Here is a 56,179-nt window from a genome sequence, read left to right as displayed (position 1 = left end):
TCGGCGTGGACAACTACGTACGGCTGTTCACCGAGGCGGGCTTCGGCCGGGTCGTGCTCAACACGGCGCTGTTCGCGGGTCTGACGACCGTGCTCAGCCTGCTGATCGCGGTGCCGATGGCCGTGGTCGTGGTGCGCACGAAGCTGCCCGGCGGGCGGCTCTTCGCCGCCGCCATGCAGTGGCCGTTCTTCATCTCCTCGCTCATCCTCGGCTTCGGCTGGATCACCATGTACGGCCCGGCGGGCTTCGTCAGCGTCGAGGTGCGCCGCCTGCTCGGCTTCCTGCCGTGGAACCTCTACTCGATCCCCGGCATGGCCCTCACCGAAGCGGTGGCCCTGGCCCCCATCGTCTACACCTTCTGCGCCAACGCGCTGCGCCAGAGCGACGCGTCGCTGGAGGCCGCCGCGCGGGTGTGCGGGGCCGGGCCGCTGCGCATCCTGCGCTCGGTGGTCCTGCCGCTGCTGCGCCCGCCCGTCGTCTACGCCTCGATCCTGGTGATCAGCATGTCGGTCGAGACGCTGAGCGTGCCGCTGCTGTTCGGGCAGCCGGTCGGCATCGACGTCTTCTCCACGTTCCTGTACCGCAACGGCCTGCAGTCGATCAACCCGGACTACGGCGTGCTCGGCGCGGCCTCGGCGATCATCCTGCTGGTCACCGTCAGCCTGGTCGCGTTGCAGGCCAAGCTGCTGAAGAACGCGCAGCGGTTCGTCTCCGTACGCGGCAAGGCCACCCGGCCCCGCCCGCTGGACCTGGGGTGGCTGAAGTGGATCAGCGTCGCGGCCATCGCCCTCTACGTCGTGATGGGCGCCCTGATCCCCATCGGCGGGCTGGTGTTCCGCTCGTTCACGCAGGTGTTCACGCCGCTGCAGTCGCCGTTCAAGACCCTCACCGGCGACAACTACGAGCGCATCTTCACCTACCCCGTGTACGTGCAGTCGATCGTCAACAGCCTCCTGGTCGCCGCGATCGGCGCGGTCCTGGTCAGCGTGCTGTCACTCCTGGCGGTCATGGTGGCCCGGCGGTCGGACTTCCGCTTCCACCGGGCGGTCGAGTACCTGGCGCTCGCCCCGCAGGCGATGCCCGGAATCATCGTCGGCATCGGCCTGTTCTGGGCGCTCGCCTTCGCTCCCTTCGGCCTCGGTTCCCTCATCCAGGGCACGCTGTGGGCGCTGATCATCGGGTTCGGGCTGCGCGCGCTGCCCAGCGGATTCGGCTCCATCGCGCCGTCGGTCATGCAGATCGGGCGCGAGCTGGACAACGCCGCCCGGGTGTCGGGGGCCGACTGGGTGCGCACGTTCACCCGCATCCTCGCGGCGTTGGTGCGGCCCGCCTTCGCCGGCGCGCTGATCCTGACGTTCGTGACGCTGCTGAAGGAGTACTCCCCCGCGGTGTTCCTCGCCTCGGCCGACTCCAACATCATCGGCACGACCATGCTCGAACTGTGGGTGCAGGGCAACACCGGCTCCGTGGCCGCGCTGGCCAGCCTGCAGATCGCCATCACGGCGACCTTCGTCGGGCTCGCCGGACTACTTCTCAAGGGACGTGACAAGGATGCCTGAGGTCAAGGTCGCCCACCTGTCCAAGCAGTTCGGGGACAACGCCGTCCTGCGCGACATCAGCTTCACCATCGCCGACGGCGAGTTCTTCACCCTGCTCGGCCCCAGCGGCTGCGGCAAGTCCACCACCCTGGCCTGCATCGCCGGCCTGGAACGGCCCACCGGCGGCAGCATCTCCGTCGGCGACGCCACGTTCGTCGACGCCGGCACGTTCGTGCCTCCCGAGGGCCGCAACCTCGGCATGGTCTTCCAGTCGTACGCGCTGTGGCCGCACATGACCGTCGCCCAGAACCTCGCCATGCCCCTCAAGATCCGTAAGGTCGACCGGCGCGAGCAGGACACGCTCATCACCGAGGCCCTGGACAAGGTGGGGCTGGCCGAGCTGAAGGACCGCTACCCCCACCAGCTCTCCGGGGGCCAGCAGCAGCGCGTCGCCCTGGCCCGCGCCCTGGTCTACTCCCCCAGCGTGCTCCTGCTCGACGAGCCGCTGTCCAACCTGGACGCCAAGCTGCGCGACCAGGCCCGCGCCTGGCTCAAGCGGCTGCAGACCGAGCTCGGCATCACCACCGTGTACGTCACCCACGACCAGGACGAGGCCCTGGCCCTGAGCGACCGCATCGCCGTGATGTCCAGGGGCGACATGGTGCAGATCGGCACCCCGACGGAGATCTACGAGACGCCCGCGACCGTCGAGGTCGCCGCCTTCGTCGGCCGGTGCAACTTCCTGCCCGGCGTCATGACCGGCCCCGCCGAGGTACGGCTGGACTGCACGGGCCAGACCATCACCGTCCCCGCCGGGACCGCCGGCACCGGCACTGGCGTCACCGTGGCCGTCCGGCCGGAACAGCTGGAGATCCTCCCCGCCGGCCGCAGCGCCGCCGCCGGCGCGAACGTGCTCACCGCCGAGGTGCTCACCAGCTCCTACGTCGGCTCCCGCTACGAGTACGACCTGCGCCTGGGCGACCACGTGATCCAGGCCGAGACCACCCGCCCCGGGCTGACCGGCGAGGTCACCCTCGTCGCCGAGCCCTCCGCCTGCCTGCTCTACCCGACCACCGACGCCCTGCACGAGGACGTCGAAGCGCTCATCACCATCACACAGTGAGGACCTCTGTGACTTCCTACCGTCTTGGCGTGCTCGAAGGCGACGGCATCGGCCCCGAGATCGTCCCCGCGTCCGTTCTGGTCGTGGACGCCGCGCTGGCCGCGGCGGGCGCCGCCCCCGTCGAGTGGGTGAACCTGCCGCTGGGCGCCTCGGCCATCGACACGCACGGCGTGGCCGTACCGGAATCGACGCTGACCGCGCTGGGAGAGCTGGACGCGTGGCTGCTCGGCCCGCACGACAGCGCCGCCTACCCCGAGCCGCACCGCTCCACGCTCAATCCCAGCGGCACCATCCGCAAGCACTTCGACCTGTTCGCCAACATCCGCCCCGCCAAGTCGTTCGACGGAGCCGACGCCGTCGTCCCCGGCACCGACCTGGTCATCGTCCGCGAGAACACGCAAGGCTTCTACGCCGACCGCAGCACCTACAAGGGCACCGGCGAATTCATGCCCACCCCCGACGTGGCCATCGCCATGGGCATCATCACCCGCCCCGCCGTCGAGCGGATCGCCGTCGAGGCGTTCGAGCTGGCCACCCGCCGCCGCGGCAAGCTCACCATCGTGCACAAGGCGAACGTGCTGAAGCTCACCACCGGCCTGTTCCGCGACGTCTGCCGCGAGGTCGCCGCCCGATACCCGGACGTGGCCGTGGACGACTTCCACATCGACGCGATGACCGTGCACCTGGTGCGGCGCGCGAACGACTTCGACGTCATCGTCACCGAGAACATGTTCGGCGACATCCTGTCCGACCTGACCGGGGAGCTCGCCGGATCGCTCGGCATCGCCCCGTCCATCAACGCCTCCCACGAACGCGCCATGGCCCAGGCCGCCCACGGCTCCGCCCCCGACATCGCCGGGCGCGACCTGGCCAACCCGATCGCGATGATCCTCTCCAGCGCCATGCTGCTCGACTGGCTCGGCGCCCGCCACCAGGACCCAGCCCTGGCCCGGGCCGCGACGCTGATCGAGACGGCGGTCGCCGGCACCGTGCGGGGCGGGACCCGTACCCGCGACATGGGCGGCACGGCGAGCACGCGCGCGTTCGCCGAGGCCGTCGCCGCCGCGGTGAAGCGATGAGGGTCGCGGTCGTCAACGCCACCCCCGCCTCGGTGCAGCCGGCCACCGACGGGCTCGCCGAAGGGTTCCCGGAGGCCGTCGCCTGGCATCTCATGGATGACCGGCTCGTCGCCGAGGCCGACGCGGCGGGCGGCATGACGCCCGCGCTGATGCGCCGCATGCTCTCCCTCATCGACTACGCGGTCCGCGGCGGCGCCGACGCGGTGCTGCTGTCCTGCTCCATGTACGGGCCCGCCGCGAAGCTGGCGCGGCGGCTGTACGACGTTCCGGTCACGGGTTCGGACGAGGCCATGTTCGCCGACGTCGCCTGCCGCCGGCCCGGCACGGTCCTGGTGCTCGGCTCGCTGGAGTCGGCGGCGGCGGACTCGGCCCGGCGGCTCCAGGACGTGGCGGACGGCGTCGAGGTACGTGCGGTCGCGGCACCGGGCGCCGCCGCCGCGGCCGCCGCCCACGACTGGCCGGATCTGACGGACGCGCTCGCGCGGGCCGCCGCTCCCACCCTCGACGAGGTGGACCTGGTGCTGCTCGGGCAGTACTCGATCAGCGCGGTCCACGCCGAGCTCGGCGAGCGGCTCGGCGTGCCGGTGCTGAGCCCGCCGCTCGCGGCGGCAACGGCGCTGCGCAAGGCGCTGGCATGAGCCCGGTGCTCGGCTGCGTGGCCGACGACTACACCGGCGGCACCGATGTCGCCGCCGCCTTCCGGCGGTCGGGGTTGCGGACGGTCCTGCTCTTCGGACCGCCGCGGGCCGGGACGGTCGTCCCCGACAGCGACGCGGTGGTCGTCGCGCTCAAGACCCGCTCGGTGCCGTCCGGCGAGGCGGTCACCGCCTCGCGCGCCGTGCAGGACTGGCTGACCGGCCAGGGGGTCCGGCGTCTGTATTTCAAGTACTGTTCCACGTTCGACTCCACCGACCAGGGCAACATCGGCCCGGTCGCCGACGCGCTGGCCGAGGCGGCCGGGGCCCGGCTGACGGTCGTGTGCCCTGCTTCTCCGGAGCACGGCCGCACCGTCTACCAGGGGCATCTGTTCGTCGGCGATCGGCTGCTGTCGGACTCGCCGATGCGGCACCACCCGCTCACCCCGATGACCGACCCCGACCTGGTCCGCGTCCTGGCCCGGCAGACTCCGAACGAGGTCGCCCTGGTCCCGCTGCAGACGGTGGAACGCGGCGTGGAGGCCGTGCGGACCGCGCTGGCGGAACTGGAGGCGCGCGGCGTGCGTCACGCGGTGATCGACGCCGTGCACGACGGCCACCTCGCCGTCGTCGCCGGTGCCACCACGCAGCTGTCCGTGATCACGGGCGCCTCGGGTCTGGCGCGCGCGGCCGGGGGCCTCACCGGCGTGGACCTGCTCGCAGGGGGTGGCGTGCCGGCGTTGCCGCCAGGCCCGTCCGTGGTGCTCGCGGGCAGTTGTTCGGCGGCCACGCTGGAGCAGGTGGCGCTGGCGCGGGCGAGCATGCCCGCCCACCGGCTCGCCGCCCACGACAGCGCGCCGGCCGAGGCGCTGGAGTGGCTGGAGGACCGCTTCGCCGAGGAGGAACGAGTGATGATCTATTCCTCCGCGCCGCCGGAGGAGCGCTCCCCCGGGGCGGCGGCGTTCGTGGAACGAGCGCTGGCCGCCGTCGCGGTCCGCGCGGCCGAGCTGGGCGCGCGCCGCATCGTCGTGGCCGGCGGCGAGACCTCCGGCGCGGTGGTGAACGCCCTCGGCGTGTCCGGCGCGGTCGTCGGCGAGGAGGCGGACCGCGGTGTCCCGTGGCTCCTCACCACCGGCGTCCCGGCCTTGGCACTGCTGCTCAAGTCCGGCAACTTCGGCCGCCCCGACCTCCTCGTCCGAGCCACGGAGACGCCATGACCGACCTGGCGCACCAGATCGCCGAGCTGAGCGCGTCCCTGTTCCGGCGGCGGCTCACCCACGGCCGTACCGGCAACGTCAGCGCCCGCACCGGCGACGGTTTCCTCATCACCCCCACCGGCGGCTCGCTCGGCGCGGTCGGCGAGCTGGCGCTGGTCGCCCTGACGGGGGAGCACCTGGACGGGCCGCGCCCGTCGAAGGAGGCGTTCCTGCATGCCGCCCTCTACCGCGCCCGCCCGGACGCCGGCGCGGTCGTCCACCTGCACAGCACCCACGCCGTCGCCGTGTCCTGTCACGACGGCCTCGATCCCGACGACGTGCTGCCGCCGCTGACCGCCTACTACGTGATGCGCGTCGGGCGGCTGCCGCTGCTGCCCTACCACGCGCCCGGCGACCCCGCCCTGGGCCCGATCGCCGAGCGCGCCGCCCGCACCGCGCACGCCCTGCTGCTGGCCAACCACGGCCCGATCGTCGCCGGCGCCGACCTCGCCGCCGCCGCCGACGCGATCGAGGAGCTGGAGGAGACGGCGCGGCTGTGGCTGCTGCTGCGCGACCGCCCCACCCGGCCGCTCACCCCCGACCAGGTCAGGAGCCTGTCGTGATCCCACCGTCCGAACTGATCTCGTTCGGGGCCGCGGTCCTGACCTCGCTGGGTGTCCCCGCGCCCGACGCGCGGCTGGTGGCCGACAGCCTGGTCACGGCCGACGCGTGGGGGCATCCCTCGCACGGGATGCTGCGCCTGGAGTGGTACGCCGCCCGGCTGCGCTCCGGCGTCATGCGCGCGGTGACCGACGTGGCGACCGTGCTCGACGGCGGCGCGGTCGCCGTGCTCGACGGCCAGGACGGCGTGGGCCAGGTCGTCACCGCGTACGCGGCCCGCGACGCCGTACGCAGGGCGGGCGAGCACGGCGCCGGCGTGGTGGCCGTCCGGAACAGCAACCACTTCGGCACGGCCGCCTACTTCACCCGCATGATCGCCGCCGAGGGCTGCGTCGCCCTGCTGACCACCAACGGCAGCCCCGCCATGGCCCCGTGGGGCGGCCGGGAGAAGAGCGTCGGCGCCAACCCGTGGTCGATCGCGGTGCCCGGTGGCGTGCGCGGCCCGGTCGTGCTCGACATCGCCAACACCACGGTCGCCCGGGGCAAGATCTACGCCGCCCGGGAACGCGGGGAGCCCATCCCCGAGGGCTGGGCCCAGGCGGCGGACGGCTCCCCCACCACCGACCCGCGCGAGGCCATCGACGGGCTCATCCTGCCCATGGCCGGGCACAAGGGGTACGGCATCTCGTTCATGATGGACGTGCTGTCCGGCGTGCTGACCGGCAGCTCGTACGCCACCGGCGTGGCCGGCCCGTACGTGCCGGACCGGCGCAGCGGCTGCGGCCACCTGCTGCTCGCGCTCCGCCTGGACGCCGTGGCCGACCCGGCCGACTACGCCCGCCGGCTCGACGACCTCATCGACCGCACCAAGGCCGTGCCACTCGCACCCGGCTACGACGAGATCTTCTACCCCGGCGAGATCGAGGACCGCAACGCCGCCGCGACGGCCCTCACCGGCGTACGCCTGCCCGACAGGACGCTGAGCAGCCTCGAACGGCTGGCCGACACGTGCGAGCTCGCGCGGCCGGAGTGGATGAGCGCATGTTCGTCGTGATCGTCCACCTCCAGGTACGGCCCGGCCGCCTCGACGCCTTCCGCCAGGGCATCGAGACCAACGCCCGCGCCAGCAGGCAGGAGCCCGGCTGCCTCCGCTTCGACGTGCTGCGCAGCGAGGAGGACCCGCACCGGTTCATCCTGTACGAGATCTACCGCGACCAGGCCGCCTTCTTCACCGAGCACCGCGCCGCGCCGCACTACGCCGCCTGGCGCCGGGTCGCCGAGGAGTGCGTGACCGAGCACCGCAACACCTTCTGCCATCCCGTCTCGTTGCAAGGGCAGGATTCGTGACCGACTTTCTCACCGTTGGCGCCCGCCGCTACCGCATCCACCCCGTGGCCGCACCCGCCCGCCTGCCGTACAGCCTGCGCATCATGCTGGAGAACCTGCTCCGTCACGGCGCCCCCGCCGGCCAGGTGGCGGCGCTGGCCGGATGGCAGCCGCACGGCGACCGGACCGAGGCTGTGGAGCTGCATCCCGCCCGCGTGTTCCTGCACGACACCAACGGCGTGCCCGCGCTCGCCGACCTGGCCGCCATGCGCGACGCCATGGCCGCGCTCGGCGGCGACCCGGAGCGCGTCAACCCGGCCATCCCGGCCGAGCTGGTCGTGGACCACTCGATCATCGCCGACGTGTTCGGCCGCCCGGACGCGCCGGCTCGCAACGCCGAGCTGGAGTACGAGCGCAACGCCGAACGGTACCGCTTCCTGCGCTGGGGGCAGGCGTCGCTGCGCGGCTTCACCGTGGTGCCGCCGGGCAAGGGCATCATGCATCAGATCAACGTCGAGCACCTGGCCCGCGTGGTCATGCGCGACGGCGACGAGGCCTACCCCGACCTGTGTCTCGGCACCGACTCGCACACCACCATGGTCAACGGGCTCGGCACGCTCGGCTGGGGCATCGGCGGCATCGAGGCCGAGGCCGCCATGCTCGGCCAGTCGGTCTCCATCCTCGTCCCCGACGTGATCGGCGTGCGGCTGCACGGCGAGCTGCCGGTCGCCGCCACCGCGACCGACCTCGTGCTCACCCTCACCGAACGGCTGCGCGCGCATGGCGTCGTCGGCAAGATCGTGGAGTTCCACGGGCCGGGCGTCACCGCGCTGCCGGTCACCGACCGGGTGACGCTGTCCAACATGAGCCCCGAGTTCGGCTCGACCGCCGCGCTGTTCCCCATCGACGCCGAGACCATCCGCTACCTGCGCTTCACCGGCCGCTCCGACGAGCACGCCGACCTGGTCGAGGCGTACGCCAAGGCGCAGGGGCTGTGGCACGACCCCGGCGCGCCGCCGTCGTACACCGACGACCTCGACCTCGACCTGGCCACCGTCGTCCCCTCCGTCGCGGGCCCGCGACGCCCGCAGGACCGCATCCCCCTGGACGGCGTCAAGGCGGGCTTTCGCGAGCAGGAGCGCCCGCCCGTCCCGCCGGACCAGGAGATCGGGCACGGCGCCGTCGCCATCGCCGCCATCACCTCCTGCACCAACACCTCCAACCCGTCCGTCATGATCGCCGCCGGGCTGCTCGCCAAGAGAGCCGCCGAGCGCGGGCTGCGGGCCAAGCCCTGGGTGAAGACCACCCTGTCCCCCGGTTCCCGCGTCGTCATGGATTACTACGGCCAGGCCGGGCTGACCCCTTTCCTGGAGCGGCTCGGCTTCACGCTGGCCGGATTCGGCTGCATGACCTGCATCGGCGCCTCCGGCCCGCTCATCGACGAGGTGTCGCGGGCCGTCGCCGAGCACGACCTCGACGTCGCCGCCGTGCTGTCGGGCAACCGCAACTTCGAGGGCCGCATCCAGCCCGAGGTCCGCTCCAACTACCTCGCCTCCCCGCCGCTGGTCGTCGCCTACGCCCTGGCCGGCACCGTGGACATCGACCTCACCACCGAGCCTCTCGGCACGGACCCCGACGGGCGGCCCGTGTATCTGCGCGACCTGTGGCCCGCGCCCGACGAGGTGCGCGCCGTCATCGACGAGGTGATCCGCCCGGAGATGTTCGCCCGCGCCTACGCCGACGTCTTCGACGGCGACGAACGCTGGCAGCGCCTCGACGTCTCCGGCTCGGCCACCTACCCGTGGGACCCCGGCTCCACGTACGTGCGGCGCGCCCCCTACCTCGACGGGATGTCACCCGAGCCGCCGCCCCTCGCCGACATCACCGGCGCCCGCGTCCTGGTCAAGCTCGGCGACTTCATCACCACCGACCACATCTCACCACCGGGCGCCATCCCGCCGTCCAGCCCCGCCGGCCAGTACCTGACCGGCCTCGGCGTGCCCCGCCACCAGCTCAACACCTACGCCTCCCGCCGCGGCAACCACGAGGTGATGATGCGCGGCGCCTTCGCCAACGTCCGCCTGCGCAACCACCTCGCCCCCGGCACCGAGGGCGGCCTCACCCCGAACCTCCTCGACGGCGGCCGCATCGTCACCGTCTACGAGGCCGCCCGCGCCTACCAGGCCGCCTCGGTGCCCGCCGTCGTCCTGGCCGGCGACGGCTACGGCGCCGGCTCCTCCCGCGACTGGGCCGCCAAGGGGCCCGCCCTGCTCGGCGTGAAAGCCGTCCTCGCCAGGTCCTTCGAACGCATCCACCGCTCGAACCTCGTCGGCATGGGCATCCTGCCGCTGCAGTTCCTGCCCGGCCAGGGCCCCGACGAGCTCGGCCTCACCGGCCACGAGACCATCACCGTCACCGGCCTCACCGGGCCGGACATCCCTCCGACCCTGACCGTGACCGCCGACGCCACCACCTTCGAGGTTCGTCCCCGCCTCGACACGCCGCGCGAGGCCGCCTACTACCGGCACGGCGGCATCATGCCCTACGTCCTGCGCCACCTGCTTGCAGACTGAGCCTGGCAGCGCGTTGAAGTAGTAGCCGGCCTGGTGCATGTGCTCGACGGTCCCGCCCTCGTGGCCGGCGTAGCGGTCCAGCATGCCCTGCCACGAGGTCATCTCGCCGGCGATGAAGCCGGGCTTGATCGCGTTGCAGCGGATGCCGAAGGGCGCGGCCTCCACCGCCGCGTTCTTCATAGGCCGATGACACCGGCCTTCGCCGCCGTGTAGTGCGCGATGCCGGGATCAGGGTCGTCCGAGCTGGACGAGTCGGCGATGAGGCAGTCGATCTTGCCGAACCCGGCGACGCCCTGGGCGACGGCGTCGTCCAGGGCCTGCTGAGAACGCACGTCCGCGACGAACGGCAGAGCACGCCGGCCCAGGTCCTCGACGAGGCGAACCGTCTCGGCGAGGTCTTCCTTTCCCGCCAGGCCGTACGGCACCGTCCTGATGGGAGCGCCGGTGTCCGTGAGGATGACGTCCGCGCACTCCCGCGCCGACGCGAGAGCGTGGGCGCGGCCCTGCCCGCGGCCTCCGGCATCGAGCTTGAGCGCCACGTACGTGGGAAGGGGTGCCAGCCGCTCACGGCACATGGTCATGACCGGCGAGCCCGCTCCTCGGCCGCGCCCCGCGGGCCTTGCCGGCCGGTCATGGGCTGCCGTCGGCGTGCGCCTGCGTGAGCGCCTTCCGCAGCAGCGCGGGCACCGGCTGCTTTCCCGCGCCGTCACTGCTGATCGAGACATACACGATCTTCGCGGTACAGGTCGCGACGTCGTCACGCAGGACCGTGTAGTGCACGTCAAAGCTCGTCGTCCCGATGCGCCCCGGCTCCACTGCGATCGAGACGTCATCCCCGAACCGGACGCCGCTGATCCAATCGATCTCTGAGTGGACAAGCTGGAAGTCGATCCCGTGGTTCACCAACTCGGAGACGGCCAAGCCCTTGCACCGCAGGAAATTGGTGAAGGCCTCGTCGAACCAGGCGAGGTACCAGGCGTTGAAGACCACTCCCTGCTGATCGGCCTCGTAGTACCGCACCTGCCACGGCTGCACGTACGCCATGGGTATCTCCTTATGACTCGTTCGCGCGAAGGATGGGGCGACAGCTGCACTGCTCCACGATCGATCTTCCGTGAGCCGTCGGCACGACGTCACCCCACAAGCAGCTCGTTGGCGGAGCTCCCTCATCTGTCGCCCTTGTCGCCACTTTGTGTCCAGCCACTGGCCTCGCCGTTGAACGAGCGAGCCACACGGTCATGCAGGTGTGTCAGGGATCACCCGGACCGATATGCCACCGTGGTGGCCGAGATCACTGTCAGTCGACGGTATGGCCGGGGATCGGGACGTAACCGCCGAACGGACCGAGAAGACCGTCGCTCGTCGGGCCTGCGAAGGCGAAGCCCGAGGAGCGGAAGAGAACGGGCGGCCAGCAGTGATCTCGCTCGTGGCGAAGCCGCCCAGGCTGCTCCACCTGGTCCAGGCGCCGCACCGTCGTCCTGTGGTCCGGTCTGGCCGCCGCCCTCGCCACCCCCTCATGGCACTCGGCCCGGGCCGATCCGTCCTGCCCATGGCCGTCGCGAAGGCTGTTGCCGGAGCGGGCCAGGGCGCCTGTAGGCCCAAGCACAGTGGTATCGAGCCGCCCCGGCCCGGCCAGCGGTCATTCGGGTTCCACGCGCACGGTGCCCGCTGTACCGTCGATGGTGATCAACTGTCCGGTCCTGATCTCGTTCGTCGCGCCACGGACGCAGATGACGGCGGGGATCCCGTACTCGCGGGCAACCGTTGGGCCGTGCGCCACCGGAGAACCGGTCTCGGTCACCAGGCCGGCCACAGTCATGAACAGCGGGGTCCAGCCAGGATCTGTGGTGGGTGCGACCAGGATCTCTCCCGGTTCGATGCGCGCGCCGACCGGGTCGCGGATCACCCGCGCCCTGCCGGTGGCCTGCCCCGCAGCACCGGACATGCCGGTCAGCACGCCGTCCTGTGCCGGCGGCGCGGGGGCGAGCGCCTCCACGTCGGTCCCGTCGGACAGCAGCGCGCCGGGGACGATGCGCCGGCGCAGTTCCCGCTCATACTCCGTACGCCGTATCGTGGCCAGCTCCCGATGGTCGGCCTCATCGTGCGCGGCGGCTCGCGCCTCCTCCAGCGTCAGGAACATGATGTCGTCGGCGCGTTCGAGCCGGCCGCGGCCGGCCAGGTCCGCGCCGGCCAGCAGGAGTTGCCTCCGGCACGCCTGGATCACGGGCAGCCAGGCGAACTTCGCGAGCTCCCGCAGCCCGGTGAGCTGTCGCGAGCGGCGCATGAAGAACGCCGCCAGCCGGCCGCGAACCGGCCGCCGTGCCCTCGCCCGCCGCGACAGCGTCTCGATCATGCGCTCCGCCTTGGCCGCGGCTGCCTTGAAGCGCAGGTCGGGCGCCTGCTCGGGGTCGTCGACGCGCAGGTAGTTGGCGATGGTGGCGAACAGCGGAGCCGGGTCCTCGTCCCAGTGGGGCACGCCGACGTCGATCTCTGCGGCGGCGCGCATGCCGTACGTGGCCAGGAAGCCGGTCATCCCGATGTCGGGCAGTTCGCCGGCGAAGTACTTCGCGGCGAGGTCCTCCGGTGGGGTGCCGAGGAAGAGGTCGCGGTGCTCGCGCGCCTTCACCGCCAGGTCCCAGAGCTTGAGGTCCATCTGCGTGGTCACGTTGTACGGCATGCCGCCGAGGACGGTGTCGAGTTCCTCGTCCGTGGCGACGCCCTTGAGCAGCGCGGCCGGGAGCGTACCGGTGATCATGCCGGTCGCCAGCGGCCACAGGATCCCGTGCATGTCGATGCTCATGACCGCCTTGTGGGAGTCCTCGATGACCCAGCGCAGCCGTTCGGCGGCCGTGGCCGACTCGCCCGGCGGGGCGATCAGCCGCTTGATCTCCGCGGTGCCGCGGAAGGCGCGGGCTCGCGCGAGAGCCGGGTTGGACAGGCTCGACACCACTCCGGCCATTCCGGCGGGCACCATTCGGAGGACGCCCTTGAGCGTGGTGCCGAGGTGGAAGGGCAGGCCGGGTCGCGGCGCGAACCGTGGGTCGTCGAGCATGCGCAGCACGGCGCTCTGCACTCTCGGCCCGTAGATCTCCAGGGAGGTCCCGAGGTTCCCGCGCATGGTCTTGTTGCGCAGGAAGTCGGTCACGTCGAAGTAGAGCCGGCCGCCGATCGGCACCAGCCGGGGTAACGGGTCACGCCGGTCCACCTGCGCTCCCGCGGCCTTGAACCACATGCTCCCGCCGGTCTTGAGCAGCGACACGCCCATCGGGGTGCACGGGCGGAGCATGCCCTGAATGTGGCCGAACTCCAGGTAGAGCCGCGTATCGCCGGTCTCGGGCGGCAGCGGGAAGAGCGTGGTGATCGGCCGGGACTGCAGCAGCCACAGCACACCCTCGGCGTCGATCGCCCACTCAACGTCCTGCGGCGAGCCGAAATGCTCCTGCAGACGCAGCCCGGCCGCCCGCAGTTGGCCGAGCTGCTCCGCGTTCAGGCAGCCGCCGGGATTCGGTACGGCCGGCATCCGCTCGTCGAGCACGTAGTGGTCGGGCACGACGGAACCCTCGACGACGGCGGTGCCCAGGCCAGGAGCCGCATCGACGACCAGCTCGGTCCGGCAGCCGGTGATCGGGTTGGCGGTGAACATCACACCGGCCGCGACCGGGTCGATCATCCGCTGCACCACCACGGCCATGGCCGCCTCATCGACGCCCGCGGCGGCGCGGTAGGCGACGGCACGCTCGGTGAACAGGGAGTCCCAGCAGCGGTGAACCGCGTCGATCAGCTCGCCTGCGCCTTCGATGTTGAGATAGGTGTCCTGCTGGCCGGCGAAGCTGGCCTCCGGCAGGTCTTCGGCGGTGGCGCTGGAGCGAACCGCGACCCGGCCGCCGCCGAGCCGCTCGTACGCCTCGACCAGCTCCTGCTCGGGCAGCTGCCCCGACCGATAGGACTCGACGGTCAGGCAGAAGCCGCCGGGGACGCGCTCCCCCGCCTTGATCATCTCCCCGAGCCCGGCGGCCTTACCGCCCACGAGGCCGAGCATGGAGCCATCGATGTCAGACAGCGGGATCAGTTCCATCGCGCCTTCTTCCCCAAAGCCGGCATCATCCGCGACATTGCCGACCAGGCTTCCCGGCGCTCCAGTTCGGACGTTAGCACCGCCGAAGCTCGCACACCAGGGCAAGGTCGCACCACCTCGCTCCCGGGAACTTCGCCGCATCACTCAGACGGGATGTTCCTGATGGCTTCCAGGAATCCGGACAGCCGGGATGGCGACCCGATGGTCATCCGCTCCCGCCCGCCTCGCCGATCGGCCGTGGAAACAAAGTGCGTGATACGCCCGTCCGCAAGCGCAACCCGCAGCCGCCACAACGGCGAACCCGGCCAGCCGGGTGAGGTCGTCGCTCCCGAATGTCAGCACGCCCTTGGCATTGACCAGGAACCCTGTCGTGAAGAACCAGCCCATCGCTCCTGCCGCGAGCGCGGCCGGGTAGCGGCCCGCGCACAGACCGAAAACTCCGATGCCGACCACCATGACCACTACGCGCGCCGCGCTCCCGGGAAAGGTCAGCGCGGAAGCAGCGCACATGACGACCACGAATGCGAATCCGGCCGGAATCAGCCCTGCCCACTCGTGCTTACGCATCGCCCCAGTCCTTTCTCCGCCAGGAAAACCACTTCATCTCATCTCTTCCTGGCTTCCAGCGGCCTTTTTCCTTCGGAATCTCTACGCAATCCCTACGGCTTCCAACACGTTCTTTACGCAGACAGGAAAGGTGCCCGCCACGTATATCAAATTGAGGCGGCAGGCATGGCCGGATCTCATCGATGTCACTGGCCGTCAGCAGCAGCAGCTACAGCTGGATCCGGCCGTTTCTTCCCTGGTTGTCGTCGACTGGCCGCGCCAGGAGGCACGCATCCGCGATCCTCACCTTGAAAACAAATCTACGATCTGTTTTCATAGACACACACTGTCGGAAGGGAGTACGCGGACATGCGTGCCATCATCATCGGAGCAGGGATCGCCGGACTCGCCGCGGCGCTGCGGCTGCACCAGGCGGGCTGGGACACCTTGGTGGTCGAGCGGGCCCCGGCGCGGCGCGGTGGCGGCTACGGGGTGACGTTCGGCGGGATCGGTTATGACGGGGCCGAGCGGATGGGTGTCCTGCCGGAGCTGAAGCGGCGTGCGTTCGTGACGCGCGAGCTGGTCTACCGCAAGACCAGCGGCGAGCGCCGCTTCGCGCTCAGCGGCGAGACGATCGCGGCCACCATGGGCAAGAAGTCGTTCAACATCCTGCGCGGCGACATCGAGGCGGTGCTGTACGAGGCCGTCGAGGAACACACGACGATCCGGTTCGGCACCACCATCACCGCCGTCGAGCAGCACGCGAACGCGGTGCACGTCACCCTCAGCGACGGCACCACCGAGGACGCCGACCTGCTCATCGGCGCCGACGGGCTGCACTCGGCGACGCGCGCGCTGGTCTTCGGCCCGGAAGAGGCCTACCGGCTCGACATGGGGCACCGGGTCGCGGTCTACATGCTGAAGCAGCGGCCGGAGGGGCTGCCCGCGGAGACGACCGGCTCGATCAGCTCGGGCGGCCGCACGTTCGCGATGATGAGCGTCGGCGACGGCCGCACCGCCGCGTTCTTCGGCTACCGCACCGATGGCGGCCGGGCGGGCACCTCGCTGGAGGAGCTGCGCGAGGTCTACGGCGACATGGGCTGGCTCGTCCCCCACGCTCTGGAAGGACTGAAGTCGGCCGACTCGGTCTACTTCGACACCATCAGCCAGATGGTGGTCGACCGGTGGAGCCGGGGCAGAGTCGTGCTGCTCGGCGACGCCGCGTGGTGCGTGACTCTGTTCGCCGGCTACGGCTCCTCGCTGGCCGTCGGCGGCGCCGACCGGCTCGGCGCCGCCCTGGAGCGCCACGGCGGCGACGTTCTGGCCGCGCTGGCGGAATGGGAGACCGAGCTGCGGCCGGAGGCGGAGAAGAAGCAGAAGCTCGGCCGCCGGGTCAAGGGTGTCTACGCCCCGCGCAACCCCCTGGTGCTGGAGCTGACCCAGCTTCCGCTGCGGCTATCGTCGTGGGGGCCGGTGCGCCGGATGGTCGAGCGCAAGTTCCAGCTGGCGGGTTGAGAGGGGTGGCGATGCGCGTACTGGTCATGGGCGGCACCCACCACGTCGGACGTGCCGTGGTGGAGGTCGCGCTGCGGCGCGGCGACACCGTCACCACCCTCAATCGCGGGCAGTCGCGCCCGCCCGCGCCGGGCGTCGAAGCGCTGGTCGCCGATCGCACCGACCCAGGTGCGGTACGGCAGGCGCTCGGCGGCCGTTCGTGGGATGCCGTGATCGACACCTGGGCCTGGGCGCCGAGCGTAGTCCGCGACAGTGCCCAGCTGCTGGCCGGCCGGGCGGAGCACTACGGTTACGTCTCCAGCCGCGCCGTCTACGCCTGGCCCTGGCCGGCCGGAGCCGACGAGAGCGCGCCGCTCGTGGCCGGTGATCCCGGCAGCCAGGACGCCACCGACTACGCCGCGGCCAAGCGTGGCGGCGAGCTGGCCGTGGCCGAGGCGTTCGGCGAGCATGCCCTGCTGGCCAGGGCGGGCATGATCCTCGGCCCGTACGAGGATGTCGGGCGGATCCCCTGGTGGCTGCGGCGGCTCGAACGCGGCGGGCCCGTGCTCGCCCCGGGACCGGCCGACGCGGCCCTGCAGTACATCGACGCGATCGACCTGGCGGCCTGGATGCTGACGGCGGCCGAACGCGGCACCGGCGGGGCGTTCAACCTCGCCGGACCGGCCGGGCACACCACGATCGGCGAGCTGCTCGCCACGGCTTCGCAGGTGATCGGATCCGAGGCCGAGCTGGTGTGGGCGCCCGCGGAGCTGCTGGAGCGGGAGAACTTCCCGCTCGGCATGGAGTTCGGGCTGCGCTACCCCGGCAACCCCTGCCCGACGGGCCTGCACGACGCCGGCGTCTCCGCCGCGCTGGCGGCCGGGCTCACCCTCCGGCCTCTCCGCGACACCCTGGCCGACACCTGGGCCTGGCTGCAGCGCGAAGGCGACCCCGCCCCGCGGCCGGACACCCCGTCCCCGGCCCAGTGGTTCGACCCGGCCCAGGAGCAGCACGTTCTGACCCTGGTCCGTTCTCGTCGCGGAACGTGAAAACATTTGATCGATATGTTTCGACCATCGGAAGGTGCACCTCATGCCTCCCGCCTTCTCGGCCGCGGAGAAGACGCGCATCACGCGGCTGCTCCTGGACAACGGCCTGCGGTTGTTCACCACCCAGGGGCTGCGCAAGACCTCCCTGGAAGACCTGGTCGCCGGGACCGGGATCGCCAAGAGCACCTTCTACGTCTTCTTCGACTCCAAGGAGGCGCTCTACCTGGAGCTGATGCTCGCCCAGATGGCCGAGGTCAAGAGCAGGGTCATCGACGGTGCGCTGCGCAAGGAGCCCGACACCCGCGCCGGACTGCGCGCCTTCCTGCACGCCACGCTCGCCGAGCTGGACGGCAATCCCCTCTACGGCAGGCTGATGACCCACCCCGAGGAGATGGAGGCCGTGGTCAGGAAGCTGGATCCGGAGCGGGTGACCTCCGCCCCGGACAACCCGGTCACCGCGCTCGCGGCCTACCTCACCGAGCAGAGCGACGACCTCGCCGGCGACGACCCGGAGGTGATCGTCGGCATCCTGCAGGCCGTTCTCATGATGCCGCTGCACCGCGACCGGCTGGCCAGTCCCGACCTGTACCCGAAGATCCTCGACCGGCTCATCGACATCATCGCCACCGGCCTCACCCGTCCGGAGCGGTAACGAGGCGGCCAGGGGGCGCACGCCCGCGGCGGCAACCGGTCGTGCGACGAGATGATGCCCTTCCCGTCAGCAGACCGGCAGGATCAGGACGGAGGGCCGGCTGGGATCGTGGTGAATCTGCTGGTCGGCTGTGCGCATCGCGCTCGCGCTGGCAGGTGGCTCGCCGGTGCCGAGGTTGCGGTCCCAGCGCGGATACGCCGCGCTGGCGACCTGTACCCGGATGCGGTGGCCGCGTTTGATCCGGTGGGCCACCGGCGCCAGCTCGATCTCGAGCATCCCGTCGATCGGCCGGTCGGCGGCGAACCGGCGCAGCGCATCGGAGACGTGCGTGATCGTGCCCGAGGGCGCCACGTCGCTGACGCGCACGTAGAAGTCGGTGTGCGCCAGGCTGGAGGTCACGTGCAGCTCGGCGGAGGGGATGCCGATGATCTCCAGATCGGCCGGCAACGGCTCGCCGGTGTAGGTCAGAACGTCGTCACGCCCGGCCAGCACGCTCTCCCCGGTCTTGCGCGAGATGCCGATCATGCGGGACATCCCGGCCACCGCCGGGGTCGGGTCGGCGGGGTCAAAGCGGTAACGGTCGGGCGCGGAGCCAGCGGGCAGATCGCCTCCCAGACCGCCGTTCACGTGCAGGTAGAAGCGCTGCGGTCGTGCCTCGGCGGGCGGGTAGGCCGGCAGGTCGCGCCACTCCTCGGCGCCTCTGACGTAGATACGAACCGGCGCTGTGCGCAGCCCGTTCCGGTCCTTCAGCAGGTGGGCGCGGAGCCAGGTGAGGCTCTCCCGCAGGGCCGTCATCGACAGCTCGGCGTCCCAGTGCCGCCACGGCCCGATGGTGAGGTACGGCTCGCGCCCCGCCTTCCGCAGTGCCTGGTAATCGCGGACCAGGCCGGGCAGCGCGAAGTCGTCCCAGCCGCTGACCAGGTGGTTCGGGGCGGTCACCGCGGGGATCGCCTGGCTGTGATCGCCGCGCGACCACCACGGGTCATCGGCGTCGGGATGCGCCAGCCAGTCCCGCCAGTGGGGGGCCACGGCGCCGATGGCGACGGTGTCGGCCTCGGTGAGCGGGAGGAGGCGAGCGGCCCGCGCCCGCCTCTTGCCGCCCAACGCCACGGCGGACAGGTAGACGGGCAGCGGCTTCTCCTGGTTGGCCACCATGCTGATCCAGCCGAGGAAGAGCTCAAGAGCCAGTGCGCCGCCCGGATAGACCAGGTCGTAGGCGTTGGACCCGATCAGCGAGGTGCTCATGGCCCGCAGCTCGGGCCCGGCTCCGGCGGCGATCGCCCACTGCGTGAAGCCGTTGTAACTCTGTCCCACAGTGCCCAGCTCGCCGGTGAACCACGGCTGCCGGCGCAACCACTCCAGGACGGCCAGGCCGTCGTCGCGCTCGGAGACCAACGGGGTGAGTGTCCCTCCGGACCCGCAGGTCCCCCGGCCGCTGACGACCACCACGTGGAAGCCGCGTTCGGCGACCAGACGGCTCACCATGGCGCCCTTGGTCCTGTCGGTGTACACCGAGCGGATCAGCACGGTCGGCCGGTCGCCGAGCCCTTGGGGAGCGTAGTGATCGGCCAGCAGCACGACGCCGTCCGGCATCGGGACAGGCAGGTCCTTCTCAATGGTCACGTTCTCGGTCTCGGCCGGAGCCAGTTTCGCCCTGTTGGCCAGCACCCTGGCGGCGATGCTCATGACAGATGTTCCTTTCCTGGCAGAGGCGCAGCGTTCACCGCGAGCCGCGCTGTGGCCCGCGTTCGTCCCGCACGGCGTCCCACGCCTCCAGGGCGCGCTCGTCGGCGAACACTCCGCGGGTGAAGATCTCGATGCCGGCGCGGGAGAAACGCAGCAACGTCCGCATGTCGTGCACGTCGGCCACGCCCAGCGAGCGCGCCAGATGTTCGCCGAACGCCAGCGGCGCCAGCAGCCACGTCACGTACATCGCGGCCCGTGCGGGCGGGTCGTCGCTGGGCTGCACCCAGCCCTCGCGCACGCCCTGCTCCAGCCATTGACCGGTGTAGGCGACGATCTCGTCGAACAGCGCCGCCGCCTCCGGGGTGCTGTCCAGGAACGCCCGTCCCAGGTAGCGTCGTACGGCTGTGCCCGCCTCCAGCATGGCGGCCAGTCCTGCCGTGTCGCCCAGGTCGGCGTCCGGAGTGTCGCGCACCAGCGAGATCACGTAGTCGTCGCATGCCTTGCGCAGGCCCTCCTTGGTGCCGAAGTGGTGCAGTACCAGGGCGTGCGAGACGCCGGCCCGCTGGGCCACCGCGCGAAGGCTCACCCCGCCGACTCCTTCGGCGCCGAACAGCTCCAGCGCCGCGTTCCTGATCCGGGCGCGTGCGGTCAAATCATCCTCGGCTGATCGCATGGACAGTATGCTAACCAAATGGTCAATACAAAAGAAAGCCGGTGCCGCCGGCTGTGATCATGCCGGGTCGCACCGCGTCACGGTCGCGCTATACACGTTGCCTGGCAGCACGTACGCATGCACGTCTTCTTGCGGACCCCTCCATGCTCGGCTCCCCGCCCCAGTCGAGCGTCCGGAACCGCCACCGGTGCCTCGTGCCCGATCCCCCCGAACACGTGCAGCTTCCAGCGGGGCTGCAGCGCAACCAGGTGAATCCCCGGGAGAGCGCGGACGTTCGGCGGGCCGGCGAGCAGTGCCGGCCTCCGGGCGTCTGCCACCACGCACGCGGGTGGACATCAGCCACCTGCGCCCGGCACGGGCCGGCTTGTTCTGGCCGCGCGCCGCGCTGCGCTACGGTATGGCTCGGAGTGCCGGGAAGTCTGGTCGGCGACGTCTACGGCCGCGCGACCGAACGGAGACTCCGCGATGGATGACGACGTTGCCAGCTTGTCCGGCAACCCGCAGCGCCGGGCGATCGCATGATGCGGCGCCACCCGGCTGTGCCGGGCCGCGGCCGGCATCCCGCCGTGGTCATCACGGCCGGGTTCGGCTTGGCAGTGCTGATCGGAACGCTACTGCTCGGCACCCCGCTGGCCACAACAGAAGGCGACAGCTCTCACTGGCTCACGGCTCTGTTCACCGCCACCTCCGCAGTCTGCGTGACCGGCCTGGTCGTGGTCGACACCGAGACGCACTGGTCGGTGTTCGGTGAGGTAGTGATCGTCCTGCTCATCCAGGTCGGTGGGCTGGGCATCATGACGCTGGCCACGCTCATCCTGGTCATCGTCTCCGGCCGGGTCGGCCTGCGGGCCAGGCTGTCCGCCCAGCTGGAGACCAAGTCCGTGGTCGCGGCCGACCTGCGTCACGTGCTGCGCAAAGTGGTGACGTTCAGCCTGATCTGCGAGGTGGCCATCGCCGCAGTCCTCGCCGTACGGTTCATCACCGGGTACGGCGAGCCGCTGGGCCGGGCTGTCTACCTCGGTGTCTTTCACGGGGTATCGGCGTTCAACAACGCCGGCTTCGCGCTCTGGCCGGACAACCTGATGCGCTTCGTCACCGACCCGTGGATCTGCCTCACCATCGCCCTGGCGGTCATCGTCGGCGGCCTCGGCTATCCGGTGGTCTTCGAACTGCTGCGCACCTGGCGGTACCCGCGGCGCTGGTCCGTCCTGACCCGCATCACCGTCGGCGTGAGCGCGTTACTCCTTGCCGCGGGCACCCTCACGTTCCTGATGACGGAGTGGCGCAATCCGGCCACGATGGGCCCCCTGGACGACTCCGGCAAGCTGCTGGCCGCCTTCTTCGCCGCCGTCATGCCACGCTCCGGTGGCTTCAACACCCTCGACATCGGCCAGATGTACCCCTCCTCCTGGCTGGTCACGGACGTCCTGATGTTCATCGGCGGCGGCAGCGCCGGAACCGCGGGCGGCATCAAGGTCACCACGTTCGGCTTCCTGCTCTTCATCATCTGGTCCGAACTGCGCGGCGAGCATCAGGTCAACATCGGCCATCGGCGGCTGCCCTCCGCGACGCAACGGCAGGCATTGTCCATCAGCCTGCTCGGCGTCATCCTGGTCGCGATCTCCACCTGGCTGCTGCTCATCATCACACCACACAGCCTCGACCAGGTGCTGTTCGAGGCGATCTCGGCCTTCGCCACCAACGGCCTGTCCACCGGCATCACCGCCCACACCTCGCTGGCCGGACACGTGCTGCTCAGTGTGCTGATGTTCATCGGCCGCATCGGCCCGCTCACCCTGGGCTCGGCGCTCGCGCTGAAACAACGCACCCGCCGCTACGAACTACCGGAGGAAAAAGTGATCGTTGGCTGACACAGGGACCCCGGCGGCTTGGCGCGCACCGGAGGCCGGTCGAGGCATACGCTGCACGAAAGCCGCCGCAGGCGCCATGGGCGGGGGCGAGCAGCACGGTTCAGACGGTTGTTGATACGTTGTCGGTAGGTGTGCCGGGAAGTCTGGTCGGCGAGTTCCTGTCGTCGTTCCCGAGCGAGGCTTCCTGATGCGTGCGCGCGATCTGATTACGACCCTGCCGACCGTTACCCCGGACACGTCCATAGCGGCGGCGGCACGTCTGCTGGCCCAGCAGCGGTTGCCTGGCTTGATCGTGGTCGACGAGCAAGGGCTGCCCTTGAGCGTCCTGCCCGGCACGCAGGTGCTGCGCCTGGCGGTGCCGGACTACTGCCAGGAAGATCCGGCGCTGGCGCGGGTGGTGGACGAGGAGCACGCCGACCGCTTCCTGCGGTCGGTAGCCGACCGTACTGTCCGCGACGCGCTGCCGCCACGGCCTCGCGAGCTCCCCATCACCGATCCCGATGCCACGCTGCTCGAGGTGGCGGCGTTAATGGCCCGCACGCACAGCCCTCTGGTGGCCGTGGTGGACGACGGAGAACTCATCGGCGCCGTGACCCTCCAGGCGCTGCTGGACCGGGCGGTGTCCGAGTGACGGTCACCGCATGGGTGGCGGTGGCGGTCTTCCTCGGCGCGTACGCGCTGATCGCCAGCGAGAAGATCCACCGCGTCGCGGCGGCGCTCGGCGGGGCCGGGATCATGCTGCTGATCCACGCCACCGACGCCGAAGCCGCGTTCTTCTCCGAAGAGACCGGCATCGACTGGAACGTCATCTTCCTGCTGCTCGGCATGATGGTGATCGTCGGCGTGCTGAAACAGACCGGCGTCTTCGAATTCCTGGCGATCTGGGCCGCCAAGCGCGCCAGGGGACGGCCGTACCGGCTGATGGTGCTGCTGGTCGTGATCACCGCGCTGGCCTCGGCGCTGCTGGACAATGTCACCACCGTGCTGCTGATCGCCCCGGTGACGTTCCTGGTGTGCGAGCGGCTGGCGCTGCCCGCGGCGCCGTTCCTCATCGCCGAAGCGCTGGCCTCGAACATCGGCGGCGCCGCCACCCTGGTCGGCGACCCGCCGAACATCATCATCGCCAGCCGGGGCGGGCTGAGCTTCAACGACTTCCTCGTGCACATGGCGCCGATGGTCATCGTGCTCATGATCGTATATATCGGCATGTGCCGCTTCCTGTTCCGCAGGTTCTTCGTCTACGACCCGGTACGGGCGGCGGAGGTCATGGCGCTGAACGAGCGGGAGGCCATCGCCGACCGGCGGCTGCTGTGGCAGTCGCTGGCCGTGCTGGTGCTGGTCATGGCGGCGTTCGTGCTGCATCCGGTGCTGCACTACGAGCCGTCGGTGGTCGCCGTGCTGGGCGCCGGCGTGCTGGTGGCCGCGACCCGCGTCACCGCCGAGGAGGCGATCCGCGAGGTCGAGTGGCCGACACTGGTGTTCTTCGCCGGACTGTTCGTCATGGTCGGGTCCCTGGTGGAGACGGGAGTGATCCCGCAGATCTCGAAGGCGGCGGCCGAGGCCACCCAGGGGCAGATGGGCTTCGCCACGATGCTGCTGCTGTGGGCGTCAGGCGGGTTGTCGGCGATCGTGGACAACATCCCGTACGTGGCCACCATGAGCCCCATCGTCGCCGAGCTCGTCCAGGCCAACGGCGGCAACGAGCACGCCCAGGTGCTGTGGTGGGCCCTGGCCTTCGGGGCCGACCTCGGCGGCAACGCCACGGCGGTGGGCGCGGCGGCCAACGTGGTCGTGCTGGGCATCGCCGCCCGCAACGGCACCCCGATCAGCTTCTGGCAGTTCACCCGGTACGGCCTGGTCGTGACCGTGGTGACGATCGCGTTGTGCGTGCCGTACCTGTGGCTGCGCTATCTGTGAGGCCGTGTTCCTCGGCTCCGGCGCCCGGTCCCGATCCCGGCTCTGATACCGGGGTCGGTACTGCCGTCCAGCTCGCCATCGAAGGAGCGTGAGATCGTTGACCGACATCGAGCAGCAGGACACGGTCGTGGTCATCGGACTGGGTCGCTTCGGCAGTGCACTCGCACTGGAGCTGACCCGGCGTGGCACCGAGGTGCTGGCCATCGATCACCGGCCCAAGCTGGTACAGAGCTATACCGGACAGATCACCCAGGTCGCCGTCGCCGACTCCACCGACCTGGACGCGCTCCAACGGCTCGGAGTCCCCGACTTCCGCCGCGCGGTGTGCGCCATCGGCAGCGACATCCAGGCCAGCATCCTCACCGCCTCGCTCTTGGTGGAGCTCGAGATCGACGACATCTGGGCCAAGGCCGTCAGCAAGCAGCACGGCGAGATCTTGCGCCGCGTCGGCGTCCGGCATGTCGTCTTCCCTGAACACGACATGGGCGAGCGCGTCGCTCGCCTGGTCAGCGGCCGGCTGCTCGATTACATGGAGGTCGACGAGAACTTCGCGATGGCCAAGATCCGTCCTCCCAGGGACTTCGTCGGCATCGCGCTCGGCGACTCCAGTCTGCGCAGCAGATACGGCCTCACGATCGTGGCAGTCAAACGCCCGGACGAGGAGTTCACCTATGCCACCGCGGACACCGAACTCGCCTACGACGACATGATCATTGTCTCCGGTCCGCCCGACCGCATCGAACGCTTCGCCGAACTACCCTGACCTCTCGACTGCTGCTTACCAGCCAGGCCAACCGAGCCGCTGCCTCAGCTCAGCAGAGACGCCCCTGCCGTGAGGCACGTGCCATGCCGGCTTCGCGCATAACCCACACGGATGAAACCGTGCCGTTGTTGCCGCCGCCGATGAACGTCAGCAGGTCGGTGGCCGGCCAACTCATGGGGTCCATGCACACAGGCCGGTGAGTGCCCCCTTGAGACCCGCTGGCCGGCCGACCTCTCCGGCCCGCGTGGGGGGCCCAGGCCGAGCTCAGCTGGGCAGATCGAGGAAACAGCGGAAATCCTGGCGCTCCTCCTGTCGAAGGTGGCTGAGCTCAAGCACCCGAAGGGTGTCATCGGCTCGTAAGATTTGCGCGAGCCGCATGGGCCTATCCTCACGACGTGGCAGGAATTCGAGTGACGGCCGCCATCGCGGCGACCGTGCTGTTAACCTCGTGCGGTGCCTCCGGCGAGGCAGGTCGCGAGGGTACGCCGCCGCCGGCCACCGCAACGCCGGCCGCCCCCGCTCCCGAAGCGGCGCCGTCCAGCGAGGAACGCGTTCCAGACGTCTTGCGGTTCACCGCCACCACGCTGGACGGGCAGAAGTTCGACGGCGCGAGTCTGGCGGGCAAGCCGGTCGTGTTCTGGTTCTGGGCCCCGTGGTGCCCCAAGTGCCAGTCGGAGGCCCCCGCCGTCAAGGCGGCCGCGAAGAAGCACCCGGACGTCGCCTTCGTGGGTGTCGCCGGCCTGGACAGCCAAGCGGCGATGAAGGACTTCGTACGGCGTACCGGGACCGGCACGTTCATGCAGTTGTCGGATGAGCAGGGCGCGGTGTGGACGCGGCTCCAGGTCAGCCAGCAGTCCACGTTCGTGTTCGTGAAACCGGACGGGTCGACCAGGAAGGCCTCGGGACCGCTCGGCTCCGATGACTTGGAGCGCCATGTCGCCGACCTGCGTGCCGCGTAGCGCCCTGACGGGGCAGGCCCATGACCGGTGAGCTGCCGCTGGCGCTGGCCGTGAGCGCGGGTCTGGTGGCGGCCTTCAATCCCTGCGGGTTCGCGCTGCTGCCGGCGTACCTGACGATGTTGGTAGCCGACGGCAGGTCGGCGGGAAGCGGCCCGGTGGCACGGGCGTTGCTGCTCGGAGCGGCCATGACGGCGGGCTTCGTCACGGTATTCGGGGTGTTCGGGCTGGTGGTGACGCCTCTGGCGGTGTCGGTCGGCCGATACCTGCCGTGGGCGACGATCCTGATCGGGCTGGCCCTGACCGGGCTGGGAATATGGCTGCTCACCGGCCGGGAGTTGCTGATCCGCACGCCCCGGCTGAGTACCGGCAGGCCTGCCGCCTCGTTCGCTTCGCTGTACGGATACGGTCTGAGCTACGCCGTGGCCTCCCTGTCGTGCACCATCGGCCCGTTCCTGGCGGTGACCTCCGCCGCGCTGGCCGCCCGCGGCATCGCGGGCGGTTTCATCGTCTTCGTCGCCTACGGGATCGGCATGGGCCTGGTCGTGGCCGCGTTGTCGCTTGTGGTGGCGTTGGCCGGATCGACGGTCATCGCCCGGACGAGGGCGGTTCTCCCCTACGTGTCGCGGGTCAGCGGTGTGCTGCTGGTCCTGGCCGGCCTGTACGTCGCCTACTACGGCTGGTACGAGCTGCGCATCTATGCGGGCACCACCACCGGCGACGCGCTCATTGACGCCGCGGGCATGGTGCAGGGCACCATCGTCCGGTGGCTGGAGTCCCTCGGCGCGGTTGGGATCGTGGTCGCGATCGCGGTCCTGGCCACGATCGCCGCGGTCGGCGGCCTGAGGCGGCACCGCCGGCGCTGAGCCCTGACACTGTGGGGCTGTTCAGGCCTCGGGTGGGTCAGGGGAGGTCAGCGGATTCGGCCAGCCGACGTCGGTACGGGTTCGGCCGGCGCCGCTACGTGTCTGCCTCGTCTCAGCACGAGCGATCCCGCCACTCCTGCGGTGGTTCCCACGCCCAGGATCCAGGCCGCGGTCGTGTTGCTCACTTCCAGGAGCTTCGGCGCAGAGGCGAGCAGGACCAGCGCGAGCAGGGCCCGGATGAGCCCGCTCGGCGCCGGGGAGGAGATGCGCGCGCCGAGGTACACCCCGGGGATCGAGCCGAGGACGACTGACATGGGGGCCGGCGTCCGGAGCGATCCCGCGCGCACCCCCGAAGGGGATTGCCGGCTCGCGCGCGAGCGCACCCGGCGCGCCTGGACGCGTACAACCAGCCACTTCTGCCCGCGCACGTTCCGCCGCCCACCGGCCCGGCATCGCGCTGACGCAGGCCGTCCGCATCACGTCCCGCGCGGCGCCGCCTGGCGAGGGCCCGCGATACGGCGCGGCCCGGTCAGGGCGATGAGCAGGAGTATCAACGCACCGCTCAGCAGCACGGCGCCCCCGATGTGGCCCTGCGCCCATCGCAGATGCCAGCGTTGCCAATCACCGGGCACGGATTGCGACGCCCATGCGCTGAAGGCCCCGTTCACGGGGTGCACCACAGCGAGCCACAGCACGAACGCAGCGGCCACCAGGACCACGGCGAGGAATGTCAGGCGGAACCGGTTCGTCCGCCGCTCTCCGGCGGACAACGCGACGGCGACGACGATGGCCAGCACCTCTATCAGGCCGCTCGCGTTCGAGAGATGCGGATACAGGTCACTGTTCAGGCGCGCACGGAGCTCGGTGTCAAAGGCCAGTTCGACGGGCATCTGGAGCAGCCGGACGAAGGTCAGGCCGAGAGTGATCACGACGAGGCCGACCGCGGCGGCCCAGAGCGCGCGCAGCCACCACGACACAACCGTGATCCCTTCTGCTCACCCAGACCGTCTTGGACTCACGCGCACCGGCGGCAGCCCGCTTGACCATTTCAACCGAAATGTCCCGTCGCACCAAGAAACCGTTGCACACTGCAATCGATCTGTGATGCAGTCCCCTGTCCGAGGCCGACCGGGAGCTCATCCGCACGGTCAGGCCGGCGAGCCTGCGGGAGATGCCCATGGCCCAGGACGCGGTACAGCGGGCCGCCATCGCCCGAGTGCGTGGGATCAGCCAGGAGATCGCAAGCCGGCACCGCACCCTACAGGCAGGTACGCGACGTCGCCGCGAAGCTGGAAATCAAGCTGCCGGTGACCCACCGCCCAGCAACAGGCCTGGTGAGCGACATCTCCGCCACGTCCGGCGCCGCCCGAGCAGGCCAGCGCCGCGGTGCTCATCATCAGCGCCTGCTGGAGAGCACCGGCGCAGCAGGATGCAAGGCAGTGGAGCCCTGGACAACGATTGCACTGTGCAATAGATTGCCGGAGGCGACTCAACGTCGGAGAGCGTCATGCAGGGACAGGGACCCGGGTGCGTCCGCGAAACTCGATGCAGGACACACATCGTGTGATCGGGCATGCCCGGTTCCGCCCATGACTGCAGATGCGAACCGCCGCGCACGGCGACACACCTTGCCGCCCAGAGGAATCAGGCAGGTCAGTCATGCCACGCACCAGGCAGGCTGAACGCCACGGGCACACTCGGATCGCCAGGCTGGACGCAACCATGCAGCAGCTCGACGCCCGCGTGGACGTCGAGGGCGCGGAACCCGGCAAGGTCAGTGCCGACCGGCCGCGACGCCTGACCGCCCGCGTACCCGCTCTCTGAGGACAAGGATGGAACAGCCCCGCACGGCACCCTTGCCATCGTCTCGCCTGCGTGCCTGGGAACGCAGGACCGACCCCGTTCTGCTCGGCGTCGGCATCCTCTTCCTGGCCGGCTGGGCGCTGCCCATCGTGCTGCCCCAGCTGCCGGAGAACACCGACCGCTGGCTCGAGGGCATCCAGCAGACCGCCTGGGCGCTGTTCGCCGCCGACTACGCCATCAGGGTGTGGCTGTCCGACCGGCGCCGGCACTTCATCGCCACGCATATTCCGTCGTTGCTGGTCGTTCTGCTGCCGCTGCTACGGCCCTTGGCGGTGCTGCGCTCGCTGCTGCTTCTGACCGCGCTGATGCGCCGGGTCACGCTCCCGCTGCGCATGCGGGTCACCGTGTACGTCAGCGGCTGGGCCTGCTTCCTGGCCCTGGTCGGCGCCATCGCCGTGCTGGACGCCGAACGCCGCTCCGCCGACCCCACCATCGTCACCCTGTCCGACGCCCTGTGGTGGTCACTCACGACGATGACGACCGTTGGTTACGGGGACCTCTATCCGACCACGCTGGAGGGCAGGCTCATCGCAGCGACGTTGATGCTGTCGGGCATCGCCTTGCTCGGTGTGGTCACCGCCTCCATCGCCGCCTGGTTCGTCGAACGCTTCCAGCAGACCTCGGCCGCGGAGAGCCGCAACGAGGCCGACCTCCGGCTCGTCCTGGCCGAGCTCAGGAAGGTGCGCGCCCGGCTCGACGAGCTCGCCGAGCGTCGTGATGACGGCCCGGGCACTACTGCCGGGAGCGGGTGAGCTCGATGAGAGCGTCTGCCATGGACGGGAGCAGCTCGACGTCCTCGGCCGCGTGACCGGGCAGGACCCCGCCATCGATGACGATCAGCCGCCCGCCGGCGGCCCTGGCGTGCTGGGAGGCCGACGAGAGAAGATCGCAGCCGCACCCGTCGATCGCCGTCAGGAAGGTGAGGTCCATGATCAGCAACGGCGGGATCCGGCTCACCAGCGCCTTGACCACGTACTGCTTGAGGATCACGCAGGCCACGGTGTCGAGCCGCCCGGTCAGGGACAGCAGGACAACGTTGCCGTGCCGGTCGAGCTGGATGTCGAAGTCGGGATCGTCCGGGGGAATGTCCAGGTCTGCGGGATCCATGTTGTACGTCCCTGGTCCGAAGGCGCGCTTCTACAGCGCCGACCAGACTTCCCGGCTCACCCTGAGGCGACCTTAGCAGTCCGTTGCCGTGTGCAACGTTCACAGCGCAAACTTCGTTGCACTATGCAAGGATATTTGTGCGGCGGTCTACCACTGGAGGGCACATGGGGTTCGGTGGCACTGGATGAGGTCACAGTGGGCGCTGCGCTGGCTGCCATTCCTGGTCATGGTTCCCGTCGCACTGATCGATCTCCTCGCCGGACCCTCGTTAGGCTTTCTTCCCCTGCTCACGCTGGGGCCGAGCTTCGGCTCGGTGTACGGCAGCGTCCGGCGCACCGCGCTGATCGGCGTGGTCGCGCTCACCATCTGCATCCCCTTGGCGTACTACAACGGCTCGCTGCTCAAGTGGCAGAACAACCTCACCATCGCCACGATCGTCAGCGCCACCGGCGCGAGCATGCTGGTCAGTCACCTGCGGCTGAAACGCGAGCGCGAACTCGCCAACGTCCGCCTGGTCGCCGAGGCCGCGCAGCGCGTGCTGCTGCGCCCGGTCCCGCGCAAGGCCGCCGACCTGCAAGTGGCCCTCTCCTACACCTCCGCGGCGGCCGAGGCGAGGATCGGCGGCGATCTCTACGAGGTCGTCACCACCCCGTACGGCGTCCGGCTGCTCATCGGGGACGTCCAGGGCAAGGGGCTCGACGCGGTCGAGACCGCCGCATGGGTTCTCGGCGCCTTCCGCGAGGCCGCCTATGACGAACCCGAGCTCGACGACGTGAGCGAGCGGCTGGAGTCCAGCCTGGCCCGGCATCTGAGCGGGGAGAAGTTCGTCACCGCGATCATCGCCGAAGTACGGGACAGCGAGATCGTCCTGCTCAACCACGGCCATCCGCCACCCTTCCTGATCGCCCTCGGCGGGAAGTCCTGCACCGTCGAACCGCCGGACGAAGGCCTGCCCCTGGGCCTCGGCCCGCTCGGCGCAGGCCGCCCCAAGGCGCACCGAGTTCCCTTCCGGGAAGGCGACCAGATCCTCTTGTACACCGACGGCGTGGTGGAGGCCCGGGACGACAGCGGCGACTTCTATCCTCTGTCCGACCGCGTTCATCTGCTGCGGGCGAGCGAGCCTCAGGAAGCCCTCGACGCCCTGCGTGCCGACCTCGTCGGCCACACCGGTGGACCGCTGCTGGATGACGCGGCGATGCTGCTGCTACGCAGGAACGGCAGTTGAGCGAAGTCATGGACCGCCCAGATGTGCCCTCCGCTTCGCGACCTGACAGGGCTCGGGTGGGCTAGGCCCGATGCAGCAGGAGGCAGCTAGAGCTGGACAGCGCCGCCGAATTGCCGGCCATCGTCCATGAGCTCGCCATCACGACATGGAGCTACTCACCGCGCCGCTGTAGGGGCGTCTGCGACCCACGCCGGCTGAGCCACGGCACACCGGTCTCCATCCTCACAACGCCGGGATGTCGGCGTGCCCGGACACCTCCTTCTCATCGGCGGCCTCCGCGAACGCCGTCAGCGCCGCCACAACGGCGACGTGCTGCTCCTGTGAGAGTTGAGCAAGAATCTGCGCCAGATCGGCCCTGCGTTTCTTGGTCACGCCGTCCACCAGCGCGCGCCCCTCGCTGGTCAACGAGATCCGGATCGTGCGCCTGTCACTGGGCAGGCGGCTGCGCCGCACCAGCCGCTTGGCCACCAGGCGGTCGCACATGCGGGTGGCCGTCGACCGGTTCACGTCCAGGGCTTCCGCCAGGTCGATGAGTCGTTGCGGACCCCGCGCCGCCATGAGGACGAGTGCACGATACTGCGGCAGTGTCACATCTCCACCCGCCGCGGCGATCGAGCGAGCTGCGACCCCTACCAAGGCCCGGCTGGCTGTCAGCACCGCCTCCACTACGGGGTCGTCCTCGGATAGTGCTCCAACGAGCCTGTCGTTCACACTCCGCCCTTCATCACGCCACACATGGTCATCCGGAGAATTTAGACGTGCGAACCACCGCTCCTGGATTCATCGAACGCACCTGATGAGTACTGTGATCCGGGCATCGACGGAGATCGACCTGAAGGACGCCGCGTGGCGCGAGCGCCCCAAGGAGACCAGGAACAAGGAGCCGGATCGGGAGCCGGTGGCCCGGCTGGTAGGCGAGATCACCGACCATCTCGGCTACGACAAGCACCAGCGCGGTGCCGGCGAGACGGGCAACAGCCGCAACGGTGCCCGCTCCAGGACCGTCGTCGCCGACGTCGGCCCGGTGGAGATCAGCGTGCCGCGGGACCGGGATGGCAGCGTCGGGCCGGCGATGCCGCCCATCTTCCAAGGTCTGCCGATGACGGAACCGCGACATCGGCAGACCCCGGACGAGCCCCCGAGCTGATGGCCGTCTACTGGAAGCACCACGTCCTGCCGCGCCGCGAGCCGACCCGCCATGCTTAGCCAGTGGACGGCAGTTCGACGACGCCGAGGAGTGACAGCAGCGCAAGTACCGCCACGACGGCCAGGATGGCCCAGGCGACAGGGTTGCCGAGGTTGAGCGTCCATCGGCTGCCGACGCGTTGGTGGACGAGGACCGCGGGGTCATGGCGATTGGCGTAGATGGTTCCGGCCAGATGCCAGTGCCGGTCGTCGTCGCGTTGCACGTAGCCGGAGCCGGATTCCCCACGCAGCGACGGGAGGCGGTGGCCTGCCTCGCCGACACGGACGCCGAAGAGCAGGAACGCGGCCGCGATGGCGAGTGTGGGCGCCCAGGTTGCCGCCGCTACCAGAGGCGAGGGCGTGAGGAGACCCCACTGCTGCAGGGCCAGCAGGAGCAGGGTGAGGTCAACGCAGGCCACGCCGGCCAGCAGGATGGTGGCGATGCCACGCAGGTAGACGCGGTAGCGCCGGGCCGAGCTCGCCGGCTGCTCGGCGTCCGTCTCCGGTCGGGCGCGGACGATGGCCACCAGCAGCAGCGGGACGAGGATGGTGAGCGCCGTCTGGGACAACACGGGGGCGAACGCGGTCATCGGGCTGGTGGGGACGCGGTTGTGGACGTCGATGCCGAGCCCGCGCAGGGTGGCCAGGGTGCTGGGCAGGCTGCTGTATCGGCCGAGCCCGATGGCGGCGGTAGCGGCCAGCACGATGAGCGAGGGAAGCAGCAGCGCCCATGGCGGGCGTACGGGATCGGTACGCCAGGTGGTGTCGGCGGTGACGGCCTGCCGGGTGCCGCCGTACCAGTTGCCGCGCCGCTTGGTGGCGCGGACCGCACGATGCGCGGCCGCATAGAGCACGGCGTCGGCGACGCCGAGGAGCACGCCGGCGACCGCGAGCACATCCGGGTCGCCGGTCAGTACGACGGCGAAAGCCGACAGCAGGGCGGCCAGCGCGCCGAGAAGCACCACCGCGCGTGCGTACCGGCGGCGCTGCGCGGTGATCGCCGGATCGGCTGTCCGGCCGGCCGGCACCCGTACCCCGAAGGGCAAGGTGGGCCGGGCCAGCATCGGTAACGTCCAGGCGGCGACGGTGAGCAGCGCGGTCTGGGCGATGCAGGTGAGGGCGAGCATGGTCATGCCGGGGTCTCCTTCGCGGTCCGTTCGGTGTGGAACGAGGCAAGGAGGTCGCCGCTTCGCCGCAGCACCTCGTCGGGGGCCAGGCCATGCACCGTGGCCTCGGCGAGGAGCGTGCGTAGCCGCGCCTGCCAGTCGTCGGCGTAGCCGGGCTGCGGCGGCCCGGAGCCCGGGTCTCGGCGGACCACGGCTCCGCTTTTGCGGTTGATGCGGATGATCCCCTGTTGGCGCAGCAGATCGTACGCCTTGTTGACGGTGTGGAAGTTGATCGCCAGATCGGCGGCCAACTGCCTGGTGGAAGGCAGCGCCGCGCCCTCCACCAGGTCCCCGTCTGCGATGGCCTCTACCACCCGATCGCGGATCTGCTGGTAAATCGGCACCTCGCTGTCGAGGTCGATCGTCAGAAGCACGTCCCAATGCTATCTGATATAGATGTTGTATAACAGATGGAGAAGCACGGCTGTCGCGACCCCGGATCCATCCCCGTGCCGCCCCGACCCCGCCACATCGAGGGCAGGCCCGGCGACCTGCTCATCAGCACCACCGATGCCAGCGAACTGGCAGACGCCGTCTCTCAAGCACGGCGATGACACCCGAGATCCGTCGGAGAGGACCAGAACATGCGTTCCATCAGTGACCAGTACGTCGCGGATGCACGGCAGGGCCCCAGCGGCATCCGCCGACGCGAGCTGACAGCCTTCCTGATCCTCGCCTTCACGATCCCGTGGCTGCTGTGGCTGGTGCGGGCGCTCACCGGCATCGACCTCGTCGCGGCCGGCGGAATGCTCGGCGTCGGCGTCGCCACGTTCGTGACCGTGCGCTGGGTCCGCCGGCCCGGCGACATCCCGCGCGACACCGCCATGGCGCCGCTGCGCCCCACGGGCCGGCTGGTGCGTTTCTGCCTGATCGGGCTGGCCGCCCCGCCTGCGTTCGCGTTCCTGGCCGTGGCAATCGGCGCCCTGGCCGGGGTGTATCCGATCGACCTGACCGGCTTCTCCGGGTTGCGCGCTGTTTACGCGCCGGAGACCGCCGGGCAGGACGGCGTGCCCGTCGGAACGATCCTGTCCGCCCTGGCCGTCAACCTCGGGATGTCAGTCCTGGCGCTGCCGCTGTTCTTCTGCGAGGAATGGGCCTGGCGGGGCTTCCTGCTGCCCCGGCTGCGGCCACTCGGCCTGTGGCCGGCGCTGCTGCTCGGCGGCCTGATCTGGGGGCTGTGGCACCTGCCCGGATTCGTGGGCACCGGCACCGCCCACCGGCTGGTCCCCTTCCTGGTGACCGTCGTGCTCTTCAACGTGCTGCTCGGCTGGCTGCGGCTGGCCTCCGGGCTCATCTGGCCCTGCGTGATCGCCCACGCCGCCAACAACACACTGGTCAACGCCTTCGTCCAGGTGCTGTTCGCCGCCGACGACCGCCAGGCGCTCAGCAACCCCTGGACCCTTGGGCTCGGTGGATGGCCCGGCTGGCTCGTCATGCTCGCGGTCATCGCCGCCCTCGTGGCCGGCGACGCGTTTCGCCGCGCGGCTGCGCGCGAGCCCGTGCCGGCGCGCATGAGGGCGCGTCCCCGCCGGCTACGCCGCATGGTGACGGGCGTCTTCACCGTCGTCCTGGTGGCCGCCCTGACCGGCGCGGCCGTCCAACACTCACTCGCGCCCACGGACCCGCGGCGTTACGCCATCCCGGGCCGCTTGGTCGACCTGGGCTCGCACCACCTGCACCTGCGCTGCCTGGGGACCCAGGGCCCGACGGTGGTCTTCGCGTCCGGATGGGGCGACTCCTCCACGACCTGGGCGGATCTCCAAGCCGCCCTCGCCACCTCGGGGCGGCGCTCCTGCGCCTACGACCGCGCCGGCTATGCCTGGAGCAGCCCTGGAACCGGCGACCAGGACGTCACCGCACAGGCAGACGACCTCGCCGCACTGCTGTCCCGCGCGGGCGAATCGGGACCCTTCGTCTTCGTGGGGCACTCCTGGGGTGGACACGTCGCGCGGCTCTTCCACGCCCGATGGCCCGAGCGCGTCGCCGGCATGGTGCTGCTGGACCCAGCCGACGAACACACCATGAAGGATCTCGCCACCCCGGCGGCGATCCAGGCCGGAGTGTGGTCCGCGGCGGCCGCTGTGGGCCTGCTGCGTACGGGAGACTGGATGGTCGACCCGCGCGAACCCCGGCTCACCCGCGACAACGTTCCCGTGGTGTTCGGCCCGGCCACCTGGGAGGCAGCCGCTGCGGAGATGCGCACCTACGACGCCAGCACCCGCGCCGTCCGCGAGCAGCCCCGGACCGCCGGATCGTGGGGCTCGCTGCCCGTGATCGTTCTCAGCGCCCGCGGTGACCAGCCGACCATCACCCACCACAGCCAAATCGCGGCCCTGTCGACACGCGGGCGCCACATCGTCGCCTCCACTGACGACCACTACCTGCACCTGGCCGACCCGGCACTGGTTCTCCACCACATTCGCGGGATTGCCCGGCAGAAGGCGTGCCATCAGACGGGCGGCGAGCCGGCCGCCGCCCTGTTGCGGCGCGCCCAGGAGGAGGGCGGCGTACGGCCGACGACGACCGCGACGTGCTGATTGACGTGATGGCCGAACCGGTGGCCTGGCGCGTCTCCGGCCGGATGCACGGGCACGCTCGGCTTCCTCAGGACGTCTACCGGAGACAGGACTGTATCGGCCGTCACGATGATCATGGTCGCGGCCCCGTTCGTCAGCGGCTCTGCCGGCCGCAGCGGTGTTCGCCACGTGGCAGCGCAGCAGATCCGCGCCGATGAGGACGATCCAGCCGGAGCCGGTCAGCAGCGGGAGGTGTTCGAGCAGGCCCGCGGGGGCCGGCCGCCGGATCGCGAGCGTGTCCAGGCGGTAGGCGATGCCGGCCGCGATGGCGAAGACGATGACGAGGGCACCGGCCGGCCCGGGAGCGGACCGCCCATCGGCCGCTCGTTTCGCCCAGCCGCGCTCGCGAGCAGGATCGGCCCCCACGTGGCGACGAGCAGGCTCGACATGGTGCCGGTGGCGGGCCGCCGTGGTCAGCGCGGTACGTCCGCCGGCCGAGACCCCCACGACCGCAGCGACGCGGGCGATGCCTAGAACCTGGCACAGCTCGGCGGCGGCATCGCTACGACGGCGACGCGCTCGGCATGAGCTGGGGAAGTGGACGCCATGGTGTCTCCTCGCGTCACGGGGAAGGTCGTTCCCGCCGGCGGATCTTGCGGGTGACGCTGCCGTACCAGGCCGGGACCTCCCGCTCGTCGTCGAACCAGCGGGCCACCACGATGTCGGTGGAGGAGTGCAGCAGGATCGACAGCACGATGGTCACGGCGACGAGCTGGAACACGGGCACGGCGGCGGCGATGCCGGAGCCCAGCACCAGCAGCCCGTAGACGACGGAGGCGAACCCCTTGGGCCCGAACCAGGCCACCGCCGCCTGCTCGCGCACGCCCAGCCCGGAGCGCAGGAACGACAGCCAGATCGCGATGGGCCGGGCCACGATCAGCGCGAGCACCGCGAACAGCCACCCCTGCCAGCCGACCGAGCCGAGCAGCGCCGGGGTGATGAGCGCGCCGAACACCAGCAGCGCGGCCAGCTTGAACACCTCGGCGATCAGCTCGCCGAAGTGCTCGAACGACTCGCGCTGCCGCGGCCCGAACGTGGCCACGGTGATGCCGGCGGAGAACGCGGCCAGGAACAGGTTGCCGTGCGTGGCCTTGCCGAGTGCCAGCACGAGCAGGCCGATGGCCAGGGCGTTGAGCGGCTCGTACGGGGTGGAGGCGGCGAACCAGCGGGTCTGCTCCAGCTTGATCGCCACCCAGGGGATGGCGACTCCGATGACGATGCCGAGCCCCAGCTCCAGGCCCAGCTCGCCCAGATGGAGGTCGTCGGATCCGGCAGCGATGGCGAGGAAGAGGATGACGAACGGCAGCGCCAGGCCATCGTTGACGCCCGACTCGACGTTGAGCAGTTGCCGCAGCCGGGGCGGCACCTTCTCGTTGCCGACCAGCGCGGCGGCGAACACCGGGTCGGTGGGCGCGAGAATGGCGCCGATCAGCAGCGCCTCGATCCAGCCCAGCCCGAGCAGGTAGTGCGCCCCGATGGCGGTGATGGCCAGGGTCAGCGGCAGGCCCCAGCCGAGCGCCCGGCCGGGCAGCCGCCAGGCGCTGCGCAGCTCGGCCCAGCCGACCCGCATGCCGTCGGTGAACAGCACGGTGAACAGCGCCAGCTCCGCCAGCGTGGCCACCAGGTCGTCGCCGGGCCGCAGCGAGACGACACCGAGCACGCCGTCGCCCAGCACGAATCCCGCTACGAGGAACAGTGCGGCGGTGGACAGGATGGTGCGGTGGGCCAGGCTGGACAGCAGGACGGCCAGCAGCAGCACGCACGCGAACGCGGTCAGCAGCACGCCCATCAGGGGCGCCGCGGGGGGGTCGTCATGGAACGGCCTTCCAGTCGGAACAGCTTGCACGATCTTGCCGACCAGACTTCCCGGCACACCGCGCCCACCCTAACAGGGGGCGCCGTCACGACGACAGACGCCTCCTTGACGGGCGCCCCGCTACCGAGCCAAGGCGGCGGCCCCGGGAAGGCAGACCATCCCGCCTACCCGATGTCCCGGCGGCCGAGGGCGGTCAGCCCCAAGGCTGTGAAAACTCCCGCCACGACGGTGAGCGCGGCGGCGGTGGCAGGTCCGGGGTCGGCCAGGGCCGAGTAGTGGACGTGGGCGAAGGGCGAGAGCCGGAAGGCCTCGTCCGTGACCAGGCCGATCTCCCAGCCGAACTCCAGCGCCACCACCAGGCCGAATACCGCCCAGGCGGCGATCGCCCCGGCCCGGCCGAGCAGACCGTAGGCGGCGACCGTGACTCCGGTGAGGACCCAGACGGCCGGAAGCAGCGGCAGGGTGAGCGCGAGCAGGCCCCCCACGTCGCCGGAGCCAAGGCCGCACAGGAGGCCGACGACGGTCAGAAGGGCGGCGGGCACAGCGAGGGCGACCAGCAGGTGCCCGACGGCCCAGCGCAGCCGCCCGGTGGGCCCGGCCAGCACCGTCTCCGCGATGCCGCCCGCCTCCTCGTGCCACAGCCGGGACACGGCCAGCAGGGTGTACAGGGACACGGTGTACGCGCCGAACACGTAGATGACCAGTCCGTAGAACACCTGAGCGGGATCGGCCGCGGAGCCCATGCGGGCCGCCCACGCCGCCAGCCCAGTGCTGCCGCCGAACTCCTCCACCGCCTCCCGACCGCCGAACCCGAGCGCCAGCCCGAACAGCACCGCCGCGACCAGCCACGCGACCGCCGTGGCCCGCTGTGTCCGCCAGGCGAGCGCCAGCGGGGTGCGCAGCCACCCGGCCGCGGCGATCGGCCCCGCACGTTCGGGCAGCAGCCCGGCGCCCACGTCCCGCCTCCCGGCCAGCCGGTACGCCAGCGCGACCAGCACCGCCGCCAGGGCCGCGGCCAGGACGAAGACCCACCACCGCTCGCCGGCGAACGGCCGGGCGCGCAGCAGCCAGCCGGTCGGCACCGCCCAGCCGAGCCAGGGAGCGGCCACGTCGGACACGCCCCGCAGCAGGTACAGGGCGAAGAACAGGCCGAGCGTGCCGAGCCCGGCCGGCCGCGCGCCCGGCGTCACCTGTACGCCGACCGCCGCCATCCCGGCGGCCACCCATCCCCCGCAGGCCGCGATCAGGCCCCATGCCAGCGAGCCGGCGACCGGCATGCCCGCGCCCGCCAGCACGGCCGTGATCAGCACGGCCAGGAGCGCGTCCGCCACGAGGACCACCGCCAACGCGGCGGTCAGCGGCGCGTGCCTGCCGACCGGCGCGGCGCCGATCAGATCGCGCCGGCCGGCCTGCTCGTCCGAACGGGTGTGGCGGACCAGGAACAGCACGCTGCCGAGGGCGGCGAAGATCATGGTGGCGGCTGCACGCTGCTGCGCTGCGATCGCGCCCACGCTCAGGTCGTACGCCGGCCCCTGGATGAGCAGCACCGCAGGATTGGCAGCGATCTGCACGGCATACTCGCGGCGCGCTTCGACGGTCGGCATCAGGGTGCCGATCGTGCTGACGGTGCCGTACACGAAGGCCGCGATGAGCACCACCCACAGCGCCAGCCAGATCCGGTCGCGTCGCAGGATCAGCCGCACCAGCGCGCCCGTACCCGCCATCTCAGGCCCCGCCATCTCAGGCCGCCGCCTTCGTCTCGTAGTGGCGCAGGAACAGCTCCTCCAGCGTGGGCGGCTGCGCGGTCAGGTCGCGGACTCCGAGGGCGGCCAGCCGGGCCAGCACCCCTGCCAGCGCGGCGCTGTCGACCTGGCAGTGCACCCGGCCGTCCGCCGTCATGGTCAGGTCGTGCACCCCGGGCAGGCCGGCGAGCCCGTCGGGCGGCCCGGGCAGGGTGGCGGTGATGGAGGTGCGGGTCAGGTGACGCAGTTCGGCCAGGGTGCCGGCCTCGACGGTACGTCCGGCGCGGATGATCGACACCCGGTCGCACAGCGCCTCGACCTCTGACAGGAGGTGGCTGGACAGGAGCACCGTCCGGCCGCCTGCCTGGGCCTGCGTCACGCAGTCGCGGAAGACGGCCTCCATCAGCGGGTCGAGCCCGGAGGTCGGCTCGTCCAGGAGCAGCAGCTCGGCGTCGCAGGCAAAGGCTGCGATCAGGGCGACCTTCTGCCGGTTGCCCTTGGAGTAGGTGCGTGTCTGCTTGCCGGGGTCCAGCGCGAAGCGCTCGATCAGCTCCGCCCGCCGGGCCGGGGAGACGCCGCCGCGCAGCCTGGCCAGCACGTCGATCACCTCTCCCCCGGTCAGGTTCGGCCACAGTGTGACGTCGCCGGGAACGTAGGCGAGCCTGCGGTGCAGCTCGACGGCCTGCCGCCAGGGGTCGCCGCCGAGCAGGCGGACGTGGCCGGCGTCGGTGCGCAGCAGCCCGAGCAGGACGCGTAACGTGGTGGTCTTCCCGCTGCCGTTCGGGCCGAGGAAGCCGTGCACCTCGCCCTGGCGCACGGTGAGGTCCAGGCCGTCCAGGGCGCGGGTGCGGCCGTAGGTCTTGACCAGGCCGGTGATCTCGATCGGGTCAGTCATCGCCGTGCTCCTCGGTCAGCCGGCGCCCGGCCTCGGACCGGGCGAACTCACCCATGGCCGTGTACACCTCGGCCATGGCCGCGCCGATGGCGGTGGTGTGCTCGCGGGCCAGCACGTCCACGCCCATGCGGCGGCTCAGGTAGGGGTGCAGGACGATCGTCCCGGCATGCATCGCGCTCATCACGGCGGCGGCGTCGCGTGCCTTGGCCGAGCCCGGCGGAAAACGATCGGGCCAGGTGCTGGTGAGGAACTCCTCGGTGACCCGGGCCGCGCCCGCGAAGAACTCCTCCGCCGCCGGCGAGCCCTCTGCCAGGGCACGGGCCAGGTAGCGCACCATCAGCTCGCTGCCCTCGTACAGGGCGGCCAGGCCGCCCGGATCGGGTTTGGCCGCCTCGTCCCTGGCGCGCTGGACGAGCCGCTCCAGCACGTAGGAGTCGCAAGCGTCGCGCAGCCCGTCCTTGGTGCCGTAGTGGTGCTGCACCAGACCGATCGAGACGCCGGCCGCGCGGGCGACGTCCTGCAGCCTGGTTGCCTTGATCCCGTGCTCGGCGAACTGCGCCAGCGCCGCATCCCTGATGCGAGCCCGGGCGGTGAGGTCGTCAAGCGCTCTGTCTCGATCCATGACTAGACAATATTCGATTATTGCTTCCAATATCTAGATATTGCCCACTGTCAAGCTGTTCGGATCCACCCACCCTCCTCCATGAACGGCTCCGGCAAGCTCCGCCGATGCACCGAGAAGAACGGCCGCGTCGTGGACTCCTACCTCGACCTCGCCGCAGCCTGCCCGCCCGTCAGGCCGACGCCGCGCCGAAGGCGGCGGCATGGTCGGCGACCCACTGCGCGTAGGTGAAGGGCGGTCTGCCGGTGACCTGTTCGACCGTCGGCAGGACCTCTGTGTGCTTGCCGACTCTTGCGGTGAGCAGGTTGACGTGATCGTCGACCCACGTCGAGGAACCCGTCGACCCCCTGGAAGACAAGGAACAGGAAGGCCCGCTCGATGCCGGACAGTGCCTCAGACAGGGTTTCCGGCTGGGGCCAGATCGCCGGTCACCGCCAAGCATCTCGGCGCGTACGTGATCGGTACCGCTCGTAGGTCCCAGCACGCCTTCGTCCATGCGCTGGGCGCCGACGAGGTGATCGACTACACCGAGGAGGACTTCGCCGAAACGGTCCGCGACGTCGACCTGGTCATCGCCAGCATCGGTGGCGACTACGGGGCGCGTTCCCCGCAGACGTTACGGAACGGCGGCACCCTCGCCCAGCTCAACCCGGAGCCTGACGAGGACCTCCCTATCGCCAGGCCGGGGATCGCGGTATCTGGGCGGGCTTCGTCCTCGTCGAGCCGGGCAACGCCGCGATGGCGACGATCGCCGAGCTGGTCGAGGCGGGCCGGCTTGACGTCCAGCAGCGCCGCGCACCCACCTCGTCTGCGTGGAGAGAATGGAGGCTCCTGCACGTTGAGGAAAGTGCTGGCGGTTGCCTGCGCGGAGCCGGTTCAGGAGTCGCGGTAGCCTGCCGTCATGGCTGAGATCCTGACGTTGACGCCCGATGATGCCGTCGCGATGCTGCTGGAGGGCAACCAGCGGTTCGTTGCCGGCACGCCGGAGCATCCCAACCAGGACGCCGCCCGCCGCGCCGGGATCGCGCCGGCGCAGAGCCCGTTCGCGGTCCTGTTCGGGTGCTCCGATTCCCGGCTGGCCGCCGAGATCATCTTCGATCGGGGGCTGGGTGATCTGTTCGTGGTCCGCACGGCCGGGCACGTGGCCGGTACGGAGGTGCTCGGCAGCATCGAGTACGGGGTGAGCGTGCTGGGCTGCCCGCTGGTCGTGGTCTTGGGCCATGACTCGTGCGGGGCCATCGCAGCGGCCTGTGCCGCCGCCGATGGCGGCAGCACACCGGCCGGTTTCGTCCGTGACGTGGTCGAGCGGGTGATGCCGAGCGTGCTGGCGGCCCGCGCCGCCGGACATGACCAGGCCGACCAGATCCTGCATGAGCACATCCGGCACAGCGTCGACCTGCTGCTGGAACGTTCTCGTGTCCTGGCCGAGCGGGTGGCCGATGGCCGGCTGGCGGTGGTGGGGCTGTCGTATAGGCTGGCCGACGGCAGCGCGCATCTGGTCGCCGCGCACGGCCTGAGCGGTGCTGCCGTCTGAATACGGTGAAAACCCGCTGCCGGCCGTCCTACCTTGCGGGCGGGGCGCCGGTTCGTCACTGATCATCGTGCGTGGAAGGTGGCGGCAGAGACCAGTAGGAGGATTGCTAGCGTGACGGTAAGACCTGGTGACATCGACACGCTGGCCATCGACAGGGCGGCCGGGGTGCTACGCGGCGGAGGCCTGGTGGCCTTTCCGACCGAAACCGTCTACGGTCTGGGCGCCAACGCCGCCGACGGCGCCGCCGTCGCGCGGATCTTCCAGGCCAAGGGCCGTCCGCCCTCCCACCCGCTGATCGTCCACCTCGGCGGCGCGGAGCAACTGGGCGACTGGGTCGAGGAGGTGCCCGCAAGGGCGCGCCTGCTGGCCGAGCGCTTCTGGCCGGGACCGCTGACGCTGGTCCTGCGGCGCGGCCGCCGAGTGGCCTTGGAAGCGACCGGCGGTTTGGAAACGGTGGCCGTGCGCGTGCCCGCCCATCCTGTCGCGCTCGCGCTGCTGTCGGCCTTCGACGACGGTATCGCAGCCCCGTCGGCCAACCGCTTCGGCTCGGTCAGCCCCACCACGGCCGCCCACGTCCGCGCCGAGCTCGGTGATGCCGTCGACCTCGTGCTGGACGGCGGCCCCTGCCACGTCGGCGTCGAGTCGACCATCGTCGACGCCACGGGCGACATCCCGAGCGTCCTGCGGCCCGGCGGAGTGACGCGCGAAGACCTCGAAGCAGTGCTGGGGCGCCCGCTCGCGGTCCCCGCCACGAGCCCGGTACGAGTGCCGGGCCAGCATCCCTCGCACTACGCGCCGCGGGCCCGGGTCGTCCTGGTCGAGCCCGAGAACGTGGTCGCCGAAGCGGAACGAGTGCAGGAGACGGGACGTCAGGTGGGCGTCCTTCTTCCCCCCGCCTTCGCCGACGCCGAGGTGAAGGCGCACGCCGTGGTGGCGCTGCCCGCTTCGATGGCCGCCTACGCGCGCGGGCTGTACGCCTTCCTGCGCGAACTCGACCAGCGAGGCTGCGACGTCATCATCGCATCCCCGCCGGCAGAGCAGGGGCTGGGAGTCGCGATCGCCAACCGGCTACGCCGAGCCGCCGGGCCCCGACCGTCTGCGTGACCGGCGCCGACGCCAGCCACGCCGCCGCATGGCGTCTGGCCTTGGCGCGCAGGCTCCCGGCCTGTGCAGCACTCCTCGAACCAGTACGGTTGATCCCTCCAGCGCAGGCGGCATGGGCAAACCGCGGCCGGCGGGAAGAACGAGGAAGCCGTGCCCGACCAGGCTGATCTGGTCAAGGTTGGCTTGGCTCGGGTGGACGACGCGTCCCTGTGCTTGCCGGGAAGCCGGATGTCGGAGGGGACAGCACGGAGACCTGGGCTGAGGCGATGTCGAAGTAGAGGCCCACCAGCTTCAGCGCCCCGGCCTCGACCTGTTCATCGACGTTGCGGTAGGTCCTCAGGTTCTCCAGTTGCTGCTGGACATTCATCCGGCAGAGCAGATCCAGGGCGGCGTCGTGGTGCTGCTCGGCCTTGTCTGCGCCGATCCGGGTCAGGCTGGGGTCGCCGTGCCGGAGCCAGCGGGCCAGGTGTGGCAGGCCGGCCGTGGTCGCCGGGCCGCTGAGCAGGGCGGCCATCGCGCCGCAACCGGAGTGTCCGCAGACGGTGATGGTGTGCACCTTCAGCACACCGGTGGCGTATTCGATGGCGGCCGTCACCGAGTCGTCGCCCGGCTGCGAGCCGGCACGCGGCACCAGGTTGCCGATGTTGCGCACGGTGAACAGGTCACCGGGGCCGCTGGAGGTGATCAGGCTCGGCACGATCCTGGAGTCGGCGCAGGTGATGAACAGGTGGGTGGGCTGCTGCTTGGCGGCCAGTTGGGTGAAGATGGGCCGTAGCAGCGGGGCCGTGCGCCGGTGGAACTCGTGCGTGCCCCGGGTGAGCCGGCATTCGACGGCTGTGGTGGCCGATGCGGTCCGGCGGTGCGTCCACGGCAGCCACCAGCGTCCGGCCGGCTTGGGCGGCCTCTTGGCCGGGAACACGCGTCTGCCGCCGGCGGCCATCGTGTACCACTCGTCGTGCAGGTCGTCGATGGTGACGGTGCCGCCCAGGCGTTCATGGTCCAGGCGCCAGGAGTGGATCGCCTCGAAGGCGGCGTTGTCCATGAAGTCGATGTTCAGGTCCAGGTCCACGGCGGTGCCGGCGGGGATCGTCCGCAGTTCCTGAGTCAGGTGAGGCACGCCGAGGAAGGTGAGCGAGCCGGAGACGGTGGCGTGCAGGCGTCCGTCCGGCTCCAGCCGCTTGGCGACCGTCACCCCCGTTAGCCGGCGCAGGGCCAGCAGCGCGGCCAGGGCGAGCCCGGCCAGGACGCCCTCGGCCAGCCCGATCAGGATCACTCCGGCCAGGGTGACCAGGTAGACGGGCACCTCGTGGTGGCCGTGCGCCTTCCTGAGGTGGCCGAGGCTGATCGTCTTGATGCCGGTGAAGACGAGCAGGGCCGCCAGCGCCTCCATCGGGATGAGCTGGATCGTCCAGCCCAGGCAGAGCGCGAACAGCAGCACCCAGAGGCCGTGCAGGATGGCCGACCAGCGGCTGCGGGCTCCGGCGCGGATGTTGGTGGTGCTGCGGATGATGACTCCGGCTACTGGCAGGCCGCCCAGGGCGCCGCTGACCATGTTGGCCACGCCCTGGCCGGTCAGTTCGCGGTCGAGGTCGGCGCGACTCCCGGCATGCATGCGGTCGGTGGCTACGCAGCACAGCAGCGATTCGGCCCCGGCCAGCAGCGCGATCAGCAGCGCCGCCCCGGCGACGTGGTGCCAGTCACCCTGGGGCAGCTGTGGTGGCGACCAGGAGCTGATCGCTCCGGACAGGTCGATGCGGGTGACGTTCCAGCCGAACACCCATGCGATGCCGGCGGCGACGAGCAGTGCCGCCAGTGGGGCCGGGATCGCTCTGATGTGTTTGGGCAGCCGGTTCCAGATCAGCAGGACGGTGATCATGAGCACACCGGCCATGACCTTGTGCCCGTGCATGTCGACGATCTGGCCGGGCAGTTGGGTCAGGTTCGCCAGGGCGGAGTGCTGAGGGCTGCCGCCCAGCACCACGTGGAGCTGGGCGAGGGCGATGATGATGCCGACCCCGGCCAGCATGCCGTGCACGACCGCGGGTGAGACGGCCAGCGCGGCGCGGGCCGCCTTGAACATCCCGAGCACCAGTTGCACCGCGCCGGCCAGGATGGTGATGAGGCAGGTGGCGCGCCAACCGTAGGTGTGCACCAGGCCGGCGATCACCAGGGTCAGGCTCGCCGTGGGTCCGCTCACCTGGACGGGCGAGCCGCCCAGCCGGCCCGCGACGATACCGCCCGCTATGGCGGCGATCAGCCCGGCCGCCAGTGGTGCCCCCGCGGCCATGGCGATGCCCAGGGACAGGGGAACGGCGACGAGGAAGACCACAAGCGACGCCGGGAGGTCATGCCTGAGAGTTAGCATAACGCTACGATGTGTAGCCATATTCATGCGGCACACCCTAACGGCCCCAGCAGACCTTCCCCGGGCGTTTGAAGAGCGCGCCGAACTCGCACCCAGAGCAATGGCGCGGATCAGAACCGCCGATCATCAGTTTGCGGCGCCCTACCCGTGGGTCCGGGCCCGGAGCACTGGCCCGGAGCTGTCTCAGAAGTGTTCCGCCACCTTCGGCAGTTCGTCCCCGGCAAGGCTGGGTTCGTTGTCGCGCACCTGCGCGGCGGTGACGGCGACGGTGGTGACGATGTCGGCCACGGTGGTGCCACGCGACAGGTCGTTGACCGGCTTGCGCAACCCCTCCATCCGCGTGGCGAGCACGATCTCCTCGGCGGTCACCAGCGGCGCGGCACCGATCCAGGACAGGTAGTCGTCCAGGAGGAGCCGGCTCATCGTGCCGTCCTGACCACCGCGAGCGGGCACGGGGAGTCACGCGGACCTGCTCATCCGAGACTGCGGTCATGAGCACGTTCCCTTCTCAGTGTGGTTCGCGGCAGTGCCCAAGGTGCGACTCTTCAGCCCGGTCCCGCGGGCGATGGTAGTGACGGCACGAGGATCGGCGGCTACCGCATGCCAGGGGTGGCAGCACCGTCGACTACAAGGTGCGCGACGGCGCGATCGTCTTCCGCACCACCCACGGCGGCCCCATGGACCAGGACCTGCGAACAGGCGTGGCGGGTGTGGAGATCAAGATCGGTTTCAGGTGGACCGGATCGACGAGCCGCGGCGCGAGGGCTGGAGCGTACTCGTCCAGGGTCCCGCCCACCATATGCCCGATGACGAACGTGAACCGGACGCGTGTAGAGGTCGCTGGTCCTCATCGTACGGACCCATGGCCTCACGGAAGGCACCTGATCTTCCGCGATGTGTGCTTCGGACCTGGCGGGAAAGGACTAACGTCCCTGTTCGCCGCGGCCCGAGTTCGCGAACAGTGGGACGCGGACACATTCGAGCGATCATCCGCCTGCCGGAAGACCGCGGCGAGCACGGAGGACATGACGGTGATGCCTTTGTCTGGGCTGACGTCGGCGGAGGCGGCCTTGCGGCTCGCGCGCGACGGCGCCAACCTGCTTCCGCAGAAGCCGCCCGTGCCCTTGTGGCGGCGCATCGCCACGCAGCTACGCGACCCGCTCATCATCGTCCTGCTCATCGCGGCGGTGCTGACCATCACGACGGGTGACTGGGCCGACGCGGCCGTGATCATGCTGGTGATCGTGGTCAACACCACCGTCGGAGTGGTGCAGGAGGTCCGGGCCGACCGCGCCATCACGGCCCTGGCACAGCTCGCCGGCCCGGAGGCACGCGTGGTCCGCGACGGCCGCCAGCAGCAGATCCCCTCCAGCGACGTCGTGGTGGGAGACCTGCTGATCCTGGCCGAGGGCGACATCGTCCCCGCCGACGCCAAAGTGCACCAATCGGCGGCACTGCTCGTCGACGAGTCGGCGCTGACGGGCGAGTCGGTGCCGGTGGACAAGGGCATCGACGCGCCGGTCTCGTCCGGCACCGTCGTGCTGCGCGGGCGCGGCCGGGCGGAGGTCACCGCCACCGGAGCGGCCAGCGCGAGCGGCCGCATCGCCTCCCTGATGGTCAAGGCAGCAGGGCTGACCCCGCTGCAACGCCGCCTGGTGGGAGTCGGCCGGCTCCTGGCCGGCGTCGCCGTGCTGCTGTCGGCGGTGGTCCTGGCCCTGGGACTGGTCCGCGGCCAGCCGGTGGAACTGATGGTGATCACCGCCATCAGCCTGGTCGTCGCCGCCGTCCCCGAGTCCCTGCCCGCCGTCGTGACGCTGAGCCTGGCACTGGGCGCACGCCGGATGGCCGCACGCAACGCCCTCGTCCGCAAGCTGCCCGCGGTGGAGACCCTCGGCTCCGTCACCGCCCTGGCCACCGACAAGACCGGCACCCTCACCGAGGGCCGCATGGTCGCCCGGCACCTGTGGACGCCATCGGCGCAGGCCACGGTCAGCGGCACCGGCTACGCCCCCGACGGCGACATCACCGGCGACCATGACCCCGGCGCCTTCCACGCGCTGCTGACGGCGGCGGTGCTCTGCAACGACGCCCGCCTCTCACCCCCGCACGACACGGACGGCGAATGGACGGCGCTGGGCGACCCCACCGAGGCGGCCCTGCTCGCCGCCGCCGCCAAACACGGCCTGGACCGCAAGGACGTGCAGCACCGCCTGCCCCGCCTGGCCGAGCTGCCCTTCGACAGCGACCGCAAGCGCATGACCACCCTGCACCAGCTGCCCGGCGGCGCCGCCCGCCTGATCTGCAAAGGCGCGCCCGAAGCCCTGCTCCACTACCCCGTCCTGACCGACGACCCGCAACTGCTCGCCCGCGCCGCCACACAGGCCGACCAGTTCGCCAAGAACGGATACCGGGTCCTCGCGGTGGCCAGCACCGACCTCGACACCGCCCCGGCCACGCTCCAGGAGAGCGGCCTGTCACTGCTCGGCCTGATCGCGATCCTGGACCCGCCACGCCCGGCCGCCGCCACCGCCATCGCCGACTGCAAACGCGCCGGCATCCGGCCCATCCTCATCACCGGCGACCACCCCGGCACCGCCCGCGCCATCGCCACCGAGCTGGGCATCATCACCGACGGCGACCCGGTCGTCGACTGCCGCGAACCCGCAGCCCTCGACCACGGCCAGGCCGGCGTCTACGCCCGCGCCACCCCCGAGCAGAAGCTCGACATCATCCAACGCCTGCAGAACCAGGGCGGCGTCCTGGCCATGACCGGCGACGGCGTCAACGACGGCCCCGCCCTGCGCCGCGCCGACATCGGCGTGGCCATGGGCAGACGCGGCACCGAAGTCGCCCGCCAGGCCGCCGACCTGGTCCTGGCCGACGACAACCTCGACACCGTCGTCGCCGCCGTCCAGGAAGGCCGCCGGGTCTACGCCAACATCCGCCGCTTCCTGGTCTACGGCCTGTCCGGCGGCGCCGCCGAGATCGCCGTGATGCTCCTCGGCCCGTTCGCCGGACTCCCGCTCCCCCTGCTCCCCGCCCAGATCCTGTGGATCAACCTGCTCACCCACGGACTGCCCGGCGTAGCCCTCGGCGGCGAGCCCACCGTCCCAGGAGCCATGACCGACCCACCCCGGCCACCCAGCCAGAGCATCCTCGGCGCGGGCCTGTGGCAACGCGTCATCCGCATCGCCGTCATCCTCACCACCGTCACCCTCGGCATCGCCATCTGGGCCGCAGCCACCGCACGCCCCTGGCAGAGCATGGCCTTCTTCGCCCTCGGCGCCACCCAGCTCGGCGTCGCCCTCGGCTCCCGCACCCGCCCAGGAACCCTGGCCAACCCCATGCTGCTGCTCGCCGTCGCCGGCGCGTTCATCCTGCAACTAGCAGCCCTGTACCTACCCCCACTGCGCCAACTCCTCAGCACCCAGCCACTGAACGCCGGCGACCTGCTGATCGTCACCGCGCTGTCCGTACTCGGCTACGCCGCCGCACGCCTCGACCGGATCCTGCACCCCACCCCCCGCCCGCAAGAACCTCAGCCCGCAATCACCGAGGGCGATCAGCAGCCGTCACGGGCCTTTCGTCCCTAACCAGCCGCACACGACCACGGGCACGCTACAGACATGAAACTCAACTCGGCCGGTCTGCAGGTACTCACCCACGAGGAGTGCATGCGCCTGCTGCCATCACGCCCGATCGGGCGCATCGTCTTCACCGACCGCGCACTGCCGGCCGTGCAGCCGGTCAACTTCTGCCTCGACGATCAGGACATCGTCATCCGGACGGCGGCCGGCTCCAATGCTCAGGCCGCCGGACAGCCGTGCTGCGCGATCCACACCGGCCCGGCACCAGGTGCCGGGTTCGCCAGGTGGGGCGCTGCCTTCGATTCGGCTGCACGACCCGCGTCACGGCGACGTTGTCGCTCGCCGCGGGCAACGGGATGAAGACCACCTCGGCGATGCTGCGGCACGCCAGCCTGGGGGATCACTGCGGACCTCTACACCAGCGAAACGCCTGGTCAGCGAGCCGCCGGAGGCCTCCCCCAAGGTATCCGTCCACGTGGTCAGCACAAGCAGTATCCGTGCAATGGCGGGCAGAACCAGCAGTTCACCAGGTCAGAGCTCTGCAGGGAGATTCGCATCGAACGGATGGTGCCCCGGATCACGGCTCAGGCGTCCCGCCGGACGAACGAGACGGCTGCGGCGGTGAGGGCGACCGCGAGCCACCCGGCCAGGACGAGCCCGCCCTCCATCGAGGTGAGGCCGGGGCCCGGCAGGTAGAGGCGGGCCCCGGCCGCGCCGGGGAGGTGGTCGCCGACGGCGTCCGGCAGGACGGGAGGGAGCACGAGGACGAGGACGAGCGTGGTGGCGAGCGAGGCGATGGCGTCCCTGGTGAGGGTGGCCACGGCGAGGGCGAGCAGCCCGATCAGGACGAGGTACGCGGCCGCCCGCGGAAGGGCGGCGCCATCGCCCATCGGCGCGCCGGTGAACAGGGCGCCCGCGAGCGCCGCGGCGAGAGCGAGCACCGCGGTGAGGATGGCCGCGACGAGGTAGGCGGCGATCTTGGCGGTGATGAGCCGCCCGCGCGCGGGGACCGCGGTGAGGCTGGTACGGGCCTGGGTGCCCGCGTACTCGGAGGCGACGGCCAGCACGCCCAGGACGATGAGGCCCGTCTGGACGTAACCGGTCGTGCCCAGGGCGGCCTCGGCGGCGCTCATGGCCCGGCCCGCGGCGAGCGCGGCACCCAGCGTCCCCGCGGCGGCGATGGTGACGCCGCAGGTCAGCAGCACGGCGGGCAGGGTTCTGAGTTTCGCCAGCTCCGCGGCGAACGTGTCCCGGGCCATCAGGCGTCCCTGCGTACGAACACGACCGCGGCGATCGCGAGCAGGACCGCCGCCCACCCGGTCATGACGAAGGCCCCGGTGACAGGACCGACCATGCTCTCGGCCGGATAGTTCGTCGCGAACATCTGTGCCCCGGCCACGTCGGGCAGGTACCTGGCCAGGGACGTGACCCTGGTCAGCAGGAACGAGACGGACACCACGGTCGTGTTGGCGATGAACACGACCATCGGCACGATGCCGCTGCGCGTCACGACGGTGACGGAGAAGGCGATCAGGGCGGTGAGCACCCAGTACGCCACCGCCCCGGCGGGCCGCCAGCCGACCGCCTCGATGAGCTGAGCCGGCGGGCTCGCGTACTCGCCGAGGATGACCTGTGTCATCAGGATCGCCGCGCCGATGGTGACGGCGGCGACGAGCGTGCTGAGGACGGCGAGCACGACCGCCTTGGCCGCCAGGAGCCGGGCCCGCCCGGGTATGGCCGTCAGCGTGGCCGGGATCTGCCGGCCACCGCCCGCGTCCTTGCCGGTGGCGGTGTACTCGCTGCTCATGATCACTATGCCCAGCACGATCACTCCGATCACGCCGGGCGCGGACAGGCTCAGCGCCAGGTCGTCGGAGGCGTAGTAGGTCGGCTCGCCGGCGGCGAGCCTGCCGGCCTGGTTGCGGGCCGACGAGGCGACGATGAACAGCGTGAACGCGGTGCCGGCGACGACGGCGACGCAGGCCGAGGGCAGCGTGCGGATCTTCCTGAACTCGGCGGAAACGGTGGTGAGCATGGTCAGGACAGGCTTCCGGTGGTGAGGGCGAAGAACGCGGCTTCGAGCGAGGGGTACCCGGCGGTGACCTCGGCCAGCGGACCGGCCGTGACCACCCGGCCGGCGCTGATGACCACGAGGTCGTCGGCGGTCTCGGCCATCTCGCTCATGAGGTGGCTGGACAGCAGCACGGTGTGGCCGTCCGCGGCGTGGCTCCTGAGCAGGTGGCGGATCCAGCGGATCCCGTCGGGGTCGAGGCCGTTGACCGGCTCGTCCAGAACGAGCACCTCGGGACGGCCGAGCAGGGCGGCGGCCATGCCGAGGCGCTGCCCCATGCCGAGCGAGAACGTGCCGACGCGTTTGCGGGCGGCGTGGGCCAGGCCGGTCTCCTCCAGCACCTCCTCCACGCGGCTCAGCGGGATGCCGTTGCTGCGGGCCACCCAGGACAGATGGGCGCGCGCCGTACGGGAGCGGTGGGCTCCGCTGCCTTCGAGCAGCGAGCCGACCGTGCGCAGCGGGTGGCACAGCTCACGGTACGGCCTGCCGCCGATGAGCGCGGTGCCCGCGCCGGCCCGGTCGAGGCCGAGCAGGATACGCAGCGTGGAGGACTTTCCGGCGCCGTTGGGGCCGAGGAAACCGGTGACGCGGCCGGGCGCGGCGGAGAAGGTCACGTCCTGGATGGCCGGTTTGCCGCGGTGGGACTTGGTGAGACCGGTGATTTCGATCATGGTCTTCAGCGTTCCAGTGTGCGCCGGGTGCGCGCATCGGCCAAAGGTTGACACCGCCGGGGCCGGTCAGTCCCGCCGCAGCTCCTCGACGAAGCCGCTCTCGTAGGCGAGGATGACGAGCTGGGTGCGGTCGCGTACGCCGAGCTTCAGGAACAACCTGCTCAGGTACGTCTTGACCGTGGCGCGGCTGAGGAAGAGCGCCGCGGCGATCTCGTCGTTGGACAGGCCGCGCACGATCGCCGCCACGACCTCCCGCTCGCGCCCGGTCAGCCCTTCCAGCCGCCCGCGCCGCTCGCGTTCCCCGCGGGCGGCCATGCCGGCGATCATCCGTTTGGTGACCTCGGGGGCGAGCATGGCGTTGCCCTCGTACGCGACGCGGACCGCCCGCAGGATCTCCTCCGTGCCGGCGTTCTTCAGCAGGAAGCCGGTGGCACCGGCGCGCAGGGCCTCGTAGACGTACTCGTCGAGGTCGAACGTGGTGAGGATGACCACCTTCGTCCCCGGGCAGGCCGCGCAGATGGCGCGCGTGGCCTCCAGGCCGTCCATGACCGGCATGCGGATGTCCATCAGCACGACGTCGGGCTCCAGCTCGCGCGCCGCCGCCACCGCCTCCCTGCCGTCACGCGCCTCCCCCGCCGGGCTCAGGCCGGGCTCGGCTGCGACGAGGTCGAGCAGGGACGTACGCAGGAGCTCCTGGTCCTCGGCCACCAGCACCGTGATCTCGTCAGGCACGGGTCGCCTCCGGAACGGGGATGACCGCGCACAGCTCGAACCCCCCGCCGGGGCGCGCCTCCGCGGTGCAGACGCCTCCCAGCATCTCGACCCGCTCGCGCAGCCCGACCAGCCCGAACCCGTCCGCCGCGGCGCCGCCGGGGCCGTCGTCGGTCACCGTGACGCGGAGCTCGCCGGGCGTGCCGCTCACCGTCACGGCACAGTGCGCGCCGGGGGCGTGGCGGGCGACGTTCGTCAGCCCCTCCTGCACGATCCGGTACGCGGCCAGCCCGACCCCCGCGGGCGGTTCCTCCGGGGTGCCTGTCATCGTGAACGTCACCGTGACTCCGCTCGCCCGCATGCGCTCGACCAGGGCGGGCAGGTCCCCGATGCCCGGCTGCGGATGGCGTTCCGCGGCCTCGCCGCCCTCGCGGACCGCTCCCAGCGTGGCCCGCAGCTCGTCCATGGCCTGCCTGCTCACGGTCTCGATCCGCCCGAGCCGGTCACGCATGCGTACCGCGTCGCCGGAGCGCGCCGCGACACCGGCCGCCACGGCGATCGTCCCCAGCGAGTGGGACACCACGTCGTGCACCTCCCTGGCCACGCGTAGCCGCTCGGCCGTCACCGCGGCCTGGCGCTCGGCGAGCATGGCGTGCTCGGCCTGGAGCGCGGCCCGCCGCGTCGTCCCGCCGAGCACCCAGGCGGCGGCCAGCGCGAGCAGGCTCAGCATCGTGTACCGCACCGTGTCCTCGGCGTCGGCCGTGCCGAGGAACGCCACGGCCGCGATCAGCATCCCGGACGCCGCGCCGACGGCGTTGAGCGACCTGCTGGTGCTGCGGCCCAGCGCCACCCGGTACAGCACCCACGCCGCCGCCACGAACGGATCGTGCGTCATGCCCAGCGCCGCCCCCGCCGCCGTCGTCCCCGCGACGGCGGCGAACGCGGCCACCGGCCATCGCGACCGCACCGTCATCCCGGCGGCCAGCAGCACGATCAGGGCGGTGTGCAACGCTGGGGCGCGGGCGTCGACGGGCAGCCAGAACACCAGAACGCACAGGAGCGCGGCACCGGCGTCCCACCGGGCGGAGCGCGGGTGACTGCCGTCGAACCAGTGGTGCTCGCTCATACGCCAGATCCTAGAGAGCCGCCGCACGGGCCCATCCCGGTGCGGAAGAGGGCCGCCGTTCTGGGAGGATCAGCTCATCGGAAGCTCGCACCATGCTGCCGCCCCGATCCGGGGCCTTGTCGAAGAAGCGGGTGAAGCAATGAGAGCGTGGGTGCTCCTTGTCATCGGTGTTCTCCTGGCCGCGGTCGGCGTCCTGTGGACGCTTCAAGGGCTCGGAGTCGTCGGTGGCAGCGTGATGAGCGGCAACACCATGTGGGCCGTCATCGGTCCCATCGTCCTGATCGCCGGCCTGGTCGTCGCGTTCGTCGGGCTGCGGCAGCGGCGACCGCCTTCATGACGGTCGCGCATCGGCCAAGTGGACGATCGCCGAACCCGACGACGGCAACGCTGGATATGCAGCCCGTACAGGCGACCCTGCCACGCTGACCAGGCGAACCGGCCTCATCGACGAGGTGAGGGCAGTCCCGCTCACCCGCGGGTGCCGGAGATCGCACGAAGTTCTCAGCGGGCACCCGCTGAGCCTGGAGAGAGGGTAAACGTTGCAGCACGGCGAACCGGCCACCAACACGGTCCTCAACCTCGACCGGGCCTTCTTGCAGGATCCGCATCGGGTCTACCGGAGCGTCCGCGAGGAGGGGCCGGTGCGGCCCGCGCTCGCGCACCGGCGGCTCAGGGTCTGGCTGGTCACCAGGTACGCCGAGGCCAGGGAGCTGCTCAACGACCCCAGGCTGGCCAAGGACAGCGCCAGGGCGGTGGAGCTGTTCCCGCCGGGGACCGCGGGCCCGTACGCCTCGTCGCTGTCGGCCCACATGCTCAACTCCGACCCGCCCGACCACACGCGCCTGCGCAGGCTGGTGAACAAGGCGTTCACCGCCAGGACGGTGTCGCGGCTGCGCCCGCGCATCGAGCAGATCACCGACGGCCTGCTCGACGACCTGGCCGAGGCGGGCGAGGCCGACCTCATGGAGTCGTTCGCCTTCCCCCTGCCGATCGCCGTCATCTGCGAGCTGCTCGGCATCCCGGCCTCGGATCACGACGAGTTCAGAACGTGGACCGCGCCGTTCGTGGCCGCCTCGTCGGCCGAGGCGATGCGCGAGGCCCACGCGTGGATGCTGGCGTACCTGACCGGCCTCGTCGCCGCCAAGCGGGCCGCGCCCGGCGAGGACCTGCTGTCGGAGCTGGTGCACATCTCCGACGAGGGTGACCGGCTCTCGCAGGACGAAGTGGTGTCCATGGCGTTCCTGCTCCTCGTGGCGGGACACGAGACCACGGTCAACCTGATCGCCAACAGCGTGCTCGCCCTGCTCGGCGACCCCGCCCAGATGGCCATGCTGCGGGCCGACCCGTCCCTGCTGCCGGGCGCGGTGGAGGAGTTCCTGCGCTTCGACGGCCCGATCAACATCGCGACCCTGCGTTTCACCACCGAGGCGATCCGGGTCGGCGACATCGAGATCCCCGCGGACGAGTTCGTCTTCATCTCCCTGCTGGCCGCCAACCGCGACCCGGACCGCTATCCGGACCCCGACCGGCTCGACATCACCAGGCCGGGCGGCGGCCACCTGGCCTTCGGCCACGGCATCCACTACTGCGTGGGCGCGCCGCTGGCCAGGCTGGAAGCGCAGATCGCCATCGGGAGGCTGCTCGGCCGCTTCTCCACCATCGAGCTGGGCTCGCCCGTCCTGCAGTGGCGCGCCAGCACCCTCATCCGAGGGCTGCAGACCCTGCCCGTGCGGGTCCGCTGACGCGCGGTATCGCGTACCCGCGCGACCGCGTGCGGCTCCCGGACGGCACGTCCACCCACGATCCGGGCGACGAGGCCGGTGGCGAATTCATCACGAGATGGTGACATAACGGCATCAGGGCCACCCGCCCGGCGAGACTTGCCATAGGGGGATTTCCACACCGGGCTCCGAACGGAGGGCCATTCGTGACGGGGGAACGGACGGGTGTAACGGAAGATCCGGCGGGCGAGCGGGACAAGGGGCAGATCCTCTTTCTGGTGTGCCGGTGGATCCCGGTGGCGATCCTGCTGCAGTACGGCTTCGCCAAGATCTTCGGCGCCCAGTTCACCATCCTGGACTCGGAGCTGGACAAGCCCCTGGGCACGGTCAGCGGGTTCTGGCTGACCTGGTATTACTTCGGGTATTCACCGGTCTTCGGCAACATGATCGCGC

Annotated in this window: 55 protein-coding genes and 1 pseudogene (2 of these 56 running past the window's edge); 33 read left to right on the top strand and 23 right to left on the bottom strand. The window is 70.9% G+C overall.

What is annotated here, in order from left to right; genetic code table 11:
• The 9 genes in view from HD593_RS26605 to acnA are tightly spaced (at most 29 nt apart) and all read left to right on the top strand, a layout consistent with a single transcriptional unit that may run on beyond the window.
• Nucleotides 1-1,559 carry the 3' portion of an ABC transporter permease gene (locus tag HD593_RS26605; RefSeq protein WP_185104807.1) on the top strand. 193 nt of this gene lie to the left of the window's left edge, so only the last 1,559 of its 1,752 coding nucleotides appear in the window; its start codon lies off the left edge, out of view; the stop codon is at nucleotides 1,557-1,559.
• Complete coding sequence (locus tag HD593_RS26600) at nucleotides 1,552-2,661, top strand: ABC transporter ATP-binding protein (protein ID WP_185104806.1); 1,110 nt, start codon at nucleotides 1,552-1,554, stop codon at nucleotides 2,659-2,661. The genes HD593_RS26605 and HD593_RS26600 overlap by 8 nt, the downstream gene beginning before the upstream one ends.
• A 29-nt stretch (nucleotides 2,662-2,690) precedes the next feature.
• A complete protein-coding gene (locus HD593_RS26595; RefSeq protein ID WP_221524975.1) occupies nucleotides 2,691-3,740 on the top strand; it encodes an isocitrate/isopropylmalate dehydrogenase family protein in 1,050 nt (349 codons plus the stop codon).
• A complete protein-coding gene (locus HD593_RS26590; RefSeq protein WP_185104804.1) occupies nucleotides 3,737-4,378 on the top strand; it encodes an aspartate/glutamate racemase family protein in 642 nt (213 codons plus the stop codon). The genes HD593_RS26595 and HD593_RS26590 overlap by 4 nt, the downstream gene beginning before the upstream one ends.
• Nucleotides 4,375-5,592 (top strand): 3-oxo-tetronate kinase, encoded by a 1,218-nt coding sequence (gene otnK, locus HD593_RS26585; RefSeq protein WP_185104803.1) that lies wholly within the window; start codon nucleotides 4,375-4,377, stop codon nucleotides 5,590-5,592. The genes HD593_RS26590 and otnK overlap by 4 nt, the downstream gene beginning before the upstream one ends.
• Nucleotides 5,589-6,194 (top strand): 3-oxo-tetronate 4-phosphate decarboxylase, encoded by a 606-nt coding sequence (gene otnC, locus HD593_RS26580; protein WP_185104802.1) that lies wholly within the window; start codon nucleotides 5,589-5,591, stop codon nucleotides 6,192-6,194. Before otnK ends, otnC begins: the two co-directional genes overlap by 4 nt.
• On the top strand, nucleotides 6,191-7,246 hold the full coding sequence (locus HD593_RS26575) for an Ldh family oxidoreductase (RefSeq protein WP_185104801.1): 1,056 nt from the start codon (nucleotides 6,191-6,193) through the stop codon (nucleotides 7,244-7,246). Before otnC ends, HD593_RS26575 begins: the two co-directional genes overlap by 4 nt.
• Nucleotides 7,234-7,539, top strand: coding sequence for a putative quinol monooxygenase (locus tag HD593_RS26570; protein ID WP_185104800.1), 306 nt, complete (start codon nucleotides 7,234-7,236; stop codon nucleotides 7,537-7,539). Before HD593_RS26575 ends, HD593_RS26570 begins: the two co-directional genes overlap by 13 nt.
• Entirely contained in the window at nucleotides 7,536-10,091 is a 2,556-nt protein-coding gene (gene acnA / locus HD593_RS26565; RefSeq protein ID WP_379536215.1) for an aconitate hydratase AcnA, read from the top strand. Before HD593_RS26570 ends, acnA begins: the two co-directional genes overlap by 4 nt.
• A gap of 176 nt (nucleotides 10,092-10,267) precedes the next feature.
• On the opposite strand, the gene HD593_RS26560 is transcribed toward acnA, so the two are convergent.
• The 4 genes from HD593_RS26560 to HD593_RS26545 form a co-directional block, all read right to left on the bottom strand.
• A complete protein-coding gene (locus tag HD593_RS26560) occupies nucleotides 10,268-10,672 on the bottom strand; it encodes a Rossmann-fold NAD(P)-binding domain-containing protein (RefSeq protein ID WP_185104799.1) in 405 nt (134 codons plus the stop codon).
• Nucleotides 10,673-10,721: 49 nt separating this feature from the next.
• A complete protein-coding gene (locus HD593_RS26555) occupies nucleotides 10,722-11,135 on the bottom strand; it encodes an acyl-CoA thioesterase (protein WP_185104798.1) in 414 nt (137 codons plus the stop codon).
• Between the two features lie 595 nt (nucleotides 11,136-11,730).
• Nucleotides 11,731-14,166, bottom strand: coding sequence for a PEP/pyruvate-binding domain-containing protein (locus HD593_RS26550; RefSeq protein WP_185104797.1), 2,436 nt, complete (start codon nucleotides 14,164-14,166; stop codon nucleotides 11,731-11,733).
• 144 nt (nucleotides 14,167-14,310) lie between these two features.
• Nucleotides 14,311-14,733, bottom strand: a complete 423-nt coding sequence (locus HD593_RS26545) for a hypothetical protein (protein WP_185104796.1) — start codon at nucleotides 14,731-14,733, stop codon at nucleotides 14,311-14,313.
• Nucleotides 14,734-15,081: 348 nt separating this feature from the next.
• On the opposite strand from HD593_RS26545, the gene HD593_RS26540 reads away from it, so the two are divergent.
• From HD593_RS26540 to HD593_RS26530, 3 genes are read left to right on the top strand one after another with little or no spacing between them, the layout of a single operon-like run.
• Nucleotides 15,082-16,227, top strand: coding sequence for an FAD-dependent oxidoreductase (locus HD593_RS26540; protein WP_185104795.1), 1,146 nt, complete (start codon nucleotides 15,082-15,084; stop codon nucleotides 16,225-16,227).
• Nucleotides 16,228-16,238: 11 nt separating this feature from the next.
• Nucleotides 16,239-17,255 (top strand): NAD-dependent epimerase/dehydratase family protein, encoded by a 1,017-nt coding sequence (locus HD593_RS26535; protein WP_185104794.1) that lies wholly within the window; start codon nucleotides 16,239-16,241, stop codon nucleotides 17,253-17,255.
• 43 nt (nucleotides 17,256-17,298) lie between these two features.
• A complete protein-coding gene (locus HD593_RS26530; protein ID WP_185104793.1) occupies nucleotides 17,299-17,907 on the top strand; it encodes a TetR/AcrR family transcriptional regulator in 609 nt (202 codons plus the stop codon).
• 66 nt (nucleotides 17,908-17,973) lie between these two features.
• Here HD593_RS26530 and HD593_RS26525 read toward each other — a convergent pair whose 3' ends face one another.
• Together HD593_RS26525 and HD593_RS26520 are read right to left on the bottom strand one after the other, a co-directional pair.
• A complete protein-coding gene (locus HD593_RS26525; RefSeq protein WP_185104792.1) occupies nucleotides 17,974-19,593 on the bottom strand; it encodes a CocE/NonD family hydrolase in 1,620 nt (539 codons plus the stop codon).
• Nucleotides 19,594-19,627: 34 nt separating this feature from the next.
• The gene (locus HD593_RS26520) at nucleotides 19,628-20,266 is read right to left on the bottom strand and encodes a TetR/AcrR family transcriptional regulator (protein WP_185104791.1); all 639 of its coding nucleotides are present in this window, start codon (nucleotides 20,264-20,266) and stop codon (nucleotides 19,628-19,630) included.
• Between the two features lie 518 nt (nucleotides 20,267-20,784).
• Between HD593_RS26520 and HD593_RS26515 the strand changes: the two genes are divergently transcribed.
• The 6 genes from HD593_RS26515 (at nucleotide 20,785) to HD593_RS26490 (ending at nucleotide 26,639) form a co-directional block, all read left to right on the top strand.
• Nucleotides 20,785-22,137 carry a TrkH family potassium uptake protein gene (locus tag HD593_RS26515; RefSeq protein WP_185104790.1) on the top strand — a complete coding sequence of 451 codons (1,353 nt, stop codon included), beginning with the start codon at nucleotides 20,785-20,787 and terminating at the stop codon, nucleotides 22,135-22,137.
• Between the two features lie 187 nt (nucleotides 22,138-22,324).
• On the top strand, nucleotides 22,325-22,768 hold the full coding sequence (locus HD593_RS26510) for a CBS domain-containing protein (RefSeq protein WP_185104789.1): 444 nt from the start codon (nucleotides 22,325-22,327) through the stop codon (nucleotides 22,766-22,768).
• On the top strand, nucleotides 22,765-24,054 hold the full coding sequence (locus HD593_RS26505; protein WP_185104788.1) for an ArsB/NhaD family transporter: 1,290 nt from the start codon (nucleotides 22,765-22,767) through the stop codon (nucleotides 24,052-24,054). Before HD593_RS26510 ends, HD593_RS26505 begins: the two co-directional genes overlap by 4 nt.
• A 97-nt stretch (nucleotides 24,055-24,151) precedes the next feature.
• Nucleotides 24,152-24,817 (top strand): potassium channel family protein, encoded by a 666-nt coding sequence (locus HD593_RS26500; protein ID WP_221524974.1) that lies wholly within the window; start codon nucleotides 24,152-24,154, stop codon nucleotides 24,815-24,817.
• 395 nt (nucleotides 24,818-25,212) lie between these two features.
• Nucleotides 25,213-25,776: a redoxin domain-containing protein gene (locus HD593_RS26495; RefSeq protein WP_185104787.1), complete on the top strand. Its 564-nt coding sequence runs from the start codon at nucleotides 25,213-25,215 to the stop codon at nucleotides 25,774-25,776.
• 20 nt (nucleotides 25,777-25,796) lie between these two features.
• A complete protein-coding gene (locus tag HD593_RS26490; RefSeq protein WP_185104786.1) occupies nucleotides 25,797-26,639 on the top strand; it encodes a cytochrome c biogenesis CcdA family protein in 843 nt (280 codons plus the stop codon).
• Between the two features lie 476 nt (nucleotides 26,640-27,115).
• On the opposite strand, the gene HD593_RS26485 is transcribed toward HD593_RS26490, so the two are convergent.
• Complete coding sequence (locus tag HD593_RS26485) at nucleotides 27,116-27,616, bottom strand: hypothetical protein (protein WP_185104785.1); 501 nt, start codon at nucleotides 27,614-27,616, stop codon at nucleotides 27,116-27,118.
• Between the two features lie 682 nt (nucleotides 27,617-28,298).
• On the opposite strand from HD593_RS26485, the gene HD593_RS26480 reads away from it, so the two are divergent.
• Nucleotides 28,299-28,463, top strand: a complete 165-nt coding sequence (locus tag HD593_RS26480; RefSeq protein WP_185104784.1) for a hypothetical protein — start codon at nucleotides 28,299-28,301, stop codon at nucleotides 28,461-28,463.
• Between the two features lie 32 nt (nucleotides 28,464-28,495).
• The gene (locus HD593_RS26475) at nucleotides 28,496-29,254 is read left to right on the top strand and encodes a potassium channel family protein (protein WP_221524973.1); all 759 of its coding nucleotides are present in this window, start codon (nucleotides 28,496-28,498) and stop codon (nucleotides 29,252-29,254) included.
• Here the strand turns inward: HD593_RS26475 and HD593_RS26470 are convergent.
• Complete coding sequence (locus HD593_RS26470) at nucleotides 29,235-29,609, bottom strand: STAS domain-containing protein (RefSeq protein WP_185104782.1); 375 nt, start codon at nucleotides 29,607-29,609, stop codon at nucleotides 29,235-29,237. The two genes, HD593_RS26475 and HD593_RS26470, sit on opposite strands and share 20 nt — an antisense overlap.
• A 184-nt stretch (nucleotides 29,610-29,793) precedes the next feature.
• Here HD593_RS26470 and HD593_RS26465 point away from each other — a divergent pair, with 184 nt between their 5' ends.
• Entirely contained in the window at nucleotides 29,794-30,834 is a 1,041-nt protein-coding gene (locus HD593_RS26465) for a PP2C family protein-serine/threonine phosphatase (RefSeq protein WP_185104781.1), read from the top strand.
• Nucleotides 30,835-31,056: 222 nt separating this feature from the next.
• On the opposite strand, the gene HD593_RS26460 is transcribed toward HD593_RS26465, so the two are convergent.
• Complete coding sequence (locus tag HD593_RS26460) at nucleotides 31,057-31,545, bottom strand: MarR family transcriptional regulator (RefSeq protein ID WP_221524972.1); 489 nt, start codon at nucleotides 31,543-31,545, stop codon at nucleotides 31,057-31,059.
• A gap of 85 nt (nucleotides 31,546-31,630) precedes the next feature.
• On the opposite strand from HD593_RS26460, the gene HD593_RS60410 reads away from it, so the two are divergent.
• Nucleotides 31,631-31,981 (top strand): transposase, encoded by a 351-nt coding sequence (locus HD593_RS60410; RefSeq protein WP_221524971.1) that lies wholly within the window; start codon nucleotides 31,631-31,633, stop codon nucleotides 31,979-31,981.
• A 55-nt stretch (nucleotides 31,982-32,036) separates the two neighbouring features.
• On the opposite strand, the gene HD593_RS26450 is transcribed toward HD593_RS60410, so the two are convergent.
• The gene (locus HD593_RS26450; protein WP_185104780.1) at nucleotides 32,037-33,152 is read right to left on the bottom strand and encodes a DUF1648 domain-containing protein; all 1,116 of its coding nucleotides are present in this window, start codon (nucleotides 33,150-33,152) and stop codon (nucleotides 32,037-32,039) included.
• Nucleotides 33,149-33,559, bottom strand: coding sequence for a GntR family transcriptional regulator (locus HD593_RS26445; protein ID WP_185104779.1), 411 nt, complete (start codon nucleotides 33,557-33,559; stop codon nucleotides 33,149-33,151). The genes HD593_RS26450 and HD593_RS26445 overlap by 4 nt, the downstream gene beginning before the upstream one ends.
• Nucleotides 33,560-33,769: 210 nt before the next feature.
• On the opposite strand from HD593_RS26445, the gene HD593_RS26440 reads away from it, so the two are divergent.
• Both HD593_RS26440 and HD593_RS26435 read left to right on the top strand, forming a co-directional pair.
• Nucleotides 33,770-35,722 (top strand): alpha/beta fold hydrolase, encoded by a 1,953-nt coding sequence (locus HD593_RS26440; protein WP_185104778.1) that lies wholly within the window; start codon nucleotides 33,770-33,772, stop codon nucleotides 35,720-35,722.
• Between the two features lie 108 nt (nucleotides 35,723-35,830).
• The gene (locus HD593_RS26435) at nucleotides 35,831-36,235 is read left to right on the top strand and encodes a hypothetical protein (protein ID WP_185104777.1); all 405 of its coding nucleotides are present in this window, start codon (nucleotides 35,831-35,833) and stop codon (nucleotides 36,233-36,235) included.
• Between the two features lie 88 nt (nucleotides 36,236-36,323).
• Here HD593_RS26435 and HD593_RS26430 read toward each other — a convergent pair whose 3' ends face one another.
• From HD593_RS26430 to HD593_RS26415, 4 genes are all read right to left on the bottom strand, one after another.
• Nucleotides 36,324-37,550, bottom strand: coding sequence for a cation:proton antiporter (locus tag HD593_RS26430; RefSeq protein ID WP_185104776.1), 1,227 nt, complete (start codon nucleotides 37,548-37,550; stop codon nucleotides 36,324-36,326).
• A 191-nt stretch (nucleotides 37,551-37,741) separates the two neighbouring features.
• Nucleotides 37,742-39,316: an ABC transporter permease gene (locus HD593_RS26425; RefSeq protein WP_185104775.1), complete on the bottom strand. Its 1,575-nt coding sequence runs from the start codon at nucleotides 39,314-39,316 to the stop codon at nucleotides 37,742-37,744.
• Nucleotide 39,317: 1 nt separating this feature from the next.
• Nucleotides 39,318-40,214 (bottom strand): ABC transporter ATP-binding protein, encoded by an 897-nt coding sequence (locus HD593_RS26420; protein WP_185104774.1) that lies wholly within the window; start codon nucleotides 40,212-40,214, stop codon nucleotides 39,318-39,320.
• Nucleotides 40,207-40,836: a TetR/AcrR family transcriptional regulator gene (locus tag HD593_RS26415; RefSeq protein WP_185104773.1), complete on the bottom strand. Its 630-nt coding sequence runs from the start codon at nucleotides 40,834-40,836 to the stop codon at nucleotides 40,207-40,209. The genes HD593_RS26420 and HD593_RS26415 overlap by 8 nt, the downstream gene beginning before the upstream one ends.
• A gap of 81 nt (nucleotides 40,837-40,917) precedes the next feature.
• On the opposite strand from HD593_RS26415, the pseudogene HD593_RS65190 reads away from it, so the two are divergent.
• A pseudogene (locus HD593_RS65190) lies at nucleotides 40,918-41,067 on the top strand (IS5/IS1182 family transposase); the annotation flags it as partial.
• On the opposite strand, the gene HD593_RS60405 reads toward HD593_RS65190, so the two are convergent.
• Nucleotides 41,009-41,194 carry a hypothetical protein gene (locus HD593_RS60405; RefSeq protein ID WP_221524970.1) on the bottom strand — a complete coding sequence of 62 codons (186 nt, stop codon included), beginning with the start codon at nucleotides 41,192-41,194 and terminating at the stop codon, nucleotides 41,009-41,011. The pseudogene HD593_RS65190 and the gene HD593_RS60405 overlap by 59 nt on opposite strands.
• On the opposite strand from HD593_RS60405, the gene HD593_RS65185 reads away from it, so the two are divergent.
• The 3 genes from HD593_RS65185 (at nucleotide 41,114) to HD593_RS26390 (ending at nucleotide 43,474) form a co-directional block, all read left to right on the top strand.
• Entirely contained in the window at nucleotides 41,114-41,728 is a 615-nt protein-coding gene (locus HD593_RS65185) for a zinc-binding dehydrogenase (RefSeq protein ID WP_345154135.1), read from the top strand. The two genes, HD593_RS60405 and HD593_RS65185, sit on opposite strands and share 81 nt — an antisense overlap.
• A gap of 9 nt (nucleotides 41,729-41,737) precedes the next feature.
• Complete coding sequence (locus tag HD593_RS26395; protein ID WP_185104771.1) at nucleotides 41,738-42,370, top strand: carbonic anhydrase; 633 nt, start codon at nucleotides 41,738-41,740, stop codon at nucleotides 42,368-42,370.
• A 111-nt stretch (nucleotides 42,371-42,481) separates the two neighbouring features.
• Nucleotides 42,482-43,474 (top strand): L-threonylcarbamoyladenylate synthase, encoded by a 993-nt coding sequence (locus HD593_RS26390; RefSeq protein WP_185104770.1) that lies wholly within the window; start codon nucleotides 42,482-42,484, stop codon nucleotides 43,472-43,474.
• Nucleotides 43,475-43,646: 172 nt separating this feature from the next.
• Here HD593_RS26390 and HD593_RS26385 read toward each other — a convergent pair whose 3' ends face one another.
• The gene (locus HD593_RS26385) at nucleotides 43,647-45,839 is read right to left on the bottom strand and encodes a SulP family inorganic anion transporter (RefSeq protein ID WP_246546736.1); all 2,193 of its coding nucleotides are present in this window, start codon (nucleotides 45,837-45,839) and stop codon (nucleotides 43,647-43,649) included.
• Nucleotides 45,840-46,022: 183 nt separating this feature from the next.
• Nucleotides 46,023-46,262: a phosphate acyltransferase gene (locus tag HD593_RS26380; RefSeq protein WP_185104768.1), complete on the bottom strand. Its 240-nt coding sequence runs from the start codon at nucleotides 46,260-46,262 to the stop codon at nucleotides 46,023-46,025.
• Between the two features lie 611 nt (nucleotides 46,263-46,873).
• Between HD593_RS26380 and HD593_RS26375 the strand changes: the two genes are divergently transcribed.
• Entirely contained in the window at nucleotides 46,874-49,432 is a 2,559-nt protein-coding gene (locus HD593_RS26375; protein WP_185112131.1) for a cation-translocating P-type ATPase, read from the top strand.
• Between the two features lie 33 nt (nucleotides 49,433-49,465).
• A complete protein-coding gene (locus tag HD593_RS26370; RefSeq protein ID WP_185104767.1) occupies nucleotides 49,466-49,786 on the top strand; it encodes a pyridoxamine 5'-phosphate oxidase family protein in 321 nt (106 codons plus the stop codon).
• A 224-nt stretch (nucleotides 49,787-50,010) separates the two neighbouring features.
• Here HD593_RS26370 and HD593_RS26365 read toward each other — a convergent pair whose 3' ends face one another.
• From HD593_RS26365 to HD593_RS26345, 5 genes are all read right to left on the bottom strand, one after another.
• The gene (locus tag HD593_RS26365; protein ID WP_185104766.1) at nucleotides 50,011-50,685 is read right to left on the bottom strand and encodes an ABC transporter permease; all 675 of its coding nucleotides are present in this window, start codon (nucleotides 50,683-50,685) and stop codon (nucleotides 50,011-50,013) included.
• Nucleotides 50,685-51,461 (bottom strand): ABC transporter permease, encoded by a 777-nt coding sequence (locus HD593_RS26360; protein ID WP_246546735.1) that lies wholly within the window; start codon nucleotides 51,459-51,461, stop codon nucleotides 50,685-50,687. The genes HD593_RS26365 and HD593_RS26360 overlap by 1 nt, the downstream gene beginning before the upstream one ends.
• A 2-nt stretch (nucleotides 51,462-51,463) precedes the next feature.
• Nucleotides 51,464-52,168 carry an ABC transporter ATP-binding protein gene (locus tag HD593_RS26355; protein ID WP_185104765.1) on the bottom strand — a complete coding sequence of 235 codons (705 nt, stop codon included), beginning with the start codon at nucleotides 52,166-52,168 and terminating at the stop codon, nucleotides 51,464-51,466.
• Between the two features lie 66 nt (nucleotides 52,169-52,234).
• Entirely contained in the window at nucleotides 52,235-52,900 is a 666-nt protein-coding gene (locus HD593_RS26350) for a response regulator transcription factor (RefSeq protein WP_185104764.1), read from the bottom strand.
• Nucleotides 52,893-54,005, bottom strand: coding sequence for a sensor histidine kinase (locus HD593_RS26345; protein ID WP_185104763.1), 1,113 nt, complete (start codon nucleotides 54,003-54,005; stop codon nucleotides 52,893-52,895). Before HD593_RS26345 ends, HD593_RS26350 begins: the two co-directional genes overlap by 8 nt.
• Nucleotides 54,006-54,156: 151 nt before the next feature.
• Here HD593_RS26345 and HD593_RS26340 point away from each other — a divergent pair, with 151 nt between their 5' ends.
• The 3 genes from HD593_RS26340 to HD593_RS26330 form a co-directional block, all read left to right on the top strand.
• The gene (locus HD593_RS26340; protein WP_221524969.1) at nucleotides 54,157-54,342 is read left to right on the top strand and encodes a hypothetical protein; all 186 of its coding nucleotides are present in this window, start codon (nucleotides 54,157-54,159) and stop codon (nucleotides 54,340-54,342) included.
• Between the two features lie 202 nt (nucleotides 54,343-54,544).
• A complete protein-coding gene (locus tag HD593_RS26335; RefSeq protein ID WP_185104761.1) occupies nucleotides 54,545-55,747 on the top strand; it encodes a cytochrome P450 family protein in 1,203 nt (400 codons plus the stop codon).
• Nucleotides 55,748-55,932: 185 nt separating this feature from the next.
• Nucleotides 55,933-56,179, top strand: partial view of a hypothetical protein gene (locus HD593_RS26330; protein ID WP_185104760.1) — the start only. The gene runs 752 nt beyond the window's last position; 247 of the gene's 999 nt are visible here — the first part of the coding sequence; its start codon is at nucleotides 55,933-55,935; its stop codon lies beyond the right edge, outside the window.

The organism is Nonomuraea rubra (assembly GCF_014207985.1).
Taxonomy (GTDB): Bacteria; Actinomycetota; Actinomycetes; order Streptosporangiales; family Streptosporangiaceae; genus Nonomuraea; species Nonomuraea rubra.
Note: the sequence above shows the minus strand (reverse complement) of the source record. Positions and strands in the feature narration are given on the sequence as shown.

Coding starts and splice junctions, on each gene's coding strand:
- HD593_RS26380 (WP_185104768.1), bottom strand. CDS start 46,262: ATGAGCCGGCTCCTCCTGGACGACTACCTGTCCTGGATCGGTGCCGCG.
- HD593_RS60410 (WP_221524971.1), top strand. CDS start 31,631: ATGAGTACTGTGATCCGGGCATCGACGGAGATCGACCTGAAGGACGCC.
- HD593_RS26450 (WP_185104780.1), bottom strand. CDS start 33,152: ATGACCATGCTCGCCCTCACCTGCATCGCCCAGACCGCGCTGCTCACC.
- HD593_RS26395 (WP_185104771.1), top strand. CDS start 41,738: ATGGCTGAGATCCTGACGTTGACGCCCGATGATGCCGTCGCGATGCTG.
- HD593_RS26530 (WP_185104793.1), top strand. CDS start 17,299: ATGCCTCCCGCCTTCTCGGCCGCGGAGAAGACGCGCATCACGCGGCTG.
- HD593_RS26345 (WP_185104763.1), bottom strand. CDS start 54,005: ATGAGCGAGCACCACTGGTTCGACGGCAGTCACCCGCGCTCCGCCCGG.
- HD593_RS26430 (WP_185104776.1), bottom strand. CDS start 37,550: ATGGGCGTGCTGCTGACCGCGTTCGCGTGCGTGCTGCTGCTGGCCGTC.
- HD593_RS26510 (WP_185104789.1), top strand. CDS start 22,325: ATGCGTGCGCGCGATCTGATTACGACCCTGCCGACCGTTACCCCGGAC.
- HD593_RS26545 (WP_185104796.1), bottom strand. CDS start 14,733: ATGCGTAAGCACGAGTGGGCAGGGCTGATTCCGGCCGGATTCGCATTC.
- HD593_RS26385 (WP_246546736.1), bottom strand. CDS start 45,839: ATGCTAACTCTCAGGCATGACCTCCCGGCGTCGCTTGTGGTCTTCCTC.
- HD593_RS26535 (WP_185104794.1), top strand. CDS start 16,239: ATGCGCGTACTGGTCATGGGCGGCACCCACCACGTCGGACGTGCCGTG.
- HD593_RS26515 (WP_185104790.1), top strand. CDS start 20,785: ATGATGCGGCGCCACCCGGCTGTGCCGGGCCGCGGCCGGCATCCCGCC.
- HD593_RS26470 (WP_185104782.1), bottom strand. CDS start 29,609: ATGGATCCCGCAGACCTGGACATTCCCCCGGACGATCCCGACTTCGAC.
- HD593_RS26600 (WP_185104806.1), top strand. CDS start 1,552: ATGCCTGAGGTCAAGGTCGCCCACCTGTCCAAGCAGTTCGGGGACAAC.
- HD593_RS26570 (WP_185104800.1), top strand. CDS start 7,234: ATGTTCGTCGTGATCGTCCACCTCCAGGTACGGCCCGGCCGCCTCGAC.
- HD593_RS26560 (WP_185104799.1), bottom strand. CDS start 10,672: ATGACCATGTGCCGTGAGCGGCTGGCACCCCTTCCCACGTACGTGGCG.
- HD593_RS26540 (WP_185104795.1), top strand. CDS start 15,082: ATGCGTGCCATCATCATCGGAGCAGGGATCGCCGGACTCGCCGCGGCG.
- otnK (WP_185104803.1), top strand. CDS start 4,375: ATGAGCCCGGTGCTCGGCTGCGTGGCCGACGACTACACCGGCGGCACC.
- HD593_RS26480 (WP_185104784.1), top strand. CDS start 28,299: ATGCCACGCACCAGGCAGGCTGAACGCCACGGGCACACTCGGATCGCC.
- HD593_RS26550 (WP_185104797.1), bottom strand. CDS start 14,166: ATGGAACTGATCCCGCTGTCTGACATCGATGGCTCCATGCTCGGCCTC.
- HD593_RS26425 (WP_185104775.1), bottom strand. CDS start 39,316: ATGGCGGGGCCTGAGATGGCGGGTACGGGCGCGCTGGTGCGGCTGATC.
- HD593_RS26520 (WP_185104791.1), bottom strand. CDS start 20,266: ATGCGATCAGCCGAGGATGATTTGACCGCACGCGCCCGGATCAGGAAC.
- HD593_RS26440 (WP_185104778.1), top strand. CDS start 33,770: ATGCGTTCCATCAGTGACCAGTACGTCGCGGATGCACGGCAGGGCCCC.
- HD593_RS26465 (WP_185104781.1), top strand. CDS start 29,794: ATGAGGTCACAGTGGGCGCTGCGCTGGCTGCCATTCCTGGTCATGGTT.
- HD593_RS26375 (WP_185112131.1), top strand. CDS start 46,874: ATGCCTTTGTCTGGGCTGACGTCGGCGGAGGCGGCCTTGCGGCTCGCG.
- HD593_RS26365 (WP_185104766.1), bottom strand. CDS start 50,685: ATGGCCCGGGACACGTTCGCCGCGGAGCTGGCGAAACTCAGAACCCTG.
- HD593_RS26370 (WP_185104767.1), top strand. CDS start 49,466: ATGAAACTCAACTCGGCCGGTCTGCAGGTACTCACCCACGAGGAGTGC.
- HD593_RS26555 (WP_185104798.1), bottom strand. CDS start 11,135: ATGGCGTACGTGCAGCCGTGGCAGGTGCGGTACTACGAGGCCGATCAG.
- HD593_RS26525 (WP_185104792.1), bottom strand. CDS start 19,593: ATGAGCATCGCCGCCAGGGTGCTGGCCAACAGGGCGAAACTGGCTCCG.
- HD593_RS26435 (WP_185104777.1), top strand. CDS start 35,831: ATGATCATGGTCGCGGCCCCGTTCGTCAGCGGCTCTGCCGGCCGCAGC.
- HD593_RS26415 (WP_185104773.1), bottom strand. CDS start 40,836: ATGGATCGAGACAGAGCGCTTGACGACCTCACCGCCCGGGCTCGCATC.
- HD593_RS26420 (WP_185104774.1), bottom strand. CDS start 40,214: ATGACTGACCCGATCGAGATCACCGGCCTGGTCAAGACCTACGGCCGC.
- HD593_RS26360 (WP_246546735.1), bottom strand. CDS start 51,461: ATGCTCACCACCGTTTCCGCCGAGTTCAGGAAGATCCGCACGCTGCCC.
- HD593_RS26355 (WP_185104765.1), bottom strand. CDS start 52,168: ATGATCGAAATCACCGGTCTCACCAAGTCCCACCGCGGCAAACCGGCC.
- HD593_RS26490 (WP_185104786.1), top strand. CDS start 25,797: ATGACCGGTGAGCTGCCGCTGGCGCTGGCCGTGAGCGCGGGTCTGGTG.
- HD593_RS26590 (WP_185104804.1), top strand. CDS start 3,737: ATGAGGGTCGCGGTCGTCAACGCCACCCCCGCCTCGGTGCAGCCGGCC.
- otnC (WP_185104802.1), top strand. CDS start 5,589: ATGACCGACCTGGCGCACCAGATCGCCGAGCTGAGCGCGTCCCTGTTC.